The organism is Marinobacter bryozoorum (assembly GCF_023156245.1).
GTDB lineage: Bacteria > Pseudomonadota > Gammaproteobacteria > Pseudomonadales > Oleiphilaceae > Marinobacter > Marinobacter bryozoorum.
The window spans coordinates 1-51,333 of sequence record NZ_JAKZAH010000027.1 but is presented as its reverse complement, the minus strand read 5'-3'; the positions used below and the strand labels follow the sequence as shown (position 1 = coordinate 51,333).

Genomic DNA, 51,333 nt, shown 5'->3' with positions numbered 1-51,333 from the left:
TCGGATTGTCTTCCCCTCAGTCGGGGTGACGCCACCTTCTTTCAGATGGCCGGGTTTGCCGGCTTCGCCGGGCAAACAAAAAAACCGGGCCCAACAGCCCGGTTTTTCTGTGGCTGAAAGGCGATAATCAGCCCTGGGAGAGCAACTCTCGCAGATCAGTGATCGCCGAGTTGGCGCGGGCCAGGTAGGCCGCCATGGTCAGTGAGTGGTTGGCCAGCAGGCCGAAGCCGCTACCGTTAAGGATAACAGGGCTCCACATCTGGGCCTGGGACTCTTCCAGCTCGATAATGATCTGACGCACGCTCGCCTGGGCGTTCTTGTCGGCCAGTACCTTGCGGAAATCCACCTCAATTGCCCGGAAGATATGTAACAGGGCCCAGGAGGTGCCTCGAGCTTCATAGAAAACGTCATCGATCTGCATCCACGGCGTTTTCACATCAATGCCAGATTCCTCCTCCGCCAATGGATCAAGGTCCTGAATGCCAGCCAGAGCTTCGGTGACTTCCGGCTTGCCAACACTTTCACTCAGCGTCCTCGACAGACTACCGAGGCGGGTTTCCAGGTCTGCCAGCCAGCTGTTGAGATTATCGGCGCGGGCGTAGAACTGGGCTTGCGGGCGCTCCGGATCAGAGAGCCGGTCCAGATAGCTTTCCAGCGCACGGATGCCACGACGGTATTCGCCTTCCGTTGAAGGCAGCGCCCAGCTCTCACTGTCAAAGTGGAACTGGGGTTCGGCCACCGTGAGATCCGGGTCTTCCGATGACTGACTCTGGGAACGGCTGATGGTCTGGCGCATGGCCCTGGAAAGATCCCGCAACTGCACCAGAACGCCGTATTCCCAGGCCGGCATGTTGTCCATCCACAGCCCTGGCGGGAAGATATCGTTGGAAACGTAACCACCCGGCTTGTCCAGCAGTGTTTCGGCAACGCGGATCATGGCAGCGGTGGTGGCAAACCCGGTGACCGGCTCGCGGCCCATTTCGGTAGCCAGCGTCCGGGTATGCTCGCGCACGGAGAACGTGTCCGGCTCATTGCTCCAGATCATCCCGAGAATAACGGTGACCAGCAGGTAGATCAGTACGATCACGGCAATGATCTTGCCGATGGAACGCCGGTTACCCGACGCTGAGGAGGAGCTCTGAGACCCCGACCCACTGCCGGAGAAGAGGGTTTTGAATCGGTTTAGCATAGTCACTGTCCTGTGCCGATGAACCAGAAGGGCGGCTTCAAAGATGAATGATTTGTCAGATTTTTGCAATGCCGGCAGGCAGTTAGCAATGCCAGCCGTTACCGGGCATCAATCTGTGGCGTCACCGCCACCGACCGGCGGCTGCCCCACCGGTGCAGGGCGACCCAGGTGGTATCCGGTGGCGCCGTCTATCCCCGCAGATTTCAGGGTACGCCACTCGGCCTCGGTTTCCACCCCGGCTGCCAGCACCTGCACGCCACGGCCGTGAGCGATGGTAATCATGGATTCCAGGTAGAACCGGCTTTCCTCCTGCTGGTCAATGCCGTGCACAAAGCTCGAATCAATACGAAGCCCCTGGACAGACAGATTCCTGAGGTAACTGAAGGGAATCCCTCCCACCCCGAACCGGTCCACCAGTAACCGGGCCCCGGTACGCCGCAACTGAACCACCAGCGCCTGGGTCTGGCGTCGATGATAGTGCAGCGCCTGTTCCGGGATGCCGATCCACAACCTCTGCATGGCGGTGCCGGCTTCCCGGGCCAGCTCCAGTGCCTGGTCGGCAAAGCCCGGAGACGCCACCGATGAGGCTCCCAGCGTGATACCCAGGGTGATCGCTGGCTCGTCCTGCAGGCGCTGGATAACGCGCTTCAACACCATCAGGTCGACCCTGGCCATTAACCCGAACCGCTCGGCCAGGGGAGCATACACATTCCCCCGCACCCAGCTGCGCTCGATCAGTAGCCTTGAGAATACCTGGTGGTAAAGTACGGCAGTATCATCGGCGGCAACCGCAGGCTGCTCCCAGAGCCAGATATTCTGCTGGTCGAGGGCATGCTCCAGAAGGCGCCGCCAGTCCTCGGCTCCATGATGAACGCCGGCGCCGCTGTCGGCGAGCTCACAGTTACTGATACCTTCGAGCTGGGCCCGGCGCAGGGCACCGTCAGCCGCTTCGAACAGGCCCCTTACGGTAAGGCCATCCGCCACACCCGCAACGCCCCCATGAACGACCATAGCGGCCACAGCGTCATTCCCTTCGCCGGAGAATTCGACACAGACCGATTGCAGGTCATCCACCAGGTCTCGCCCCCAGATGTGTGCATCCGCAGGTGCCCCGCCCGGGACAAACACCATGAACTCGGCGCCGCTACGTCGTCCCGCAAAGCTGCCTGCATGCCGGGCGACAAAGCCTTTCAGCTCGTCCGCCAGGCGCACCAGCAACGCATCTGCATCCAGCCGGCCAACGTACCGGTTAAAGTCTGCAAAGCCGGTCACCTGCAAGAGGATCAGGGCGCCGGGACGACGTCCTTCCTCGCTGACCACTTCCACCGCCAGCCGCTGATCAAAGGCATTCCGGCTGGCCAGCCCGGTGAGGCCGTCCTCATTGTTGAGCTTGCGCAGATGGGCGATCAGGGCAGCCTGGCCCGAAAACAACTGCTCCAGGTCATTGGTCATCTGGTTCATGGCTCGGGTGACCTGGTTCAACTCCCGGGTCGAGCGCACGCCGGTACGGCGGCGAAAGTCCCGCCGACCGATTGCCTCCGCCTGCAGCTCCAGAGCCCTCAGGGGCCGCAACAGGCGCCCGAGCAGCAGGTACAGGGCAATGATCGCTACCACACCGATGATCAGCGACGCCAGTGTGAGCCACACGGAGACCCACCAGAGATCGCGATAGGCGTTTCCGGGATGCCCGACTACCCTCACCTGTCCAAGCCATCGCCAGCCCTGCATCACCGATGCGGTGCCCTCCGGCCTAGGCAGGTGTACCGTGGCCACGAACCAGTCAGGCACACCGAGATCCGACAGGGACCGGACACGTCCCGCGACGATGCGGTCGTCATGGTCGATAAATTCGATGACGAGGTAGTCCCCGCTGTCGAATACCGAATCGATCAGCGATGCCACTGCCACCTCATCGCTGGCATCGATCGCATTGGACAGGGACAGCCCCACAGCGGTGGCCGCATCACGTGTACGACCCTCAAGCTCTTCCGCGACATAGCCGCGAAAGCGATCAAAGCTGATCAGCATGCTGACGACCAGCAATAACAGCACCAGCGCCCCGGTAAAAAGCAATAACAGCGTTCGCAGTGTAATAACCCGGCGGGTACCGGCAATCTTCTGACTCTCCCGCATCCGTGCCTTACCTTGTGATGGAAAATGTGCCGTGGCGAGCTGCCCGGAAACGTGCCCATGTCTCAGGTTCACAAAGATTTACAGTTCGCCGCCTGCGCGTTCTGTTACAAACACTATAGACTGCAGCAACAGAGTCATCCTGCAATCCACGACAAAAGGCGAACAGGAAGGAAAACCGTTTCTCTCCCGACGCCAGAATTCGGTTCCGATGCGCTGACAAAACAGGACAGGACCTACCGGAAACATGACTGACGAGTCCCAGAAAGAAAAACTGCGCCAGCATTTTGCCCGCCGAGTCACCAACCAGGCCCGGGTGGTCCTGGATACCTGGCAGAAAGTCCATGCCGCCCCGCAGGCAGCTGCCCCCTTGCGTGGCGATCTCGCAGCCGCTGCCGACAAGCTTGCCCGCTACGCCAGTCGCTTCGAGATGACCTCCTATGTGGAGGCAGGCAAGGGTATCCTCGCTGCACTTGAGCACTGGCCCGATGCAGAGCCCCCCAACCCACAGGCCCAGGAAGCTCTACGGACAGCGGTCATGTCCCTGGAGGAGAAGACACAGCGCAGGGCTGACCACCAGGTTCCCGAACCGCCCCGAGTCTACCGCAAGACCCCGGTCTATATCGCCCTGGCCAGCCATGAGCTGGCGACGCGACTGGTGCGCCAGCTGGAGTTCTTCGGTTTCCGCGCCGAGGCCTTTGACTCACCCGAGGCGCTGATGGATGCCTGCGCCCTGCACAAACCGGAAACGATTCTGATGGATGTCCGCTTTGGCGGCGGGGCTGACACGGGACTGACCACGGTTGAAGCCTTGCAGCAGCGCCATGACACTCCCATTCCCATCATCTTTGTCAGCGAGGACGACGGCCGCATCGAGACCCGCCTGAGAGCGTCACGATGCGGTGGCGAGGAATTCTTCCACCCGGCCGTGGATCCCGGGCAGCTGATCGAGAAAATCGAGACCTATACCCACAACAGCACCATCGAGCCTTACCGGGTGCTGGTGCTGGACGATTCCAGGGCCCAGGCCAAGTTCATGGAAACCGTGTTGAACAAGGCGGGAATGAAAGCCCACATCATTACCGACCCGATGCAGATCATCATGGCCCTGGAGGAATTCAACCCGGAGATCATCATCCTCGACATGTACATGCCCGGCTGCACCGGCATGGAAATCGCCCGGGTCATCCGCCAGCAGGACCGGTTCCACAGCGTACCCATCATCTACCTGTCCGCGGAAGATGATGTGCAGAAGCAGCTCCACGCCATGAGCCTGGGGGGCGATGATTTTCTCACCAAGCCCATCGACCCGAAGCACCTTATTGCGACCATTCACAACCGGGGCCGCCGCGCCCGCTCCCTGCTGGCGCTGATGATACGTGACAGCCTCACCGGACTGTTCAACCACACCCACACCCTGTACCTGCTGGAACAGGAGATGGTCCGGGCCAGCCAGAAAGGCCAGTCCCTGTGCTTTGCCATGATCGACGTGGACTATTTCAAGAAGGTGAATGATTCCTTCGGCCACCCTATCGGTGACCGTATCCTCCGGGCTTTGTCCATGTTCCTGAAACAACGGCTGCGCAAGACCGACCATATTGGTCGGTATGGCGGCGAAGAGTTCGCGGTGATCATGCCCGATACCCGGGAAAGTGACGCCCGGGCGGTCCTGAATGACATCCGTGAGCGCTTTGCCGAGCTCACCCAGAACGCCGGTGACCGGGAATTCCATGTCACCTTCAGCGGCGGCGTTGCACACTGGCAGGGTGAGGCAGCATCTGCCCTGTGCGAACGTGCCGACCAGGCCCTGTACCGGGCAAAGAACGCGGGACGCAACTGTGTCATCGGCTCGGAAGAGCCGTCTGCCTGACGCCGGCTCCGGTCGCCACTGGCCGGGAACGGAAATTACCGGATTCCGTCCATGAAACCATGGTCTTATGGATGGAACTGCCGCAAACGTCGAGAATGGGCACCCCGAAGCAACAAACCCTGAACGGCACCACGAATTCATACGACCGTTTGTCAAAAACTGTTGAACCGGTGGCGTTCAAAACGCATCATTGGCGCAAAATCCGTTAAAATACGCAATTTTCACAGAATCCCAGCAAGGCACGGTACTTCATGGCCACCATCCTAGTCCTCCACGGACCGAACCTGAACATGCTCGGCGTCCGCGAGCCAGACCTCTATGGCCATGAAACCCTGCAGGACATTAACGACCGGCTTCACCAGGCGGCGGCCGATCAGGGTCACCACCTGCTGCACCTGCAGTCCAATGCCGAGTACGAACTGATAGAGCGCCTGCACGAGGCCCGGGCCGAGGGCATCGACTACCTGATCATTAACCCGGCGGCGTTTACGCACACCAGCGTGGCGCTGCGGGATGCGGTGCTGGCCTCCGGCATGCCCTTTGTTGAAGTGCACCTGTCCAATGTACACGCGCGGGAGCCATTCCGGCACCACTCCTATTTCTCCGATATCGCCGACGGCGTTATCTGCGGCCTTGGCAGTCAGGGCTATGACCTTGCCCTGCAGGCCGCCCTGCGAAGAATCAACTCAAACTGATACCGAAAGACGGGACTGAACTACCATGGATATTCGCAAAATCAAGAAACTGATCGAACTCCTAGAGGAATCCGACGTCGAGGAACTGGAGATCCAGGAAGGAGACGACTCAGTTCGCATCTCCCGCCGCCGTGAACAGGCCAGTGTGACCTATGCACCCCAGCCGATGCACGCACCCCAGCCCCAGGCACCCGCTCCGGCACCGGCTGCAGAGGCCGCTGCCCCGGCAGAACCGGCTGCGCCCTCGGGCCATGCGGTAAAATCACCGATGGTTGGCACCTTCTACCGGGCTCCGTCACCCAGTGCCGCCTCTTTCGTGGAAGTGGGCCAGACCGTCAAGGCCGGCGATGTCATCTGCATTGTTGAAGCCATGAAAATGATGAACCAGATCGAAGCCGACAAGAGCGGTACGGTATCCGAGTTCCTGGTGGAGAACGGTCAGCCGGTAGAATTCGACCAGCCGCTGGTAATCATTTCCTGAGCAACAGGTGACTAAAGATCATGGCCATGATTGATAAAGTTCTGATCGCCAATCGCGGCGAGATCGCACTGCGGGTGCTCAGGGCCTGCAAGGAACTCGGCATCCGTACCGTTGCCGTTCATTCGCAGGTCGACCGGGACCTGATGCACGTCCGCCTCGCAGACGAGTCTGTGTGCATCGGCCCCAACAGCCCAACCGAAAGCTACCTCAATATTCCCGCCATCATCAGCGCGGCTGAGGTAACCGACAGCGTGGGCATCCACCCGGGCTACGGTTTCCTGGCGGAAAACGCCGACTTTGCCGAGCAGGTTGAAAAGAGCGGCTTTACCTTTATTGGCCCCCGGGCCGAGACCATCCGCCTGATGGGCAACAAGGTATCGGCTATCGAAGCCATGGTAAAAGCGGGCGTTCCCACCGTGCCGGGCTCCGACGGCCCCATCACGAACGACGACGAACGCACCCTGCGCATCGCCCGGGAAATCGGCTACCCGGTGATCATCAAGGCGGCCTCCGGCGGTGGCGGTCGTGGCATGCAGGTCGTTCACTCCGAAGCGGCGCTGCTCAAGGGCATCCAGGTCACCCAGAGTGAGGCCCAGAATGCCTTTGGCGACCCCACCGTCTACCTCGAGAAGTATCTCGAACGGCCCCGCCATGTGGAAGTTCAGGTGCTGGCCGACACCCATGGCAACGTCATTCACCTGGGCGACCGCGACTGCTCCATGCAACGCCGTCACCAGAAGGTTATCGAGGAAGCGCCGGCCCCGAACATCGACGAGAAGGCGCGGGAGAAAACCCTCAAGGCCTGTATCGACGCCTGCAAGGAGATTGGCTACGTTGGTGCCGGTACCTTCGAATTCCTGTACCAGGACGGCGCCTTCTACTTCATCGAAATGAACACCCGGGTCCAGGTAGAACACCCCGTCTCGGAGATGGTCACCGGTGTCGATATTGTCCGTGAGCAGCTTCGCATCGCCAGCGGCATGCCGCTGCAGTACAGCCAGGACGACATCACCATTTCCGGTCACGCCATGGAGTGCCGGATCAACGCCGAAGATCCGAAGACCTTTGCCCCCAGCCCGGGCAAGGTAAAGCACTTCCACGCCCCCGGAGGCAACGGTATCCGTGTCGACTCCCACCTGTACAGTGGCTACACAGTGCCGCCGTACTACGACTCCCTGGTGGCCAAGCTGATCACCTGGGGTGACGATCGGGAGATCGCCCGCCGGCGCATGAAGAATGCGCTGGATGAACTGGTGGTGGAAGGCATCAAGACCAACCAGCCCCTGCACCGCAACCTGGTGCGGGATGGCGGCTTCAAGAGCGTGGACTTCACCATCCACTACCTCGAAAAGCTCATACGGGACTGATATGCCCTGGATCCAACTGCAGATTCCGGCTGATCCCGACACCGCGGATCAGCTGGAAGACCTTCTCATGGAAATGGGCGCCGACGCGGTCACCATGGAGGACGCCGCCGACCAGCCCATATTCGAGCCCGATCCCGGCACTACCCCCCTTTGGGGGGACACCCGCGTAACCGGGCTGTTCGACGCTGACCAGGACATTGACCAGATCTGCTCGGCCATCCGGGACGCCTGGCACCAGCAGACCCAGCAGGACCTGCCGGACATCGAGGTTACCCTGGTTGAGGACAAGGACTGGGAACGGGCCTGGATGGACGACTTCCAGCCCCTCAGGTTTGGTCGGCGTCTCTGGATCGTGCCCAGCTGGCATGCAGCCCCGGACCCCGACGGAGCCAACCTACTGCTGGATCCCGGACTGGCTTTCGGTACCGGTACGCACCCCACCACTGCCCTGTGCCTGGAATGGCTGGATGGCATGGATGTGGAGGGCCGCCAGGTGATCGATTACGGTTGTGGGTCGGGCATCCTTGCGCTGGCCGCCCTGTTGCTGGGTGCGGACCATGCCATTGGCGTTGATACCGACTCCCAGGCCCTGGAAGCCAGCCGCGACAACGCCCGTCGCAATGACGTCAGTGATGACCGGTTTACGCTTTACCTGCCGGGGGACGAGCCGGATACGCGGGCCGATATTCTGTTGGCCAATATCCTGGCCGGACCACTGGTAGACCTGGCCCCGACCCTTTCCGCTAAAGTCCGCCCGGGCGGTCACCTGGTACTGTCCGGCATCCTCGCGCAACAGGCCAGGGAGGTCATGAGCGCGTACGAGCCCTGGTTTATCATGGACGAACCCGAACAGCGCGAAGAGTGGATACGCCTCACAGGTCGCCGTATTGGTGGATGACGAAGCGCAATACTGCCGCTAAACTGCTGAGAGCCTTGGACCTTTACAGGATTTTAGGATGGCCGATACTTCCAGCCTGCTGACCCGTTGCCCCCATTGCGATACCCGTTTCCGGGTAACCAGTGAGCAGCTGAAGATTGCTGATGGCAAAGTCCGTTGTGGTCACTGCATGGAAGTGTTCGACGCCCGCAGCCACGCGGACTCGCCTGCACAGAGGCCGGAGGCGAACCAGGAGCACTTCAGCGCGACCTCCCCGGACGATGACCTGGTTTTCCAGGACAACCCGGAAGCAGACGCTGCCGAGGGCCCCTACGCCGGACACGATTCCCACTTCGACGAGGACGAGCTCAGCGACAGTTTTCGCGGCGTTGATACGGGCCATAACCAGCACGGCGACCTCGACGACAACGATATCGACGACGTCGATGAGAGCTGGGCCGAGGCCATGCTTCAGGAGGAGCTGCCGGACAGCACTCCCAGGCCCCGGCCGGCAGCCCCGGACCCTGCAGGCGACGATGGCGCCGGACCGCGGAATGCCGGCAACGAGATACCTGCCATCAGTCCGCTCGAACCCGGTCCCCGACAGCAGGGTCATCAGCGCTCCGGGGGCCCAGGCGCCCCCGCCTCCACCGACGACCTCGAGATCGTCGGAATGGTGGCCGAGCCAGAGCCCCACGCCGGATCAGCTCAGACGGAGCGCCTGCGAGACTCCGGCACCGGCGCAACCTTTCCGCCGCTGGATAACATCACCCCCTACGACCGCCTGTCCAGCGAGCCGGTGTCTGTCGGCTCCAGGCCGGGCGCAAGCCTTCGGGGCTGGCTTTGGACACTGGTGGTCCTGGCGTTATTGGCCGGGCTGGTCTCGCAGGTCGCGTGGTTCCAGTTTGACAGGCTCTCGGCGATCCCTGAATTACGTCCCTGGTATGAGAAAGCCTGTGACTATGCCGGTTGCGAGCTCGCGCCGCTGGTGGCCATGGACCGTATCCAGAGCCGAAAACTGGTGGTACGGACAGACCCGGAAAACCGCTCCGCCCTGCTGGTGGATGCAGTGATCATCAATCAGGCAGAATTCGAGCAACCCTTCCCCTCCATCGCCCTTACCTTCTCCAACCTCAATGGCGACGTGGTCGCCCAGAGCGTGTTCCCGCCGGAGGATTACCTTGCCGGCGAAGGCTCCGGCCTTGACGCCATGCCTCCCGGCACACCGGTACGCATCGCCATCAGTATCCGCGACCCGGGTCGCGACGCCGTCAACTACAACCTGCGCTTCGTGAACCGCAGCGGAGATACCTGAAGCCGTCCCGGAAGCAGCCTTCCGATTGACACCAGACCGAATAAAAGTCAACCAGACAGGGTGAAAAATAATCAACTTTTTCCCCTGTTCCGGCCTTCAATACCCTCACCCCCGGCGGTATCATTGTCGCCCCCTGAATCAGGCAACCTTTTCTGACCGGCGTCCCATTCGGCCGCCGGATAATCGGATATGGTAGATTCAGAGACAGTTCAGGAACCCGACGACGGACTCAGACGTTATGCTGCCCAAGGTGAACATCGGGCCCTATACCCTGCCCAATTCCCTGGTAGTCGCGCCCATGGCCGGCGTGACCGACCGCCCCTTCCGGCAACTGTGCCGGCGAATGGGTGCGGGCCTGGCGGTGTCTGAAATGGTGATTGCGGACCCGTCCCTGTGGCATACCCGCAAATCCCGTCTGCGGCTGGACCACACTGGCGAACCGGAGCCACGCTCCGTGCAGATTGCCGGCGGTGACCCGGACATGCTGGCCAACGCAGCCCGCATGAACGCAGACCACGGCGCCCAGATTATCGACATCAATATGGGTTGCCCGGCAAAGAAGGTCTGTAACAAGGCGGCCGGCTCGGCATTGATGAAGGACGAGGCACTGGTAAGGGACATCCTCCACGCCGTGGTTCAGGCCGTGGACGTGCCCGTCACGCTGAAAATGCGCACCGGCTGGGACCGTGACAACCGCAATGCCGTGACCATCGCCCGTATGGCGGAAGATGCCGGCATCCAGGCACTGGCCGTGCATGGGCGCACCCGGGCAGACGCCTACCGGGGCGAGGCAGAGTACGACACCATTGCCCGGGTAAAGGAAAGCGTCGCCATACCGGTATTCGCTAACGGCGATATCACCACACCCCGGCAGGCCAGGGCAGTGCTCGAACACACCGGCGCCGATGGCTTGCTGATCGGTCGCGGCGCCCAGGGCAGCCCCTGGATCTTCCGGGAAATCCGGCACTTCCTGGAAACCGGCGAGACCATGGCAGCGCCCCCGCTGGACGAGGTGGAGTCCATCCTGCAGGGTCACCTGCAGGCACTCCACCAGTTCTATGGCGACCCCATGGGCGTCCGCATTGCCCGCAAGCACGTGGGCTGGTACCTGCAGGCCCACGATACCGGCAAACAGTTCCGCAAGCGTTTCAATACGCTGGACTGTGCCCAGGCGCAGTCCGACAGTATCCAACAGTATTTTGCAGCCTTACGAAATGGAGAGGTATTCGCAGCATGACCGCTGAAACACTGGCACACGATTCCATGGCGCGTTCCGCAAACGACGACCAGCCCACCCTTCAGACCGTCAGCAGCACCGGTAACTCGGTGACCCTGCGGGACAGCGTTGAAGTGGCCCTCAAGAACTACCTGGCCCAACTGGACGGCGCCCCTGTAACCGATGTCTACCAGTTGGTGCTGTCGGAAGTGGAAGCTCCCCTGCTGGAACAGGTCATGAAGTACACCCGTAACAACCAGACCAGGGCCTCTACCATGCTTGGGCTGAACCGCGGGACCCTCCGCAAGAAACTCAAGCAGTACGGTCTGCTATAATCACCGGATTCTCCCAAGGCCTCCCGGAGTTGTTTCGCGAGGCCTTTCCTGTTTCAAGAAGGCATAGAAAATGGCAAATCCGTCAAACACTCCCGTTCGTCGGGCCCTGATCAGCGTGTCCGACAAGACTGGCATCGTGGAATTCGGTCGCAAGCTGACCGAGCGCGGCATCGAACTGCTCTCCACCGGCGGCACCTTCCGCCTGCTGAAGGAAAACCAGGTACCGGTGACCGAAGTCAGTGACCACACCGGCTTCCCGGAAATGATGGACGGCCGGGTGAAAACCCTGCACCCGAAAATCCATGGCGGCATTCTCGGCCGTCGCGGCACCGACGACCAGGTGATGGCCGAGCACGGCATTGCCCCTATCGACATGGTGGTGGTCAACCTCTACCCGTTCGAGGAAACCGTGGCCAACCCTGACTGCGACCTGGCTACCGCCATTGAAAACATTGATATTGGCGGCCCCACCATGGTTCGGGCTGCTGCCAAGAACCATAACGATGTGGCCATCGTGGTCAATGCCTCGGATTACAACCGGGTCCTGAAAGAGCTGGACGAGAACGACGGCGAACTCACCTACAGCACCCGTTTCGACCTGGCCGTGAAGGCGTTCGAACACACCGCCGGCTACGATGGTGCCATCGCCAACTACCTGGGCGGTCGCACCCCGGATAACGACAACGCCGATTTCCCGCGCACCTTCAACGCCCAGTATGTGAAGGTCCAGGATATGCGTTATGGCGAGAACCCCCACCAGCGCGCCGCCTTCTACGCCGAACGTACCCCGAAGGAAGCCTGCGTTGCCACAGCAAAGCAGCTGCAGGGCAAGGAACTGAGCTATAACAACGTGGCGGATACCGACGCCGCCCTGGAATGCGTCAAGCCCTTTGCCGACCCGGCCTGCGTGATCGTCAAGCACGCCAACCCCTGTGGTGTGGCCATTGGTGCCGATATCCGCCAGGCCTATGACCTGGCCTTCGCCACCGATCCCACCTCCGCCTTTGGCGGCATCATTGCCTTCAACCGGGAACTGGACGGCGAAACCGCCCAGGCCATTATTGATCGCCAGTTCGTGGAAGTGATCATCGCCCCGACCATCAGCCCGGAAGCCATCGAACTGGTGGCGGCAAAGAAAAACGTGCGCCTGCTGGCCTGTGGCGAGTTCGACGGTGAGCGTGCGAAGGCCCTGGACTACAAGCGGGTCACCGGTGGCCTGCTGGTACAGGACCGGGACCTGGGCATGGTTGCCATGGACGACGTCAAGGTGGTCACCGAGCGCCAGCCCACCGAGGACGAACTCAACGACATGCTGTTCGCCTGGGAAGTGGCCAAGTACGTCAAATCCAATGCCATCGTCTACGCCCGCGCCGGTCGCACCATCGGCATTGGCGCCGGCCAGATGAGCCGGGTGTACAGTGCGAAGATTGCCGGCATCAAGGCAGCGGATGAAAACCTGGAAGTAAAAGGCTCGGTCATGTCCTCTGATGCCTTCTTCCCATTCCGGGATGGCATCGACGCCGCCGCAGCTGCGGGCATTACCGCGGTTATCCAGCCGGGCGGCTCCATGCGTGACCAGGAGGTGATCGACGCCGCCAACGAGCATGGCATTGCCATGGTCTTCACCGGCATGCGCCATTTCCGCCACTGAGGAGAACAACAAGATGAACATCCTGATTATCGGCAGCGGTGGCCGCGAGCACGCCCTGGCCTGGAAGGCGGCCCGCTCGCCCCTGGCAGAGCGGGTCTTTGTGGCGCCTGGCAATGCCGGCACCGCCCTGGAACCCGGCCTGGAGAACGTCTCCATCGACGTCATGGACCTGGACGCCCTGGCCGACTTTGCCGCCACCCACGACGTGGGCCTGACCATTGTGGGTCCGGAAGCGCCACTGGTGGCCGGTATCGTCGACAAGTTCGAATCCCGCAACCTGCGGGTGTTTGGCCCCAGTCAGGGGGCGGCCCAGCTGGAAGGTTCCAAGGCCTTTACCAAGGATTTCCTGGCCCGGCAAAGGATTCCCACCGCCGCCTATGCCAACTTCACTGACGTTGACGAAGCCCTCGCGTATGTCCGCAAACAGGGTGCACCGATCGTGGTGAAGGCCGATGGCCTGGCCGCCGGCAAGGGCGTGATCGTTGCCATGACCCTGGAAGAAGCCGAAGCGGCCATCCGCGACATGCTTGCAGGCAACGCCTTTGGCGACGCTGGCAGCCGGGTGGTTGTCGAGGAATTCCTGGAGGGCGAGGAAGCCAGCTTCATCGTCATGGTGGACGGTGAGCACGTGCTCCCCATGGCCACCTCACAGGACCACAAGCGGGTGGGCGACGGCGATACCGGGCCCAATACCGGCGGCATGGGTGCCTATTCCCCGGCCCCCGTGGTGACCGATTCCGTTTACCAGAGAATCATGGACGAGGTTATCTATCCGACGGTTCGCGGCATGGCCTCTGAAGGACACCCGTACAAGGGGTTCCTGTATGCCGGTCTGATGATCGACAGCAACGGCACACCGAAGGTGATTGAGTTCAACTGCCGCTTCGGCGATCCGGAAACCCAGCCGATCATGCTGCGCATGCAGTCGGATATGGTCGAACTGTGCAACGCCGCCATCGACGGCAAGCTCGACCAGTGCGAATCCCGCTGGGACGACCGCGCCTCCGTCGGTATCGTACTGGCCGCTGGCGGCTACCCTGGCAGCTACAACAAGGGAGACGTCATTGAGGGCCTCCCGGAAGGGGAAATCGAAGGTGAGAAGGTTTTCCACGCCGGCACCCGTCTGCAAGGAGAACAGGTACTGACCAACGGCGGGCGTGTACTCTGCGCAACCGCCCTGGGCGACACCGTAACCGAAGCCCAGCAGCGCGCCTATCAGGTAGCCGGCCAGGTCACCTGGAACGGCGCCTTCTACCGCAAGGATATTGCCTGGCGAGCCATCGCCCGGGAAAACAGCTGATCCTGTAAAATCTCCCCGAAAGCCTGGTCGCAAGCGAGCTACCGGGCTTTTTTTTGCGTTACAATCCGCGTCCCGCTGTTTTCAAGGAATCCGCCCCATGTCCGAAGCCATCTGGATCACCTTCGCCTTCACCCTGGGCCTGCTGGTCAAGGGCGTGGGGCTGCCGCCACTGGTGGGTTACCTGGCTGCAGGCTTCGTTCTGAGCGGGCTCTCGGGCTTTACCCCCCTGGTCGTGGAGGACACCGATGCGCTGTCCCATATTGCGCACCTGGGCGTACTACTGCTGTTGTTCACGGTCGGCCTGAAGCTGAAACTCAAGTCCGTGGTGAGCCCGGAAGTCATCGGCGGCAGCCTGCTGCATTTCGGCATCACCTGCCTGGTGTTTACCCCCGGCATCCATTTCCTGGCCGGTCTTGACTGGACCACCTCCCTGCTGCTGGCCGTCGCCCTGTCCTTCTCCAGCACGGTGCTGGCGGCCAAGGTACTGGAAAGCAAGCGGGAGCTCAGGGCATTTCATGGCCGCGTAGCCATCGGCATACTGATCATGCAAGACCTCATCGCCCTGGTGGTGATGAGCCTCGCCGCCGGCAAGACGCCGTCGGAGTGGGCACTGCTGGTGTTCGGCCTGCCCCTGCTGAGACCCTTCCTTTATCGCCTGCTGGATGCCAGCGGCCATGACGAACTGCTGGTGCTGCTGGGCCTGCTACTGGCCCTGGTGATCGGCGGCCTTGGCTTCGAGGCGGTAGGGCTGAGCTCGGAACTGGGGGCTCTGATTTTCGGCGCCATGCTGGCCAACCATCCCCGCTCCCAGGAATTGTCCAAGTCCCTTTGGAGCGTGAAGGAGATCTTCCTGGTCGGTTTTTTCCTGCAAATCGGCATTGGTGGCCTGCCGGATACCAATGCCCTGATCTTTGCCCTGGTCACGGCTGTGGTATTGCCACTTAAGGGCATCCTGTTCTTTTTCCTGTTGCTGCTGTTCCGCCTCCGCGCCCGAAGCAGCTTTCTTACCAGCCTTTCGCTCACCAACTACAGTGAATTCGGCCTGATCGTGGCCAGTGTAGCCCTGCCTGAATGGCTGATTCCACTGGCCATTGCCGTCTCCCTGTCGTTTTTGCTGTCCGCGCCGCTCAACCGGCTGGCACACCCGCTCTACGAGCGACTGGCCCACCAGCTGGCCCCGCTGGAAAGTCGTAAACACCACCCGGACGAGCAGCCAATCTCGCTGGCAGGTACCCGGGTACTCGTTATGGGGATGGGACGAACCGGCACCGCAGCCTACGACCGGTTGCGCGAGACGGAACCCCGTCTGATGGGGCTGGACTCGGACCCGGCCAAGGCCCAGAAACACGCTGATGAGGGCCGCAATGTCGTTTTCGCCGACGCGGAAGACACTACCTTCTGGGAGGGATTGCACATGCCAAGCCTGGAAGCCGTCATCCTTGCGATGAACGATATCGAAGGCAAGCTCATTGCCGCCCGCATGTTGCGCAAGAAGGGCTTTACCGGATATGTGATAGCCCATACAGGCTATGCCGATGAGGCAGAGAAGATCCGGGAGGCAGGCGCCGATGACGCCTTTCTCACCATGAGTGAGACCGGTGTGGCGCTGGCCAGCCACCTGGCTGATCAACGCAACCTGGCCGGCGACGCCGCCTGAAGCAGTTTCCCGTCAGCTACGGGGGGCATACTCCAGTACGTCTGAGTAGAACTCGCTTTGTGGCAGGCCAGCCTCTACCAGCGCATCCATCAGGGTGTACACCATCACTGGTGAGCCGCTGGCCATCACCTGAACCTTGCCCCAGTCGAAGCCGGAAGCAAGCACCGCATCCACTAGCTGGTCGTGGTGCCCGCTCCAGTCATTATCTTCGTCATCACCCACTACCGGCATAAAGCGGAACGGTGGCCATTCCTTCTGCCAGGTTTCCGCCAGGCTTTTCAGGTACATATCTTCCGGACGACGAACACCCCAGTAGAGGCTGACCGGCTGGTCAAAACCGGTTTCCTGCAGATAGTCCACCATGCTCTTCATCTGGGCAAAGCCGGTACCGGCCGCCACCATCACCAGGGGTTTACGAGGCGCTACTGCGAGGCAGGCCTTACCATGGGGTATCTCGATCGTTACTTCCCCACCCGAAGTGAGCGCGTCGATCACTTTCTGGGCGGACACCCACTCGGGTGTTGCCTGGATATGAAGCTCAATGTTCTCAGCGGTCGGGCTGCTGGCAATAGAAAAATAACAGGGCTCAGCATCCGGCAGGTTAACCGAGAGATACTGACCCGCATGGAAAGACAGCTCCCGCCGCCGGTTCACCTTCAGTTCGACCCGGTAAACATCGTGGCTGATGGACCGCACTTCGGCGACCCTCGCCTGCAACAGTTTCGGTGGATTCTGTCCAGCGCCCATAACGGCGGTTATCTCCAGTTCCAGATCGGTGAGCGCCTCGGTGCGACAAAGCATCAGTCGCCCACCCATCGTGATCATTTGTTGGTTTCGGGTATTGATAGCCTGCCCTTCCAGCAGGCGAGCCTCACACAACTCACAGACACCATTACGGCACGCTGACGGAACGGCGATTCCGGCTTTGGCAGCCGCCGTCAGCAGGTCAGTCTCCGGGGTCACCGTGTAATCCAGCCCGGAGGGCCGCAACCGGGTGACCCGGTGCTCAGTGGCCATATTACTCGGGGCGGGAGCCCGGGTTTTCAATGCCCAGGCTGTCCCATTTCTCATCGACCCGACGTTTCACGTCGTCATCCATGGTGATTGGCGTGCCCCACTCCCGGTCCGTTTCCCCCGGCCACTTGCTGGTGGCGTCCAGGCCCATCTTGGAGCCCAGTCCGGAGACCGGCGAGGCAAAGTCCAGGTAATCAATCGGTGTATTTTCAATCATCGTGGTATCCCGGACCGGGTCCATCCGGGTAGTCATGGCCCAGATGACGTCGTTCCAGTCCCGGGCGTTCACATCGTCATCGGTCACGATGACAAACTTGGTGTACATGAACTGACGCAGGAACGACCAGACACCCATCATTACCCGCTTGGCATGGCCCGGGTACTGTTTCTTCATGGTGACCACCGCCAGGCGGTAGGAACAACCTTCCGGCGGCAGGTAGAAGTCGACAATCTCCGGGAACTGCTTCTGCAAAATGGGAATGAACACCTCGTTCAGGGCCACGCCCAGAATCGCCGGCTCATCCGGTGGCCGGCCGGTGTAGGTGCTGTGATAGATGGGGTCCTTCCGGTGGGTCATACGCTCCACGGTAAACACCGGGAACTGCTCCACCTCGTTGTAGTAGCCGGTATGGTCACCAAAGGGGCCTTCGGGCGCGGTATCGTCCGGGTAGATAAACCCTTCCAGCACGATCTCGGCACTGGCGGGCACCTGAAGATCACTGAGCCCGGCCTTGACCAGTTCGGTGCGCCCGCCTCGCAGCAGCCCTGCGAAGGCATACTCCGAGAGCGTATCGGGCACCGGCGTCACCGCCCCGAGAATGGTGGCCGGGTCCGCGCCCAGTGCCACGGCAATAGGGAATGGCTGTCCCGGGTTGGCCCGTTGCCACTCCTGGAAATCCAGCGCACCGCCCCGGTGGCTGAGCCAGCGCATGATCAGGCGGTTCCTGCCAATCACCTGCTGGCGATAGATGCCCAGGTTCTGGCGCTCCTTGTGGGGACCACGGGTAATCACCAGGGGCCAGGTCACCAGCGGCCCGGCATCCCCTGGCCAGCAATGCTGAACGGGTATCTTGCCCAGGTCCACATCGTCCTTCTCAAGCACCACTTCCTGGCAGGGAGCCGAGCGCAGCACTTTCGGGCTCATGCGCATAACCTGGCGGAACAGGGGGAGCTTTTCGATGGCATCCCGGAAGCCCTTGGGGGGATCCGGTTCCTTCAGGTAGGCGAGCAGCTTGCCGATATCCCGCAGGGCGGTAACACTGTCCTGCCCCATGCCCATGGCCACCCGTTTCGGGGTTCCGAACAGGTTGCCCAGTACCGGCATGTCATAACCTTTCGGGTTCTCGAACAGCAACGCCGGCCCACCCGCCCGCAGGGTGCGATCGCAGATTTCGGTCATTTCCAGGTGGGGGTCCACCTCAACCGAAATACGCTTGAGCTCGCCCATTTTTTCCAGCTGGGCAAGGAAGTCTCGCAGGTCGTTGTATTTCATGCCGGTCTCCGTCTGGTTATTCACCCGGTGCCCAAAGGTCGACGTTTCGCCCCGGCCTGCTGGTGTTGGTGGCAGGAACGGGACTCCATCTATTACGAGGTCATTCCGACATGGATTGCTGTTCGATGCGCGCACATGGTTAATGGGGCAGTGTCGTGAAGCTCCTCACCGGACCATTAAGTGTTGCCAGGGATGGCAACACGAGCCTACAGGGAGGTATTCATGGCGCGTCCGGTGAGGGGCTTCACGATGCTGCCCCTTCCCCAGGGCCCATGCGCAAAGAAGTCCCCACCGGACCAGCGGCTATTAACGACGCTTCATGGACTGGAAGAACTCGTCGTTGGTCTTCGTATCCCTGAGCTTGTCCAGCAGGAATTCAATGGCCGCCGTATCGTCGTCCATGGAGTGGAGCAACTTGCGCAGAATCCAGACACGCTGAATGTCTGCCTCAGTCATCAGCAGATCCTCGCGGCGAGTACCGGAGCGCCGGATATTCATGGCCGGATAGACCCGCTTCTCCGCAATCTTGCGGTCCAGGTGTATCTCCATGTTACCGGTACCCTTGAACTCCTCGTAGATAACCTCGTCCATCTTGGAACCGGTATCCACCAGCGCCGTTGCCAGGATGGTCAGGCTGCCGCCCTCTTCCACATTCCGGGCCGCACCGAAGAAGCGCTTGGGCTTTTCCAGGGCATGGGCGTCCACACCACCGGTCAATACCTTGCCTGAGGACGGGATGACCGTGTTGTAGGCACGGGCCAGGCGAGTGATGGAGTCCAGCAGGATGACCACATCCTTCTTGTGCTCCACCAGGCGCTTGGCCTTCTCGATCACCATCTCCGCCACCTGGACGTGACGGGCCGGCGGCTCGTCAAAGGTGGAGGCAATAACCTCGCCGCGCACAGTGCGCTGCATCTCCGTCACTTCCTCCGGACGCTCATCAATGAGCAGCACCATCACATGGCACTCGGGGTTGTTACGGGTGATCGCCTGGGCGATGCCCTGCATCAACAGGGTCTTACCCGCCTTGGGTGGAGAAACGATCAGGCCACGCTGGCCCTTGCCGATAGGTGCCACCAGGTCCAGCACCCGGGAAGACAGGTCTTCTGTACTGCCGTTACCGGCTTCCAGCACCAGCCGCTCGTCCGGGAACAGCGGTGTCAGGTTCTCAAACAGAATCTTGTTGCGGGCATTGTCCGGCCGGTCAAAGTTGATCTCGTTGACCTTGAGCAGCGCAAAATACCGCTCACCGTCCTTCGGCGGACGGATCTTGCCGGAGACGGTGTCGCCGGTACGCAGGTTGAAACGACGGATCTGGCTGGGAGAGACATAAATATCATCGGGCCCGGCCAGGTAGGAGGCATCGGCGGAGCGGAGGAAGCCGAAGCCGTCCTGCAGAATCTCCAGTACGCCATCGCCGTAGATGTCTTCGCCGCTCTTGGCGTGTTTCTTCAGAATGGTGAAGATGACATCCTGCTTGCGGGAACGGGCGAGGTTCTCCAGGCCCATTTCCTGCGCGATGTCGAGCAATTCGGGCACAGACTTCTGCTTGAGTTCAGTAAGATTCATAGTTTGTTGGATTATCAGGAATGGAAGTAAGCGATCGTTGAAATGACAGGGATGCCCCTGAACGGGTTGATCAGATAAACGGTAAAAAGTTGGTGCTGGCCAGATGGAGCAACCGGTAGTGATGGAGTCCGGAAAATATAGAGGCCAGGGACAGGGAGAACAACCGTTCGCCAGGCAAACAGGATAATCGACTACCGGCTGTACCTCTGTCAAGTGTTACTGCCCATTTTTGCACCGGTTTTTGCGCCCCGCCCCGGTTTGACCGGAACATTACCTATACCGGTTGGGGTATTCCCTTCCAATGGCCGGGACCAATGCGGATACTGGAACCAATACATTCATGACCACTGCGGAGATTTCCATGAGCAGCAAACCCACCGGCGAACTGGTGCCCCTGAACATCGCCCTGCTGACCGTATCCGACACCCGTGGTCCGGAGGAAGACACCTCCGGGCAGTACCTGGAAGACCAGTTGCTCGCCACCGGCCACCAGCTGGCCGCCCGCCGCATCCTGCCGGACGACGTTTACCTCGTGCGCGCGCTGATGTCCCGCTGGATCGCGGACCCGGCCATTCACGGCATTATCATTACCGGCGGCACCGGCTTCCATGAGCGCGACAGCACCCCGGAAGCTGTCGGTCCGCTGCTGGACAAGACCATTGATGGCTTTGGTGAGGAGTTCCGCCGGCTGTCACAACTGGACATCGGCACCTCCACCATCCAGTCCCGGGCCTTTGGCGGGCTTGCCAACCATACCGTGATCTTCTGCCTGCCCGGTTCCACCGGCGCCTGCCGCACCGGCTGGGAAGGCATCCTGAATACGCAGCTGGACAGCCGCCACGGCCCCTGCAACTTCGCAGCCCTGGTGCAGCGCAAACCGGACCGCCCGGTTCACCGGCTGGATGAAGTCATCGGCGACAAGGCACAGGCGTGATGGGCGGACAGATCCTGACGTCACTGGACGATGCCCTGGAACACCTGCTGGCCCGGGCGCACGTGATGGACCGGACCGAACAGCTCCCCCTGGAGCGGACCCTCGGTCGCATCCTGGCAGGGGATATCCGGGTGCCGGCAGACGTACCACCCGCAAACAACAGCGCCGTGGACGGCTACGCCGTGCGGATGGCGGATACCGCTTCCGGGGCACCCCTGCCCGTATCGGCCAGGGTTGCGGCCGGACAGGCGCCCGGCACCCTGGAGCCTGGCACTGCCGTGCGCATTTTTACCGGCTCGGAGATTCCGGCCGGAGCCGATGCGGTGGTGATGCAGGAGCGAACCGAACAGCAGGACGGCGGTATCGCTATAACCGCAACCGTTGAACAGGGCCAGAACATCCGGCGCCAGGGCCAGGACCTGCGCAGTGGCGACATCGCCCTGTCCGCCGGCACGCCCATCCGGCCCCAGGAAATGGGATTGCTCGGCTCTATGGGCATTGGCTCAGTCGAGGTGCTGCAACCGCTTCGGGTAGCCGTTTTTTCCACCGGCGACGAGCTGGTGGACCCTGGCCAGCCACTACAGCCCGGCCAGATCTACAACACCAACCGCTATACCCTGAGGGGACTGCTGCAGACCGTCGGCTGCGAGATCATTCGCTGCGAGACGCTGAAGGACAACCGGCAGGACACCCGGGCATCGTTGCTGGGGGCGGCCGCCGAAGCCGATCTGATCATCACCAGCGGTGGCGTTTCCGTCGGTGAGGAAGACCATGTTCGTGTAGTACTGGAAGAAACTGGCGAGCTTTCCCTGTGGCGCCTGGCCATCAAGCCCGGCAAGCCCCTGGCCTTCGGCTCCCTGGACGGTACGCCGGTGCTGGGCCTTCCCGGTAACCCGGCTGCGGTGCTGGTGACCTTCCTGGTGGCCGGGCTGCCCTATATTCGCCATTGCCAGGGCAACCGTCGCTACCGCCCCCTGGGCGAACGTTTGCCGGCGGCGTTCCCGGTGGACAAGCCTTCGGTACGCCGGGAGTTCCTGCGGGCCCGCAAGCAGGCCAATGGCGATCAGGTCGAGGTAGCCGCCTACCCGAACCAGAGTTCCGGTGTGCTGAGTTCCGCGTGCTGGGGGGAAGGCCTTGCGGTGGTGCCTGAAAATACCACCCTGTCTGCCGGAGACAGCGTGCTTTACTACGCTTTCAGTGAATTGCTTGGATGACGACCATGAGTGACCAGACTGTGACCGTTCGTTTTTTTGCCCGCCTTCGTGAAGAGCTGGGTACGGACCGGGAAACCCTGCCCTGCGAGCCCGGCCAGACGGCCGGCAACCTGCTGGAGCAGCTGTCGAGTCGTGGCGGCGCCTGGGCACAGCTGACCGGCGACCAGCCGGTGATGATTGCAGTGAACCAGGCCATGGCGAAACCTGCCACCCCGGTGCAACCCGGGGATGAAGTGGCCTTTTTCCCGCCGGTAACCGGAGGCTAGGCATGGAAGAGGTGCGCATCGGCGAAGCGGATTTCGATCCTGCGGCAGAATATGAAAGCCTTCGGGACAGTGGCTCGGGTACGGGTGCCATCGCGACATTTACCGGCCTGGTAAGGGACAGCGGCGATCTTCAGGGGGTAACCGGGCTGTACCTGGAACATTATCCCGGCATGACCGAGCAGGTGATCAGTGACCTGATCCGCCAGGCCCGGGAACGGTGGGACGTTCGCCGGGTGAAGGTGATTCACCGGGTCGGTACATTGCGGCTTTCAGACCAGATTGTCTTTGTGGGTGTGGCCAGCGCCCATCGCGGGGACGCGTTTGCTGTCTGCCAGTTTCTGATGGATGTGCTGAAGACCAGTGCGCCTTTCTGGAAGAAGGAGCTCACTGAGTCGGGGGAGCACTGGGTTGCGCAGAAGGATTCGGACTTGGCAGTTGGTGGGCGTTGGGAGGGATAGCCCCCTTGTTCAGGGCCTGGTGGCTGGTACCCGGGTGGGGGAGCTTTCTTCCGGAAAAAGAACTCGCTTTGCTCAGACACCTTTTTCCTGCAGAAAGCTCCCCCACCCGGATACCGATTTAAACTGCGCTTTTCGGCATCAAAAAAACTACAGCAAATCAGCTGGTTTATTTCGGTTACTGAAAATCTCGCCGGCTTCCGGACAGTCAACCACCGTTACCCCAACCGACTCTGCAAATCCCATCACCCGACGGTTACCGGATTCCAGCCACTGCTGGAGAGAAACCATAAGGCTGACGGGATAGACCCCATGCAGGGGGTGTGTCCTGCCCTCACTTTCGGCTATTACCGGGCGTTCAGGCTGCGCCTCCCAGGCTGTTACCAGGGCGTCGAGGGTGGCCGGGGTGATTCCGGGGGTGTCACAGGGGCAGACGAGGACTGCGCTGGCGCCTTCACGAGCAGCGGCTTTAAGACCGGTGAGCAGGCCGGCCAGGGGGCCCTGGTGGCGAAGGTCGTCAGGGTCCTGGAGGACGTGGCCCGGGGCCAGTTGTTCGTAGTCGTCCAGGGAACGATTGGCGCTGATGAATACGGCGGGGGTTACTGCGCCCAGGGCCTGGTAGACCCACCGGGCCATGGGCTGGCCCTGCCAGGGGAGCACGCCCTTGTCCTGGCCGCCCATTCGGGAGCCTTTGCCACCGGCGAGGAGCAGGCCGATGATGGCGGGAGGTCGGTCGCTGGTCATGGCAATAAAAAACCGCCCGTGACCCTGGCCTGTGTTCGGGGGCCAGGTTCAGGGGCGGCTGTGGACATTAACCGCTTAGAGGTTGCTGTCCAGGAAGGCGGCCAGCTGGGACTTGGACAGGGCGCCTACCTTGGTGGCATCCACGTTGCCGTTCTTGAACAGCATCAGGGTGGGAATGCCGCGGATGTTGAATTTCGGCGGGGTCTGTTCATTTTCGTCGATGTTCAGCTTGCAGACCTTGAGCTTGCCTTCGTATTCCTCGGCGATTTCTTCCAGTACCGGGGCAATCATCTTGCACGGTCCGCACCACTCTGCCCAGTAGTCCACCAGTACAGGGGTGTCGGAGTTCAGTACGTCCTGCTCAAAGGAATCGTCGGTTACGTTTACGATATTTCCGCTCATTGCTGTTTCCTGCTTCTGTCACGGGAGGCCGGAAACCCTTGCGGGGCCTGGCGTCCGGTGAGCTGGATCTTTGACGGTGGCATCACCGCCGCGAACAAAATAGGGTGGCTTCTGAAAAGCGACTATACGTTACTTTACGCGATTTGGCTTCCACCTGTGAAGCGTCCCCGTGGCAGTAGTCTCCGCTATTGCCAGTGTGTTCCGGGAGAAGCTTCCGGTTGGTACACCAGGCGCTTCCAGTACTGACAGGCTTGATGTAATTCGCTTATAGTACCGGCAGCGGCGCAGGCGCCTCACTATATAGGCTGGCAAGAGGATTTCAAGACACGTGACGGCTTCAGACAACGCCAACCCGCCCGAGCTGCTTGCGGCCATCGACATGGGCTCCAACAGTTTTCATATGGTGGTCGCCCGCCAGGTACACGGTGAAATCCGGACCCTAGAGAAGATGGGAGAGAAAGTTCAGCTGGGGGCTGGCCTGGACGCCAACAACAACCTCACCGAAGAAGCCCAGCAACGGGCCCTCGCCTGTCTCAGTCGCTTCGCCCAGCGCCTCAGCGGCATGCCCCCGGAAGCCGTTCAGATCGTCGGCACCAATGCCCTGCGGGTTGCCCGCAATACCCAGGAGTTCATCGCCCGCGCCGAGGACGTTCTCGGCTACCCGGTAGAGATCATTGCCGGCCGGGAAGAGGCCCGCCTGATCTACCTGGGGGTGTCTCACACCCTGTCTGATGACACCGGCCGCCGGCTGGTGGTGGATATTGGCGGCGGCAGCACCGAGTTTATTATCGGCGAGCGCTTCGAGACCCAGGCGCTGGAAAGCCTGCATATGGGCTGTGTGTCGTTCCGCAATCGTTACTTCCCCGACGGCAAGATCACCCGACGGCTGATGGACCAGGCCGTCACTCATGCATCCCAGGAGCTGCTCAATATCCGTTCCCGTTACCGGGAACTGGGTTGGCACAGTGCGGTGGGATCGTCCGGCTCTATCAAGGCCGTAGCCAACGTTCTGGCGACCCTGCGCATCACCGATGGGGCCATAGACCTGAAGAGTATGCGGGAGCTGCGCCGACGGCTGATCGATATGGGCCATGTGCGGCGCCTGGCGGATCTTGGGGTTCGCACGGACCGGCAGAGCATTTTCCCGGCGGGCTTCGCCATCTTGCTGGCGGCCTTCGAGTCCCTCGGCATTGAAGGGATGACCTATGCCGACGGCGCCCTGCGTGAAGGGCTGCTGTACGACATCCTGGGGCGAATTCAGCACGAGGATGTTCGTGAACGTACCATTACCGCGCTGCAGGAGCGCTATCACCTGGATCAGCGCCATGGTGAGGCCGTGGAAGCTTCTTCCATCGCCCTGTGGCGGGGCGTATGCCGGGACTGGAACATCAACACGCTTGGGGATGAAGAGCTGCTGCGATGGGCCGGACGGCTACACGAGATTGGCCTGACCATTGCGCACAGCCAGTACCACAAGCATGGTGCCTACCTGCTTCACTATTCTGACCTGCCCGGTTTCACGCAACAGTTCCAGCAGGAGCTGGCGACGCTGGTGCGGGGGCATCGGCGCAAGTTTGCCCCATCGATCTTCGACGGTTTCGAGCCTGCCGACGCCCAGCGCCTCAAGCGTCTGTGTGTACTGCTCCGGCTCGGAGTTCTGCTGCAGCACGCCCGCAACTACGAGGCGCCGCCGGCGTTGACCGCAAAGGCGTCGAACCGCCGACTGCAACTGACCTTCGATGAAGACTGGCTCAGCCAGCGACCCCTGACCCTGGCAGACCTGGAAAACGAAAAGGACTACCTCGCAAAGCAGGGTTTCTCGCTGGAAGTCCAGACCCGCTGATACCCGGATTTACGGTCCCTGACCAGTGAGCCGGCGCTCTCAGCAGGGCCCGTCATCAGGTCTCCAGCTGTGCCTCCAGTTCTTCCAGTTTCTCACCGGTTTCCAGCCAGGTCGCCTCTGCGGCTTCCAGCGCTGAGCGGGCACTGGCCTGCTCACCCAGCAGGGCCTTGAGGCGCTCTTTGTTGGCGGCGTCATACAGGGAGGCATCCGACAGGGTTTCTTCCAGCTCGGCCAGTTTGGCCTGGGCGGTTTCCATGGACTTTTCGGCCTGGGCCAGCTGCTTCTTCCAGGGGCTCAACTGTTTCCGCAGCTCGGCCTGCTCCCGCTTCTGGGCCTTGCGCTGCTCGGCGGTTAATCCGGTCGCCTGGCTTGCAACAGTTGCCTGGCTATCCCTGCGCGGGGGTTCATCGTCATCCCGCCGCCGCTCCGCCAGCCAGCGTTCGTAATCCTCCAGGTCGCCCTCATAGGGTGATACTGCACCATCACTGACCAGCCAGAACTCGTCTACGGTATTACGCAGCAGGTGCCGGTCGTGGGACACCACGACCATGGCGCCGTCAAAGTTTTGCAGGGCCATGGTCAGGGCCTGGCGCATTTCCAGGTCCAGGTGGTTGGTGGGCTCGTCGAGTAACAGCAGGTTCGGCTTCTGCCAGGCGATGACTGCCAGCGCTACCCGGGCCTTTTCACCGCCGGAAAACGAGCGAATGGCCGAGAGCGCCTCATCGCCATGGAAGTCAAAGCCACCCAGGAAGTTGCGGATGCTTTGTTCCGACGCTTTTGGTGCCAGCCGCTGCAGGTGCAGAAACGGGCTGGCGTCCAGGTCCAGGGACTCCAGCTGGTGCTGGGCGAAGTAGCCAATGGCCAGGTGCTCGCCGGTGGTTCGCTCCCCCGCCAGCAGGGTTGCCTCGCCCAGCAGGGCATCCATCAGCGTGGACTTGCCAGCGCCGTTTGGACCCAGCAGGCCGATGCGACTGCCCGGCAGCAGCGTGACGTTCAGCCCGGACAGGACGACGGTATGACCATGGCCAGCCCGCCCGTTGCGAATCGACAACAGGGGGTTCGACACCTTGTCGGCCACTGGGAAGGTGAAGCTGAATGGCGAATCAATATGGGCGGGCGCGATCTGTTCCATCCGCTCCAGCGCCTTGACACGGCTCTGGGCCTGGCGCGCCTTGGTGGCCTTGGCCTTGAAGCGGTCGATAAAGCGCTGGATCTCGGCAACCCGGGCTTGCTGCTTCTCGTAGCTGGCCTGCTGAAGGGCCAGCCGCTCACTGCGCTGATGCTCGAACGCCGAGTAGTTACCGGTGTACTGCACCAGCTTCTTGCGATCGAAGTGGATGATATGTGTGGCCACCCGGTCCATGAAATCCCGATCGTGGGAAATGAACAGGAGTGTACCGGGGTATCGGGCGAGCCAGTTTTCCAGCCACAGGCAGGCATCCAGGTCCAGGTGGTTGGTGGGCTCGTCCAGCAGCAACAGGTCCGAGGGTTTCATCAGTGCCTGGGCCAGGTTCAGCCGTATGCGCCAGCCACCGGAAAACGAGGATACCGGGCGGTCAGCGTCCCCTTCGGCAAACCCCAGCCCACGGATCAGCGCTTCTGCCCGGCGGGGTGCTGACCAGGCCTCATGGACATCCAGTTCGCCGTGGATATGGGCCATGGCATGGTCATCGCCCTCCGCTTCTGCCTTTGCCAGGGCCGCTTCCAGCTCCCGCAGGCGACTATCGCCATCAAGCACAAACTCCCGGGCGCTGCGCCCCGATGCCTCTACTTCCTGTGCCATATGGGCAATGCGGCAGCCACCGGGCAGGCCGACCGAGCCCTGCTCTGCGGACAGCTGGCCCAGCAGCAACTGGAACAGGCTGGACTTGCCCGCGCCGTTGGCGCCGACAATGGCCACCCGCTGGCCCGGCTGGATAGTCACGCTGGTGGAATCTAGCAACCAGACACCACCACGTTGTAAACTGAGATTGCTTATCGTAATCATTGCGGGATTATAACGCTCCCGGGGTAAAATTCGTGAATGAACCGGGTATCGATTGACGGACGACCTATGGCAGCTCAGGAACCAGTCCACACGCCAGATACGGATACACCCCTGTGGCGATTTTCGCTGACGCTCTGGCAGCGGCAAGAAGCCAGCGAGCTGTGCCTGGAGTTGCAGCAGCAGGGCTGGTCAGTCACCCGCCTGCTATGTGCCGGATGGCTTGCCAGCACGGGTTGTAAATACTCCGGCCACGAACCTGATGACCTGCGCCAGTGGCGCGGAACAGTAACAGAATCCGTACGATCCCTTAAGAAATCACTGGATAAATCCGATAACCTGCTCACACCACTGCGGCAAGCTCTGGCAAAAGCCGAACTGGAAGCCGAGCGGGTCGAGCTTTACCGGGCCTGGCAGGCACTTCGTGACACCGCTGTTGCCAGCCCGACAGCAGATACTACCCGGCTTGCGGAACAGAACCTCCGCATGGCCGCACCGGACACCAACGGCAGCCTCAACGCAAAAACGGAGCCCATGATCAGACATCTGGCACAGCTCATCAACCAGATTTCCTCGCCTGCGTGTTCTGGCTGCCATCCAGACGGGCACCCGGCGCCATGACCCGCTGGCTGATCCGACTGGCCTTCCCGGCGCTGGGCCTGCTGGTCGCGCTGCTTATTTTTGGCGTCAAGGCACCAGAGAGCCCAACCACCAGCCCGGAAGGCGCCGATGAAGCCAGCACCATCCCCTCTTTCGAGGCCCTGGTCCCTGCCCCGACCAGGCCCACCGGACCTGACATTGTCTTCAAATGGCAGGCCCCGGACGGCAGCTGGCACTATGCCGACCAGCCCCCGGAAAACGGCAACTGGAATACCCTGGCCATCGAGCCGGGCCAGGACACCCGGACCTTGCAGCCGGTGCCACCAGCCCCCGCCGAGGATGACCTGATCTCACCCTACTCGGCTCCGTTTTCACTCGAGCCCGGGCAGCCACGGTCCGACAGCTGATGCACGGCGCGAAATTACGACTCCGTCAGTAGTATCACAGCCTTAAAGCGGTTACCTTTGGCCTTTACCCGCGAACAACACATTATTGTGACAGGAATGACCATGAAGAAAACGCTGATCGCCCTCTCCGTTGCCGGTGTACTCGCCGGATGTACCGCTGGCACCCAGAGCCCTGAAGTTACCCAGGCGCCGCTGGAAACCAACAGCGAGAAAGTCAGTTATGGCATGGGCATGGTGCTTGCAGAGCGCATGCAGAACGACTTGCCCGGGCTGGAACTGGAACAGTTTATTGAAGGCTTCCGCCACGGCCATGCAGACGATGACTCCGTCCGCCTGAGCCGACAGGAAATCCAGGATGCGATGATGGCCTACCAGCAGGAGATGCAGGCCCAGCAACAGCAGGAGATGGAGCAGGCCGCCACCAGCAACCGCGAGGCCGGTGAGCAGTTCCTGGCAGAGAACGGCGAGCGTGACGAAGTGACGACCACCGAGTCCGGCCTGCAGTATGAGGTGCTGGAAGAAGGCAACGGCGAGAAGCCCGGACCGGAAGATGAAGTAAAGGTCCACTACACCGGCGAACTGCTCTCCGGCGAGGTTTTTGACAGCTCCCGCGAACGGGGCGAGCCGGTCACCTTCCGCCTGAACCAGGTGATTGAGGGCTGGACCGAAGGCCTTCAGCTGATGAGCGAAGGCAGCCGCTTCAAGCTTTATATTCCCTCAGACCTGGCCTATGGCCCCGGTGGCAACATGAGCATCGGCCCCAATGAAACCCTGGTGTTCGATGTCGAGCTGCTGGACATCAACCCGGAGGACTGATCCCACCAGCCTCCACCTGAAACAGAAAGGGCGGCCTCGCAAGGCCGCCCTTTCTGTTTGTACCGTTCGTCAACAGGCCCGGACAGGCGGCCTGACTGCCACAATCACACCGATGACGGCACCTTGTCAGCATGGGCGTTATGCAGGTGCTCGATGAGGAAGTCTTCCAGCTCGAAGCGGGTTTCGAGGGCCTCACCCAACCGGGACAGCTCTGCCATCAGGTCGTCCATTTCTGACTCGGCCGGCCGCTTACCATCAATGCGCTCATTGAAGTCGAGCACTACCTCCGTGGTTTCGCTGATACGGGGATAAATGCGGCCCGCCAGTTCAATGCCTCCGTCGTCAAACTCACGGGCTTCCTGGATCAGTTGCTCATAGATTTCAAAGTGGCCAGCGGACGTATAATCCACCAGGATCTGGCAAAGCCGCTCAAGCTTCTTGCCAAGATTCTCTGAAGCGGTATCCCGGGCAGTATCGGAGAGGTCACAGTAGTGTACGAGGAGTTCCTGGCGCTCCTTCAACCAGCGGTCAATCAACTGGTGGACGCCTCCCCAGCGTTCCTTCGCAGTACGGCAGTTCTCTAGCATGGTGCCTCCCGGGCGGATGAGGTTTATCGCAGTCAGCGGTGAGAACCAAGTTACCCTAATTGCGAGCAGGCGGGCAAGCACCAAAAACACAACCTGTAAGGGCCCCCGGGCGACCGCGAAACAGTATCTCAGCGACGGGCAGAAGGACGGATGATTCCGAACAGAATCGCTAGTCCCGCCAGGATGATCAGGGTGAAGAATACGGCGGTCCAGCCGGGAATACTCAGCCCCAGGAAGGTCCACACCACCTTGGCACAGTCACCGGTACCCTTGACCGCCATGGCCAGCACATCCATCAGCGGGAACACCTCCAGCATATAGTCGACGGAAGTACCGCAGGCCGGCACCTGGTCCTCAGGCAGGCTCTGCAGCCATAACTGACGGCCCGCCAGGCCGACGCCGATACCCGCTGTCAGCGCCAGCAGGAAGCCGTAGATGCGCCCGCCAATATTGCCCGGGTTATGGATCACCGCCAGCAAGCCCACGGCTGCCACCCCCATAAAGGCAAACCGCTGCAGCCAGCACAGGGGACAGGGCTCCAGCCCCATGACGTATTCCATGTAAAACGCCACCGCCAGCAAGCCGGCAGGCACCAGGAAAGCAAAGAGAAAAATCAGTCTGCGCATCTGTCGTGAAACCTTCTGTCGTTGGCTGGCATCGCCCGACCTGCAATGGCTGCATCCGCCAGCGGGTCCTGCTATTCTGCGAGCCAGACCATTTCCTATTGTGAATCAAGAAAACCGATGATGAATCGATACCCTGCTTTCTGGATCAGCCTCGTGTTCGCTATCGCATTGCCTTTCTCAGCCCTTGCCCAGGAAGAGCCCGGCGCTGACGAATCCAGCGAGGACGCCCCGGCGTTTACCAACTACCTGGAAATGACACCCTCGTTCGTCACCCATGTGGGTGAAGCGTCTGAGCGCCTCAAGTACCTGAAGGCTGATGTCTCCCTGAGGGTCAACTCAGAAACTGCCGGCGCGGCTATAGAAACCCACATGCCCCGGCTACGCCATGAACTGGTCATGCTTTTTGGTGAGCAGACCGACCTGGAAACCCTTTCCTCCCCGGATGGACAGCAGGCCATCCGGGAGGAGGCCCGTAACCGCCTGAACCAGGTATTGGAGCAACAGAGGACCGGCGAACAGATTGTCGATGTGCTGTTCACTACCTTTGTGATTCAGCGATAACCCAGCGCCAGGATCCCACCATTTTCCACTGCCCTGGGACACTCAGCTAGCCAGGTAGTTCTCGAGGAATTCTCCGAATGTACCACTGTCGGCCTGCTCCATAGCGGCCTGCTCATCCAGTGATTCCCGTGTCATACGCTCGAAGTCAGCGCGGACCTGCTCATCGGGGGCTGCCTCACGCAGGCTGCGCTGGTGCTCCCTGGACAGCTCCAGGGTCCACTCCCGGTGGCCGCGACCGGTATTCTCCATGGCAGCCAGCACGCGAGCTGACGGCAGCAGTGACGGGTCGTCCAGCTTCTGCCGTTGCGCCGCCAGGGCCTCCCGGTATCGACTTCCGCCCTGCCACTGGTCAAGCTGTTCCGCCAGGGCATCCAGTTCATCCAGGGCTTCCCGCGAGGCATCGCCAAGGGCAAGGGCGCGATCGCAACCGGTCAGCTGGAGCCGGGGATCACGGCCTTCGTTCACCACATCCTTGTAGTTATCGTCCAGGCGGTCACATTCCGCATCACCGATTCGCGGGCTGTCCTGCAGCAGGCAGCCCAGCAGGAACAGGTCCAGGAAATCCACCTGCGGGGCGTTCAGGCCCAGCGGCGAGAACGGATCCAGGTCCAGGCAGCGCACCTCGATGTATTCCACGCCACGACGGTCCAGGGCCTGGATGGGCTTCTCGCCGCGCTCGGTGGTCCGCTTCGGCCGCACCGCGCTGTAGTACTCGTTCTCGATCTGGAGGATGCTGGTGTTGATCTGGATAAACTGGCCGCCACGACGGGTGCCGATTTCCTCGTAGGGAGGCCAGGTCGTGTGAATCGCCCGGTCGAGGGTTTCGGTGTAGGTTTTCAGTTCGTTGAAACAGATGTTCAGGGACGACTGGGCGTTGTTGTGGTAACCCAGGTCCCCCATACGCAGGGAGGTGGCATTGCGCCCGTAGAAGGTATCGTCACCCAACGGTGACAACTGATGACTGACGCCACGCACAAAGCTGGCATCCAGCGCCGGTGAAGCGCCAAACAGCAGCATCAGCAGCCAGCTACGGCGGCGGAAATTGCGGATCAGCCAGAAATACTGGTCGGATTTGAAATCCTGCAACGACTGCCCGTTGCCCAGTAATTGCTGCCATTTCTGCCAGAAGCTATCGGGCAGGGACAGGTTGTAATGGGCGCCGGCAATGCTTTGCATCATGCGGCCATAGCGCACGGCCAGGCCCTGGCGGTAGACATGCTTGAGCTGGCCAATGTGGGAGCTGCCGTATTCCGCGATCGGAATACTGGGGTCACCATCCAGCGCACAGGGCATACTGGCAGACCAGAGCACTTCGTCTTCCAGGTGCTGGTGGACAAACCAGTGGGTGTCCCGCAGGGACGCCAGCATTTCCTCGGTGCTGCGGCACACCGGGGTGATCAGCTCCATCAGGGATTCGGAGTAATCGGTGGTGATGCGCGGATGGGTCAGCGCCGAGCCCAGTGCCTTCGGATGCGGGGTCTGGGCGATGAACCCGTTGCGATCAACCCGCAGCCCCTCTTTCTCGGCCCCCTTCAGGAACCCGTCCCAGTCACTGGCGTTGAGCTGAGAAAACAGCCCGTGGCGCGATGCACCCATGTTTGACTCCTCTGATCACCCGGCGAGCGGAAGCCTCACCGCTGCGGACAACTTTAGCACGGGCAGGCAGCCGAAAGGCCGCCCACCACCGTTGGATTAACGCTTGTCCTTGCGGGCTGAGGCCAGCGCTTCGGCCAGGGCCCCTGCCATGGCACCCTGGGGTTGTTGCGGTTGGGCACCCCGCCGTCCGCCACCAGAGCCCTGGCGGCCCTGGGCAGGCTTGCGACGATCGCCCTGCCCCCGCTCCGGCCGGTTGCTCTCGCCGGGCTTGTCGTCCAGGCGCATGGACAGGCCAATACGCTTGCGGGGAATGTCTACTTCCATCACCTTGACCTTAACGATGTCCCCGGCCTTGACCACCTCTCGCGGGTCTTTCACGAACTCGTGGGACAGGGCGGAGATATGCACCAGCCCATCCTGGTGTACGCCGATGTCCACAAACGCCCCGAAGTTGGTCACGTTGGTCACCGTACCCTCCAGGGTCATGCCCGGCTTCAGGTCGTTGAGGGTTTCCACCCCTTCCTGGAAGCTGGCAAAGCGGAACTCGGGCCGGGGGTCGCGTCCCGGCTTTTCCAGCTCGGCGATGATGTCCCGGATGGTGGGCACCCCGAACTGGTCGGTCACATAGTCCTCCGGATTGAGGCTACGCAGGAAGCTCACATCACCAATCAGGTCGCCCACCTTACGACCATTCTTGTCGGCAATGGCTTCTACCACACCGTAGGCCTCGGGATGTACGGCAGAACGGTCCAGGGGGTTCTCGCCCTGACTCACCCGCAGGAAACCGGCGGCCTGCTCGAAGGTCTTCGGCCCCAGCCTAGGAACTTCCAGCAGCTGCTTGCGGCTGCGGAAACCGCCATTGCGGCTGCGGAACTCGATGATGTTCTCGGCGGTGCCGGGGTTCAGGCCCGACACCCGGGACAGCAACGGCGCCGATGCGGTGTTCAGGTCGACGCCGACACCGTTTACACAGTCCTCCACCACCGCGTCCAGGCTGCGCGCGAGCTGCACCTGGGAGACATCGTGCTGGTACTGACCGACGCCGATGGACTTGGGCTCGATCTTGACCAGCTCCGCCAGCGGGTCCTGCAGGCGGCGGGCAATGGAAACAGCACCACGGATGGTCACATCCAGGTCCGGCAGTTCCCGCGAGGCGAACTCAGAGGCTGAGTAAATGGACGCACCGGACTCACTCACCACGATGCGGTTGAGCTTGAACTCGGGGTAGCGCTTGCACAGGTCGGCCACCAGCTTCTCGGTCTCCCGGGAGGCGGTGCCGTTGCCGATGGCAACCAGTTCGATCCTGTGCTCCCGGCACCACTTCGCCAATTGCTCTATGGACTGGTCCCACTGATTTTTCGGGGCGTGGGGATAGATGGCGCCGTAACCGGCCACCTGACCGGTGCCGTCGATTATCGCGACTTTTACCCCGGTGCGCAGGCCCGGGTCCAAACCGAGGGTCGGCCGGGGGCCGGCCGGAGCCAGCAGAAGCAGGTCCTTGAGGTTATTGGCAAACACCTGGATCGCCTCGGCCTCGGCGGCTTCCCGTACCTGGGCCATGAGGTCTGTTTCCAGCTGGGTAGACAGCTTGACCCGCCAGGTCCAGCGCACCACCTCGGCCAGCCAGCGATCCGCCGGGCGGCCCTGGTCACGGATATTCCAGTGGGCGGCAATCTTCGCCTCCGCCGGGTGCGGCACGCGACGGTCGTCACTCTCCCCTTCCACGGTAATGGCATAGGTGAGAATGCCCTCGTTGCGCCCACGCAGAATTGCCAGCGCCCGGTGGGAGGGCATTTTCTTCAGGGGCTCCTGGTGATCAAAGTAATCCCGGAACTTGGCGCCTTCGTTCTCCTTGCCCTCGATGACGGTGACCTTCAGCTGGCCTTCACCCCACAGGTAGTCCCGCAAGCGACCCAGCAGCTCGGCGTCCTCGGCAAAGCGTTCCATGAGGATGTTACGGGCGCCTTCCAGGGCCGCCTTGGCATCCTCGACACCAGCTTCCCGGTTCAGGTATTCCGCTGCCAGGGCTTCCGGATCCTGCTCCGGGTTCTCATACAGACTGTCGGCCAGCGGCTCCAGCCCTGCCTCACGGGCGATCTGGGCCTTGGTGCGACGCTTGGGCTTGTAGGGCAGGTACAGGTCTTCCAGGCGGTTCTTGGTGTCGGCGGTGTCGATGGCGGCACGGAGTTCGTCGGTCAGTTTGCCCTGCTCATCAATGCTTTTGAGGATCGTTTCCCGCCGCTCTTCCAGCTCCCGCAAGTAGCGCAGCCGCTCTTCCAGGGTCCGCAGCTGGCTGTCGTCCAGGGCACCGGTAACTTCTTTACGGTAGCGCGCGATGAAGGGGACTGTGGCACCCTCATCCAGGAGGGCAATGGTGGCGTTAACCTGTTGTTCGCGTACGCCGAGCTCTTCGGCTATGCGGCCGGGAATACTGATCATGCTGTGTTACCTGAAAGGGGAGAATCCTGCCCGCACGATAGCGGACCATTCGTCACTGTATTGGGTCAGACCGTTAAATCAGACCGCAAAAGGTACAGGGCCTTACTCCGGCAGGCAAGCCAGGCGATTACGGTCCTGCAGGAAATCCAGCAGTGCAGGCCAGGGCATGGGGCGTGCGTAGTAGTAACCCTGCACCTCGTCACAGTGCTGGTCCCGCAGGAACGCGAGCTGGCCCTCGGTTTCCACGCCCTCCGCCACCACGCTCATCTGCAGGCTGTGGGCCAGGCTGATAATGGCACGGATGATGTGCTCCGAGTCCCCGGTTTCGCCCAGGGCCTGGACAAAGGACTTGTCGATCTTGACCAGCGAGATAGGCAGGTGCTGCAGGTTGGTGAGGGAGGAATACCCGGTGCCGAAGTCATCCAGGGCAAAGCTGATACCCAGCTGGCTCAGTTCCCGCAGGCAGCGCTGGGCATAGTCCGGGTCGTGCATCATGGCGCTTTCGGTCAGTTCCAGCTCCAGCAGCGAGGTGTCCACGTTGGCGTTGAAGATGATGCGGAAGATGGTTTCCGTCATCTTGCGGTCGTGGAACTGACGGAACGAGAGGTTGACCGCAAAGACCAGCCCCGGGAAACCCAGGTCAGCCGACGCTCGCAGGCGTGCACAGGCCTGCTCGATGACCCAGTAGCCAATGGGCACGATCAGGCCGCTACGCTCCGCCGCCGGGATAAACTCATCAGGCATGACCAGGCCCCGGGTGGGGTGGTTCCATCGAATCAGGCACTCCACGCCCCTGACTTCGCCGGTAATAAGATCGATACGGGGCTGGTAGTAGAGTTCCAGCTCGCCGGAGCGGAGCGCATTGCGCAGATCCTCCTCCAGTTTCAGCTGGTGACCGGCAGAAATGTGAAGCTGGCGGTTGTAGAACCGGTAGCTGGTGCCCGAGTCCCGCTTGGCTTCGAACATGGCCCGGTTGGCACGACGCAGCAGGGTTTCCGGGGTATCACCGGCTTCCGGGAAAGTGGCCACGCCGAGACTGGCGGTGATACCCACCCGGTTACCGGCCACCATAACCGGGTCACTCAGGGCAGAGACCAGCTTGCGGACGACCTGGGAAAGGTCGATGGAGTCGTCCACATTCTCGGCAATCACCGCCAGCTCGTCACCACCAATGCGCATCAGGGAGTCAACCCGGCGCAAGGCCTGCCGGAGGCGTTCAGCCAGCCGGAGCACCAGCTCGTCCCCCTGGCGATAGCCCAGGGACTCGTTAACGGTGCGGAAGTCATCCAGGTTGATGTGAACAAGCGCGAGCCGGTGATCACCCCGCTCGGCCCGGAGAATGGCCTGCTGCAGGCGGTCGAAGAACAGGTTGCGGTTGATAAAGCCACTGGCTACCTCCCGGCCCAGTTGGCCGCCGGCGCTGTCTTCCAGCTGCTGGCGAAACCAGACACACCGCACTGCCCGCGCCAGGGACCAGCGGTCCAGGTGCCCCTTGCACAGGTAATCCGCTGCGCCTCCGGCCACTAGCCTCTCGGTCTGCTCATCTTCCAGGCCGCTGCCAATGGCAATCACCGGTTTTTCGTTGCCCGCCACCGCCAGGTACTGGAGGAAGCCTCCTTCGGACCCGGCATGGAATGTGGGCTCCCACAGCAGGGCGTCAAAATGCGCGTGGATCAGAAGGTCACCCACGTCATCCGGATCGGGACACCAGGTCAGTTCGGGAACAAAGTCACCATGGCCACGGAGCAGGGCTCCGTACCGCAGGAAATCGGTTTGCTCCCCGGTCAGGACCAGGATGCGCAGATTATCGGACTGCATAAGAAATTCAGGTGCTCTTCATTACCCGACCCCGGGTGGGCCGGAAGCATTACTGCCAGTGGGTGACGGATGTACAGCCGGCTTCGCATGGACAGGCTGCGAACAGACGCCGGCGCCAGCACCACCCTACCAAGATAGCTGATAGCCGAAGAAGATACAGAATTTGGTCTCAGGTAGAATGTTGCTTTCTGCCGAATCCCGCATCAGGTGAACTGTGTCACAACTTAACCCCCGTCAACGCGAAGCCGTACATTATATCGACGGCCCCCTGCTGGTACTGGCGGGGGCCGGCAGCGGCAAGACCAGCGTGATAACCCGCAAGATCGCCTACCTGATCGAGCAGGCAGGTATCCCGGGACGACACATTGCCGCCGTGACCTTTACCAACAAGGCCGCCCGGGAAATGAAGGAGCGTGTGGGCAAACTGGTGGACCGCAAACTGACCCGGGGCCTCACCGTTTCCACGTTCCACAACCTTGGCATGCATATTATCCGGGAAGAGCTGGCTCACCTTGGCTATCACCCGGGCTTTTCGATCTTCGACGCGGAAGACGCCAAGGCCCTGCTGCAGGACCTGATGCTGCGGGAGGCCAGCGCGGATGCCGGGGATGAACTGTCCGATATCCAGCATACGATCTCCTCCTGGAAGAATGACATGAAGGGCCCCCAGGACGCCTGGAGCCGGGCTGCAGACGAGCGTGAACAACGCATTGCCCTCATCTACAAGCACTACCAGCAGTACCTCAAGGCCTACAACGCGGTGGACTTTGACGACCTGATCCTGCTGCCGGTGCAGCTGTTTCGCACGGTCCCGGAGGCCCTGGCCAAGTGGCGGCGCAAGATCCGTTACATGCTGGTGGATGAGTACCAGGACACCAACCTGTGCCAGTACGAACTGGTCAAACTGCTGGTAGCCGAGCGGACGGCCTTTACCGTGGTGGGCGATGATGACCAGTCCATCTATGCCTGGCGGGGTGCCAGGCCGGAAAACCTGGTGCAGCTGAAAGAGGATTTCCCCAGCCTGAAAATCGTCAAGCTGGAACAGAACTACCGGTCCACGTCCCGTATCCTGCGCTGCGCCAACGAAGTGATCGCCAACAACCCCCACGTATTCGAAAAAGCCCTGTGGAGCGACCACACCATCGGTGACGAATTGCGCATCGTACGGTGCCGCAACGAGGATGCCGAGGCCCACCGGGTGGCATCGGAAATTATTGACCAGAAACTGAAGAAGGGACAACAGTTCCGGGACTTCGCCGTACTCTATCGGGGCAACCACCAGGCCCGGTTGCTGGAAATGAAACTGCAGGCATTCCAGATTCCCTACCGCATCTCCGGCGGCCAGTCATTTTTCTCGAAGAACGAGATTCGGGATGCCATGGCCTACCTGCGCCTGCTGATCAACCCGGATGACGATGCGGCCTTTCTGCGGGTGGTCAACGTACCCCGGCGGGAGATCGGCCCCCGCACCCTGGAACAACTCAGTCATTATTCCAGGGCCCGGAATATCAGCATGCACCGTGCCCTGGACGAAATGGGGGTGGAGACCCACGTGACCGAGAAAGGCCTGGATCGCTTACGGCGCTTCCGTCACTGGGTAGAAAGCACCTGCCGCCGCCTCTATAAGGAAGACCCGGTGCCCGTGCTCAAGCAACTGTTCACCGATATTGAGTACGAGGAGTGGTTGCACCAGCACGCCAGCAGCCCCAAACAGGCCGAACGGCGCATGGAGAACATCTGGTACCTGATCGATTCCATCCAGCGCATGCTCGACGACGACAAGGGCACCGCCAATGAGACCACCATTGAAGATGCCATCAGCCGCCTGATTCTCAGGGATATGATGGAGCAGCAGGAGGAAGAGGACGACAGCGACAAGGTGCAACTACTCACCCTGCACGCATCAAAGGGCCTGGAGTTCCCCCATGTTTTCATCATGGGTCTTGAAGAGGAGATCCTGCCCCACCGGTCCAGCATCGAGGAAGGCAATATCGAGGAAGAGCGGCGACTGATGTACGTGGGCATTACCCGGGCCCGGGAAACCCTGACACTGACCTTTGCGGCGCAGCGTCGCCAGTATGGCGAGAAACTGGAAACCATACCCAGCCGCTTCCTGGACGAACTGCCCGAAGGCGACGTGAAATGGGAGGGAACCGGCGACCTGGACCAGGAAGCCAATCAGCAAAAAGGCAAAGCCACCCTCAGCGCACTCTTGGGCGACCTGGGGGGCTGACAGAGGGGATCGGAAAAGGACCAGCCCATTATCGGGCCAGCCCTGTCCGGGGAATTACTGGGAAGCGTCTACCATGTGCTGCACGGCGGCTTCGATTTCCTCGTCGGAACAGCTGCCGCATCCACCTTTCGGAGGCATGCCCTGGAAGCCGTTAATCGCGTGATCAATCAGTGTTTCCATGCCCTTGTCAATGCGTGCACCCCAGGCACCCGCGTCACCCACAATGGGTGCGCCCGCTGCGCCGGTAGCATGACAGGCGGTACAAGCGGAATTATAAACTTCGTCACCTGCGCGAGGGCCATCACTGGACGCTGTTGCCGGAGCTGCCGCGGCCGAACCGCAGTCTTCCCCTTCCAGGCAGACCTTGCCCACCGGGGCAATACGCTCACGGATCTGATCTTCTACACTTGCAACAGCGCTTGCCGCCGTCAGACCGAATGCAACCAGTACGGCCGCCAGGACTCTCATCATTTTCACAATGCACCTCTCATCAGAGCATTCCGGAAGCCAGGGGTGTTGACAGACCGGCAGGCTCCCCAATTGTATGTGGGCGCATTATAGCGGGTGGAGCCGGGCAAAAAAACCAACAAACCGCTAAGATAGAGCAGATCCGTTTCCACCAACCGGCCGAGGGCGCAAATGACCGGAAAACCTTCGCAGAACACCCATCCCTGGCGCAAACCATTGCTGGCTGCTGAATTCATCGCCCTGGCCGTCCTCCTGGGCTCCATGGCGCTGCTTGGTCAGACCAGCGACAGCGGCCAGGTTAGCGCTGGCTGGCTACTGGTCCCCGCGGTCGCGAGCCTGGTGGTTTTCCTGTCGTTCCTCGGTCTGATGTATCTGCGATGGATAGCCGCTGCCAGTGAAGGGCAGAGTCCCAGGCAAAAGATACTGTTCGGCCTGCTGGTGCTGACAATGCTTGGGGTCTGGGCCTATGCCATCGCCCAGACCTGGCACAGCCTGCCAGGCTGATTTAGCCTTGACCCCGGCTTAATACGCCGGTCATCTGTAGACACCTATTATGCATGGACTTTTGATTAAGGGATTCCGTATGAAGACCTGGCAACCTTTGTTACTGGCCGCGCTTGTCGGCTCTTCACTTCCACTGCAGGCCACCGCCCAGACTGAACAACCTGCTCCCGACCAACAGCGGACCGGAGAACAGGTTGAGGAGATGGCGGAGCAAATCAGCGAAGAAATGGAACAGTCCGAGCAACAGGCTTCCGACGAACGCGCCATGGAGCAGGAAATCGAGGAGTACGAGGCCAAGGAGCGGCTGATCGGCTCGCTGATCGGAGGCTTCGTGCCCTATCAGCCCACATATATCCTGCCCTATACCTATGTGGATTCACCCAACCAACACCCGTTCAGCCCCCGCACCGGCGAAGCAGATTATGACGCCAACCTGAGGGATGAGGAGGCCAAGTACCAGATCAGCTTCCGGGTACCGCTGCTCAGCGGCGTACTGGATGACCGCACCACCCTCTGGTTCGGCTATACCCAGAAATCCTTCTGGCAGGTGTACAACACCGAGGATTCTGCCCCCTTCCGGGAAACCAACTACGAGCCCGAGATATTCCTCCGGCACCGTCTGGGCTGGGACGTGGGCCCCGGTGAACTGAACTCGGTGTCGGTGGGCTTCAATCACCAGTCCAACGGGCAGTCCGAGCCCCGCTCCCGCAGCTGGAACCGCATCAAGGGCAGCATTTCCTATACCTACAACCGTTGGCTGTTCATGGTGAACCCCTGGTACCGCCTGCCAGAAAAGGACAGCGATAACGACAACCCGGACATTGATGATTACCTGGGCTACGCAGAATACATTGCCGTCTATAAGTGGGATGACGACCACGTCCTGTCTACCAGGCTGATGAACAACATGAGATCCGATGACAACCGGACCTCCATAGAACTGGGTTACAGCTTCCCCATCGGCGAAACCCTCAAGGGCTACGTGCAGTATTACAACGGTTACGGTGAGAGTCTGATTGACTATAACGAACGCATGCACCGCATTGGTATCGGCATCATGCTGAACGACTGGCTATAAATCGGGATTCGTAATCGGGAACAGGGGCGGCTGACCCGCCGCCCCTGTTACTGCGGTCCTTGCGGAATCAGACCCGGTTCAGCCGATCCATTTCCTTCAACAGTTCTTCCGTTTTTTCTTCCATCAGCGCCTGGTCGGCCCGGGACTCCACGTTCAGTCGCACTACCGGCTCTGTGTTGGACATGCGCAGGTTAAAGCGCCAGTCATCAAACTCCACACTCAGGCCATCCACATGGCTGACCGACTTCGCCTTGGGGCCGTAGATTTCCTCGATGGCCTGGATGACCTTCGGCGGGTTGTCGATGGTACGGTTGATCTCGCCGCTGGCCGGGTAGGCCTCGATCCGGGCATCAATCAACGAGGACAGGGACTGGCCGGACTGACAAAGGCGCTCGGCCACCAGCAGCCAGGGGATCATGCCACTGTCGCAATAGGCAAAGTCCCGGAAGTAATGGTGCGCACTCATCTCGCCACCATACACAGCGTCTTCATCCCGCATCCGCTGCTTGATAAAGGCGTGGCCGGTCTTGCTTTCCACCGGCTCGCCGCCGGCAGCCTTCACCAGGTCCAGGGTATTCCAGGTCAGGCGGGGGTCGTGGATCACCTTGCCGCCGCCGGTCTTACGCAGGAACTGGTCCGCCAGCAGGCCGACAATGTAGTAGCCTTCAATGAAACGACCGGTTTCATCAAAGAAGAAACACCGGTCGAAGTCACCATCCCACGCGATGCCCATGGCGGCCTTATGCTCAAGCACCGCGTCTGCGGTGGCTGCACGGTTCTCTGGCAGGATCGGATTGGGCACACCGTTGGGGAAATGACCATCAGGCTCGTGGTGCACCTTGATGAACTCGAAGGGAAGGTGCTGCTGCAGGGCATCGATCACCAGACCGGCCCCGCCGTTACCAGCATTCACCGCGATTTTCATGGGCTTGAGCGAGCCCGCATCAATGTAACCCAGCAGATGATCCACATAGGAGGCCATGACCTCGAGGGTTTCATATTTGCCCTGCTCCGGGGCGTCTTCAAAAGGTTCCGGTACCCGGTCGCGGATTTCGTTGAGACCATTGTCAGAACTGATGGGTCGTGATTCTGGCCCCACCATCTTCATGCCGTTGTGGTCCCGGGGGTTGTGGCTGGCCGTCACCATGATGCCACCGTCCATGCCGAAGTGGCTGGTGGCGAAGTAGACATGCTCGGTACCGCAAAGCCCGATATCAAACACATCGGCGCCGGCGGCCATCAGCCCGGAACTCAGCGCATCCGCGATCTCAGGGCTGGAGAGGCGGATGTCGTAGCCGACAATGACCTTGCGGGCACCGGTGACTTCCACATAGGCCCGACCGATACGCTCGGCCAGGTTCGGGTTCAGCTGGTCCGGCACACGGCCACGCAGGTCATAGGCTTTAAAGCAGGACAGGTCCATGGCAGGGAATCTCCTGGTTGGTCAGCGGAATCAGGTTTCGGGGCGCCCACAAAGGGATACCCGGTATCAGGCAAAAATCGGGCCCATTCTAGCGACTTGGCGGTGACAACTGCAGGTCAGTGCGGAAAAGTAACTAAAAACCCGGCCTTCACAAGACCGGGTTCATGGGCGGGGCATGCCAGGCGGTTACGCCCGGCTTGAGTGCCACGTGCGGCTTACTCGGCAGCGCCGGACTGCAGCTGGATGTAATTCTGGATGCCCATCTGGCCAATCATCTCCAGCTGGGTTTCGAGCCAGTCAATGTGCTCTTCCTCGCTGTCCAGGATGCTGCGGAACAGTTCCCGGCTGGTGAAGTCCCGCACTTCCTCACAGTAAAGAATGGCTTCCTTGAGGTCAGTATGCGCCGTCATCTCCAGCTTGAGGTCGCACTCGATCATCTCCTGGACGTTCTCACCGATCAGCAGCTTGTTGAGGTCTTGCAGGTTAGGCAGCCCCTCCAGGAACAGGATACGCTCGATCAGCTGGTCGGCATGCTTCATCTCGTCGATGGATTCTTCGTATTCCTTGTCCGCCAGCCTGGTGATGCCCCAGTCCTTGTACATGCGTGAATGCAGGAAGTACTGGTTAATGGCGGTCAGCTCATTGGCCAGCACCTTGTTCAGAAACTGGATAACCTTCTTGTCACCTTTCACGGCCAGGGCCTCCTCTGGATTTCTCAATCTTTCGTACAGACTGACGACCGTCTGACCGGACGCCATTTGTCGATGGAATCGCTGACTTGTCTCAGCAGATTTAACAAGGATAGACGGTAATGCGCCAAGAAAAAATCGCGCAAGAGAATGGTTTACGTTTGACAGAGGTCATTGACAGCGGCGCTGGCCGGGATGATGTCCCGGTCAGGCAGGCTGGGCGAGCAGGTTGGCCAGGGCCAGGTAATCCGAGGAGCGGGACTCGCGGAGGATTTCCCGGGCGGTACAGGCACAGCGGCCGCACTGGCGACCAACACCCAGCTCCTTGCCGAGCTGGCGCATGGAGCTGACACCGTTTTCCGCAGCTTCACGGATTTCACGGTCGGTGACACCAGTACAAAGGCAGACGTACATAGAAGGAAACTCCCGGCCCAATCAAACTTAGTGATAATTATTGTTATTCGCAGGCGTGATTGCAACCCGTTTAATCGCCTTTGTACAAAAAATCACACCACAGCGGGTCCGCAAAATCCGCTACACTAGCCTCCCCAAGGATCAGCCACGGAGCTAACCATGGCCCTCAAAGCCACCGTGTTCAAGGCGACCCTCAACATCGCCGACATGGACCGCCACTACTACGCCGACCACCACATCACCATTGCCCGCCACCCGTCAGAGACCGACGAACGCATGATGGTGCGACTGCTGGCCTTCGCCCTGAACGCCAACGACGCCCTGGAATTCACCCGCGGCCTGAGCACTGACGACGAACCTGACCTCTGGCAGAAGGACCTCACCGGCCACATAGAACACTGGATCGAAACCGGGCTTCCCGATGAGGACCGGATACGCAAGGCCTGCAACCGGGCGGACAAGGTGACTATCTACGGTTATGGTGGCCGGGCGCTACCGGTATGGTGGGACAAGCTGCACAATCGCCTGGAGCGCCACAACAACCTGGCGGTCATCGCCCTGGCACAGGATGATACTGGGGCACTGGCCGGGCTGGCAGACCGCACCATGAACCTGCAGATCAACATCCAGGATGGCGAAGTAACGGTGGGCAACGGCAATACTGTGGTCAGCCTGACGCCGGAGACGCGCCTGTAGCGCCGGTCAGAACCAGATGCCTACGAATTCCCGCGCCCGCCGGGTGACGTGCAGCCCCTGACTCTGGAGAACCGTCACCAGCTCCCGGGACTCCCGGGGATTCAGAAAGTCCGCCAGTGGAATCTCCTCTCCCCGGGAACACAGCCAGACCTGCTCCCGCACCCAGGGGTGTGGCTCGGGATCCAGCAGGATCGTCACCGATGTCCGCGGCCATTGCCACTGCTGTTCACGGCGCAGATGCCCCTTCTCCAGCACCACTTCCGTGGCGCCAAACGTGATCACTTCCTGGCGAGCACACTTGCGGGCGGTATACCACAGGCCTGCACCCACCGCCGTCAGCTCCAGCCCGGCAAAGGGAATCACCAGCCAGACCCCAGCCAGGGTCCAGCCGACTACCACACAGCCCGTTACCACAACCAGTCCAAGCCAGACCCGAACCAGGCCTGGCCAGCTGATGGACCGGTTGGGGGTCAGCCGGTAGCGAATACCGTCGTTGTCTGCCAGTCGCTCGATCATCGGAAAGCCACTCACGCACCAACACCAACTTGCGATTAATCAAGTATAGGCAAAGACCGGCGACATACATCAAAAGAAAAGGTGAGGGAGGGTGGCTTGCCAGTCGCTGAATAATGAGGTGATCTAGCGTGAGTCGATGAGGCCGTTCGGAAAGCTGCGCGCGAACCTGCTTCGAGGAGGAATGGCTAACGCAAAAACAGCAGGAGGCTATATTTGCACCTTCGGCTCGATGGCACCCTCAGGGCACCACGTGGGCACAGACATAAAAAAAAGGACCTGCGTTTTCACGCAAGTCCTTGATAAATATGGCCCGCCCGATAGGATTCGAACCTATGACCTTTGCCTCCGGAGTGCAGCGGAATACTATGGTGGAGGTCGTGCTTAGCGGGGCTAAATCGGCGCAAATCAACCAGATGAATGCGGAAGACCTGTTTCGCTCCAGCCCTTGGGGTGTGGGCTTTTCAACGATTAGCGCCGATTGTGGGCACAGAGTTGTCCGGTGACAGGTGACCCAGATCGGACAATTTGACCGCTGCCCTTGGGCGAGTTTGACGGCCGATTTCAAAAGTAACACGCATTTTTCACTTCACAAAATGTCTGGATCTGAGTGACCGCATCCGGACAGGTATTCTCTATATATGAGCTTACTACCTTAATGTGGCTTGGGGTTATCAAACCCCGGCGGTCTACACACCCTCTGACCTTATTTGGGCTCTAATCCATTTCGCCGCCTGTCCATGCCGAGGTGCCGCCGGTACGCTGTGGCGGGTGCTAGATTATATGGCATCCAGGCTCAGGGTTGTGGATACAGCTCTGTGACCACTATCGGTTTCGAAGCGACCCTCTGAAATTGCCGACCATCAGGGCCAGGCACGCCAATGTCCAAAGCTTACATCCGTGGCCTGGGGCAGCACTTACCCAACGCTGAAGTCACTTTCGACCGGTTCCATATATTCAAGTTGGCGAAACAGGCTTTGGAATGCCGTTCACAAGGCCCAAGTGCGCCACGCCCCCCACCTGAAGCGAACCCAATAGGCCTGGCTGAAGGACATGGCCCGCTGGAGCAAAACGCAGGATGAGGCCGTTTACGACCTGCCCCGCTCCAAACTGAAGACCGCTCGTGCCTGGCGCATCAATGAGGCCCTGCGTGACCTCTTCCAGGCCAACCCTGGTCGTGAACTAGCGAAAGGGTTACTGAAGCGATGGCACTCCTGGACCAGACGCTGTCGGTTGGAACCGATGAAACAACTCGTAGCCCCCCAGCAAGCGGCACTGGGCCGGAGTCCTATAGGGCCCTGAAAGCGTATTGAGTAATGGGTATGTCGAAGCCGTGAGCAGCCTGATCCATAAAGCTTAAGTGCGTTTCGGGTATCGTTCTGAAACGCTATTTTGTTTGGGTAAGCGGATTAAATGGTTGATCTTACCTTTGCATGAGAGTGAGACAGACCGGCATCTCATCGGATTATCTGGTTGATGCTTCACCTACTGCTGGTGCATGTTTCCTTCGCTAATTCCAGCAAGAACCCCACACGCCTCAACTTCCCGGTCATCGTTGCAACTCGCTCTCAGTGAAACGAGTTGTTTCTCAAGCGCTTGCAGAGCGGTTATCTGCGACCGCACATGAGAGATGTGATCATCGAGCAAGGCGTTGACGGCGGTACAAGGCTGATGAGGGTCGTCCTGATAGCTCTGTAGTTCGTGAATCTCAGCCAGTGACAGGCCCAGGATTCTGCAGCGACGGATGAAGGCCAGCCCCTCACCATGCTTCTCGGTATAGACACGGTAACCGTTGTCCTGCCGATCAGGCGGCGGCAACAAGCCCTGCTGTTCATAGAAGCGGATCGTCTGTGTTTCGACCCCTACCAACTGCGCCAACTGACCAATGCGCATCAGCCTCCTCCCCAACGGATTCTTTACTCTATTGACCTTATAGTAGCTTTATAGTTTTAAATGGTACCACAACATTGTTCAAGTGGAGTCGTATCATGAGCAAATCCTGTGGTGGCGCCTGTGGCGGTGATGCAACGTCCGCAGCGGATACCGATATACAGGCCTCCTCCGAGGCGCCAGGGAGATGGGTCAGTGTTTATGCCGTGCCGAAGATGGACTGTCCATCAGAAGAACGAATGATTCGCCTAGCCCTGAACGGCTTTGAGGAGATTCGGGCGCTGTCCTTCGACTTGTCGAACCGCCGGCTGAAGGTCGTGCATGACGGCGAGGTCGAGCCCGTCACCTCGAAACTGAAGACCTTGGGGCTAGGCGCCTCGCTTCAGGAAACCGTCGCTGCAAATCCGGAGACCATCAAGGTCGCCGAGTTTTCGGCAGCTTCTGCTAAGCAAGAATCCGGGACCCTGCGCTGGTTGCTCGGCATCAATGCACTTCTGTTCGTGGTGGAAATGACTGCCGGTCTGATCGCCCAGTCCACCGGCCTGATTGGAGAATCCCTGGACAATTTTGCCGATGCGGCGGTGTACGGGCTTGCCCTTTATGCGGTTGGACATAGCGTGAAAATGCAGGTACGTGCCGCGCATCTTGCTGGTGTACTGCAACTGATCTTGGCTGTGGGCGTGCTCGTAGAGGTGGTGAGACGCTTTGTATTCGGTAGTGAGCCTGAATCGCTGGTGATGATGGCTATCGCATTCGTCGCATTGATTGCCAATACCAGTTGTCTGCTGCTCATATCCAAACATCGGGAAGGCGGGGCGCACATGAAGGCAAGCTGGATATTCTCGGCCAACGACGTGGTGATCAACCTGGGGGTCATCACCGCCGGCGCCCTGGTCGCGTGGACCGGTTCCAATTATCCGGATCTGATTATCGGCACCATCGCGGGGGGCATTGTACTTAACGGTGCCAGACGCATTTTGGCGTTGAAGGGTTAAATAATGCTCATTATTGGCAAAAAGCTCTCGCCGTATGCCCTATTGTCCATATCGGGCCTGCTGGCAGCGTCTGATCAGGCTGTAAAGTGGCTGGTGCAGCAATCAATGGCCTATGGCGAGTATGTTTCGGTGACCCCGTTCTTTAACTGGGTGCACCTATGGAACACCGGTGCCGCATTCAGTCTTTTTGCGAATGGTGGAGGCTGGCAGCGCTACTTTTTTATCGGAATCGCGGTAGTGGTCTCGATTTTTCTGATCAAGCTGATCCTTGAAAATCGTCATAAAGGAGAAGCCATCGCTTACAGTCTTATCCTCGGTGGCGCCATGGGCAACCTGATTGACCGGGTCTTTCGCGGCTATGTTGTGGATTCCTTTGATTTCTATTGGCGAGACTGGCATTGGCCGGCCTTCAACCTGGCTGATATTGCAATTGTCCTCGGTGCCTTACTTTTCGTTTCCAGCAGCTTGTTGGGTAAAAAAGCAAACACCAATGCCGAGCCGGATGGATCTGACTGACACCTACGCCTATACAACACCATGACCGAACTTCCCGACAACATCCTTCACCTGCCGCAATACCAAGTACTGGGCTGCAAATCAACCGACGACGAAATGCACTTCCAGGTGGACGTGCCCGATCCCATCGCCTGCGAGGAATGCGGCGTGCAGGGTGAGTTCGTACGGTTCGGCAAGCGTGACGTTCCCTATCGTGATCTGCCCATCCACGGCAAGCGGGTCACTCTCTGGGTGGTCCGCCGCCGATACACCTGCCGGGCCTGCAAGACAACATTCAGGCCCCAGCTACCGGAGATGGTGGACGGATTCCGTATGACACTGCGGCTGCATGAGTACGTGGAGAAGGAATCCTTCAACCACCCCTACACCTTTGTGGCGGCACAGACCGGCCTGGACGAGAAGACGGTGCGCGACATCTTCAACGCCCGCGCCGAGTTCCTGGGGCGCTGGCACCGCTTCGAGACGCCCCGCATCCTGGGCATTGACGAGCTATACCTGAACAAGCGCTACCGCTGCATTCTGACCAACATTGAGGAGCGAACCCTGCTCGACCTGCTGGCCACCCGCCGCCAGGACGTGGTGACCAACTACCTGATGAAGCTGAAAGACCGGCAGAAGGTCGAGATCGTCAGCATGGACATGTGGAACCCCTACCGGGCAGCGGTCAAGGCTGTGCTGCCCCAGGCCCGTATCGTGGTCGATAAGTTCCATGTGGTGCGCATGGCCAACGATGCCCTAGAGAGAGTGCGCAAGGGCCTCAGAAAGGAGCTGAAACCGTCCCAGAGCCGGACTCTCAAGGGAGACCGGAAAATCCTGCTGAAACGCGCTCACGAAGTCTCAGACCGGGAGCGCCTCATCATGGAGACCTGGACAGGCGCGTTCCCGCAACTGCTGGCCGCCTACGAGCACAAGGAGCGCTTCTACGGCATCTGGGACGCCACCACACGGCTCCAGGCAGAAGCCGCCCTGGACGAATCCCGAAGGGCCAAAAGGAAGTCTGGAGCGATCTGGTCAGGGCAGTGGGAAACTGGCGCGAAGAGACCATGACCTACTTCGAGACGGACATGCCCGTCACCAACGCTTACACGGAGTCCATCAACCGACTGGCCAAGGACAAGAACCGTGAAGGGCGCGGTTACTCCTTCGAGGTGATGCGGGCACGAATGCTCTACACCACGAAGCACAAGAAGAAGGCACCGACTGCGAAGGTCTCTCCTTTCTACAAGAAAACCATCGGTTACGGACTGCCGGACTTCGCAGAGGAACTCAACTACGGAGTCGATCTATCAACCATCTGAGGGTGGTATCAGATTGATGGGGTGAAGGTGCCCCATCAACCATTAAATCCGTATACCCTTTAAACATCGATAATCTCGTGATTTCTTGCGTCCAGCTCTAACGGTGCCTTCTCGTAACCGACCTCGGCTATTTGCTGAAGGTAGTCGTTCAGGAATGCGGCGACGGATCCGTAGTGTTCGTATTGTTGAACGTGACGGAGTTCGTGGGAGAGCAACCGGATGTTGCCATGGCCCTGACGAATCAATACGGAATGCCCAAAGGTGATTCCAGCTATGTTAGGGCCTAGAAGGCCCGTATGAACGGCCACGTCGCGTAGCAGCTGCTCATGCGGAAGAGGTAAATCATTGACGAATGCGATCCGAATCAGCTCTGGCTGTTTAACTCCCATCTTTAGAGCTATCTTCGTGGCTAGTCCGTTTAGCGGTTCGCCGTATACCGCGATTTGATCTGCTTGCGATTCAGCCCACTCGATGGCCTGTGGTCGCAGCTGGGGTAATAATTGTTTTAGATTCATGGTCACATCCGGGTTGATGATTCTCTGGAACCCGCCGGCTTTCCATACGTAATACTCAAAAAAATCCGGATTAGCTGGGTGCACCTATACAGCGAACTGAAACAATCCTCGATCTCACGATGGCGGATCAATCAACTGACCGAGTGTGCGCATTGGCAAATACAAAGACTGGAAGTCTCCAAACGGTCGCCCCATTGCCTGGAAGCCGTACCGCTTGAAGAAACGGTCGCTTTCCTGGGTCAGCGGATCTGTGACAACCGCTATGCCCATACCGCTGTACTGCACAATCCGGTAGGCCTCTTCCAAGGCCTCTAGCAGGATCGTTTCCCCAAGCCGGTACTCGGACCCGTGCAGCTTTCTATCAACGCCCAGCCAGGCCAGCTTGATCACCGGGATGGGATAGGCGGGGTACCGACTGCGGGTCTCCTGGTCTGGCAACTCATCCCTCACCACCGTTGCACTGGTCAGGGTGAAATACCCCAGCACCGGTGCCGGCAACACGGGGGGCTCGTCATTCACCAGCACCCAGGTCCGATTAATCTTTCGATCCATCTGATTGCGGGCTTCGCGTCGGAGGAACTCATTGACGCGCTCCAGCCCACAATCAAACGATTTCCTGTCGTGGGACTTCTTATCTAATGGTTCTAACCT

Annotated in this window: 49 protein-coding genes and 1 pseudogene; 29 read left to right on the top strand and 21 right to left on the bottom strand. The window is 60.4% G+C overall.

Going from position 1 to position 51,333, the window contains the following annotated elements; genetic code table 11:
- Window positions 1-127: 127 nt before the first annotated feature.
- Together MLC59_RS14005 and MLC59_RS14000 are read right to left on the bottom strand one after the other, a co-directional pair.
- Window positions 128-1,189, bottom strand: a complete 1,062-nt coding sequence (locus tag MLC59_RS14005) for a DUF2333 family protein (RefSeq protein ID WP_248235232.1) — start codon at window positions 1,187-1,189, stop codon at window positions 128-130.
- Between the two features lie 108 nt (window positions 1,190-1,297).
- Window positions 1,298-3,322, bottom strand: a complete 2,025-nt coding sequence (locus MLC59_RS14000; RefSeq protein ID WP_248235231.1) for a bifunctional diguanylate cyclase/phosphodiesterase — start codon at window positions 3,320-3,322, stop codon at window positions 1,298-1,300.
- Between the two features lie 244 nt (window positions 3,323-3,566).
- On the opposite strand from MLC59_RS14000, the gene MLC59_RS13995 reads away from it, so the two are divergent.
- The 11 genes from MLC59_RS13995 to MLC59_RS13945 all read left to right on the top strand — a co-directional run bounded on the left by MLC59_RS13995 (window position 3,567) and on the right by MLC59_RS13945 (window position 16,083).
- Complete coding sequence (locus MLC59_RS13995; RefSeq protein ID WP_248235228.1) at window positions 3,567-5,189, top strand: diguanylate cyclase; 1,623 nt, start codon at window positions 3,567-3,569, stop codon at window positions 5,187-5,189.
- 251 nt (window positions 5,190-5,440) lie between these two features.
- Window positions 5,441-5,884, top strand: coding sequence for a type II 3-dehydroquinate dehydratase (aroQ, locus tag MLC59_RS13990; RefSeq protein ID WP_248235226.1), 444 nt, complete (start codon window positions 5,441-5,443; stop codon window positions 5,882-5,884).
- Between the two features lie 25 nt (window positions 5,885-5,909).
- Window positions 5,910-6,365: an acetyl-CoA carboxylase biotin carboxyl carrier protein gene (accB, locus tag MLC59_RS13985; RefSeq protein WP_248235225.1), complete on the top strand. Its 456-nt coding sequence runs from the start codon at window positions 5,910-5,912 to the stop codon at window positions 6,363-6,365.
- 20 nt (window positions 6,366-6,385) lie between these two features.
- The gene (accC, locus tag MLC59_RS13980; RefSeq protein ID WP_248235222.1) at window positions 6,386-7,732 is read left to right on the top strand and encodes an acetyl-CoA carboxylase biotin carboxylase subunit; all 1,347 of its coding nucleotides are present in this window, start codon (window positions 6,386-6,388) and stop codon (window positions 7,730-7,732) included.
- Window position 7,733: 1 nt separating this feature from the next.
- A complete protein-coding gene (prmA, locus tag MLC59_RS13975; RefSeq protein ID WP_248235220.1) occupies window positions 7,734-8,630 on the top strand; it encodes a 50S ribosomal protein L11 methyltransferase in 897 nt (298 codons plus the stop codon).
- 58 nt (window positions 8,631-8,688) lie between these two features.
- A complete protein-coding gene (locus tag MLC59_RS13970) occupies window positions 8,689-9,924 on the top strand; it encodes a DUF3426 domain-containing protein (RefSeq protein WP_248235218.1) in 1,236 nt (411 codons plus the stop codon).
- 238 nt (window positions 9,925-10,162) lie between these two features.
- Window positions 10,163-11,161 (top strand): tRNA dihydrouridine synthase DusB, encoded by a 999-nt coding sequence (gene dusB, locus MLC59_RS13965; protein WP_427901733.1) that lies wholly within the window; start codon window positions 10,163-10,165, stop codon window positions 11,159-11,161.
- Entirely contained in the window at window positions 11,158-11,475 is a 318-nt protein-coding gene (fis, locus tag MLC59_RS13960; RefSeq protein WP_248235216.1) for a DNA-binding transcriptional regulator Fis, read from the top strand. The genes dusB and fis overlap by 4 nt, the downstream gene beginning before the upstream one ends.
- A 70-nt stretch (window positions 11,476-11,545) precedes the next feature.
- Window positions 11,546-13,126 carry a bifunctional phosphoribosylaminoimidazolecarboxamide formyltransferase/IMP cyclohydrolase gene (gene purH, locus MLC59_RS13955; RefSeq protein ID WP_248235214.1) on the top strand — a complete coding sequence of 527 codons (1,581 nt, stop codon included), beginning with the start codon at window positions 11,546-11,548 and terminating at the stop codon, window positions 13,124-13,126.
- Between the two features lie 13 nt (window positions 13,127-13,139).
- On the top strand, window positions 13,140-14,426 hold the full coding sequence (purD, locus tag MLC59_RS13950) for a phosphoribosylamine--glycine ligase (RefSeq protein ID WP_248235212.1): 1,287 nt from the start codon (window positions 13,140-13,142) through the stop codon (window positions 14,424-14,426).
- Between the two features lie 97 nt (window positions 14,427-14,523).
- Window positions 14,524-16,083, top strand: a complete 1,560-nt coding sequence (locus tag MLC59_RS13945) for a cation:proton antiporter family protein (protein WP_248235210.1) — start codon at window positions 14,524-14,526, stop codon at window positions 16,081-16,083.
- Window positions 16,084-16,095: 12 nt separating this feature from the next.
- Here the strand turns inward: MLC59_RS13945 and MLC59_RS13940 are convergent, their stop codons facing one another.
- From MLC59_RS13940 to rho, 3 genes are all read right to left on the bottom strand, one after another.
- Window positions 16,096-17,100 (bottom strand): 2Fe-2S iron-sulfur cluster-binding protein, encoded by a 1,005-nt coding sequence (locus tag MLC59_RS13940; RefSeq protein WP_248235208.1) that lies wholly within the window; start codon window positions 17,098-17,100, stop codon window positions 16,096-16,098.
- Between the two features lies 1 nt (window position 17,101).
- On the bottom strand, window positions 17,102-18,589 hold the full coding sequence (gene ubiD / locus MLC59_RS13935; protein ID WP_248235206.1) for a 4-hydroxy-3-polyprenylbenzoate decarboxylase: 1,488 nt from the start codon (window positions 18,587-18,589) through the stop codon (window positions 17,102-17,104).
- A gap of 306 nt (window positions 18,590-18,895) precedes the next feature.
- Window positions 18,896-20,158: a transcription termination factor Rho gene (gene rho, locus MLC59_RS13930; RefSeq protein ID WP_248235205.1), complete on the bottom strand. Its 1,263-nt coding sequence runs from the start codon at window positions 20,156-20,158 to the stop codon at window positions 18,896-18,898.
- A gap of 361 nt (window positions 20,159-20,519) precedes the next feature.
- Between rho and moaB the strand changes: the two genes are divergently transcribed.
- The 4 genes from moaB to MLC59_RS13910 are packed head-to-tail and all read left to right on the top strand — an operon-like array spanning window position 20,520 to window position 23,030.
- Window positions 20,520-21,092 (top strand): molybdenum cofactor biosynthesis protein B, encoded by a 573-nt coding sequence (gene moaB, locus MLC59_RS13925; protein WP_248235202.1) that lies wholly within the window; start codon window positions 20,520-20,522, stop codon window positions 21,090-21,092.
- Window positions 21,092-22,306 (top strand): molybdopterin molybdotransferase MoeA, encoded by a 1,215-nt coding sequence (locus tag MLC59_RS13920; RefSeq protein WP_248235199.1) that lies wholly within the window; start codon window positions 21,092-21,094, stop codon window positions 22,304-22,306. Before moaB ends, MLC59_RS13920 begins: the two co-directional genes overlap by 1 nt.
- Window positions 22,307-22,311: 5 nt before the next feature.
- Window positions 22,312-22,572, top strand: coding sequence for a molybdopterin converting factor subunit 1 (gene moaD, locus MLC59_RS13915; RefSeq protein WP_248235198.1), 261 nt, complete (start codon window positions 22,312-22,314; stop codon window positions 22,570-22,572).
- Between the two features lie 2 nt (window positions 22,573-22,574).
- On the top strand, window positions 22,575-23,030 hold the full coding sequence (locus MLC59_RS13910) for a molybdenum cofactor biosynthesis protein MoaE (RefSeq protein ID WP_248235196.1): 456 nt from the start codon (window positions 22,575-22,577) through the stop codon (window positions 23,028-23,030).
- Window positions 23,031-23,177: 147 nt separating this feature from the next.
- Here the strand turns inward: MLC59_RS13910 and mobA are convergent, their stop codons facing one another.
- Window positions 23,178-23,771, bottom strand: coding sequence for a molybdenum cofactor guanylyltransferase MobA (gene mobA / locus MLC59_RS13905; protein WP_248235194.1), 594 nt, complete (start codon window positions 23,769-23,771; stop codon window positions 23,178-23,180).
- A gap of 75 nt (window positions 23,772-23,846) precedes the next feature.
- On the bottom strand, window positions 23,847-24,173 hold the full coding sequence (trxA, locus tag MLC59_RS13900; protein WP_091848782.1) for a thioredoxin TrxA: 327 nt from the start codon (window positions 24,171-24,173) through the stop codon (window positions 23,847-23,849).
- 328 nt (window positions 24,174-24,501) lie between these two features.
- Here trxA and ppx point away from each other — a divergent pair, with 328 nt between their 5' ends.
- The gene (gene ppx / locus MLC59_RS13895; protein ID WP_345799782.1) at window positions 24,502-26,016 is read left to right on the top strand and encodes an exopolyphosphatase; all 1,515 of its coding nucleotides are present in this window, start codon (window positions 24,502-24,504) and stop codon (window positions 26,014-26,016) included.
- Window positions 26,017-26,071: 55 nt separating this feature from the next.
- Here ppx and MLC59_RS13890 read toward each other — a convergent pair whose 3' ends face one another.
- Complete coding sequence (locus tag MLC59_RS13890) at window positions 26,072-28,003, bottom strand: ATP-binding cassette domain-containing protein (RefSeq protein ID WP_248235188.1); 1,932 nt, start codon at window positions 28,001-28,003, stop codon at window positions 26,072-26,074.
- 66 nt (window positions 28,004-28,069) lie between these two features.
- Here MLC59_RS13890 and MLC59_RS13885 point away from each other — a divergent pair, with 66 nt between their 5' ends.
- The 3 genes from MLC59_RS13885 (at window position 28,070) to bamJ (ending at window position 29,823) form a co-directional block, all read left to right on the top strand.
- Window positions 28,070-28,621: a DUF2390 domain-containing protein gene (locus MLC59_RS13885; RefSeq protein WP_248235187.1), complete on the top strand. Its 552-nt coding sequence runs from the start codon at window positions 28,070-28,072 to the stop codon at window positions 28,619-28,621.
- On the top strand, window positions 28,618-29,007 hold the full coding sequence (locus MLC59_RS13880; protein ID WP_248235186.1) for a DUF4124 domain-containing protein: 390 nt from the start codon (window positions 28,618-28,620) through the stop codon (window positions 29,005-29,007). The genes MLC59_RS13885 and MLC59_RS13880 overlap by 4 nt, the downstream gene beginning before the upstream one ends.
- A gap of 102 nt (window positions 29,008-29,109) precedes the next feature.
- Entirely contained in the window at window positions 29,110-29,823 is a 714-nt protein-coding gene (gene bamJ, locus MLC59_RS13875) for a BamJ family beta-barrel-assembly machinery protein (RefSeq protein ID WP_248235185.1), read from the top strand.
- 104 nt (window positions 29,824-29,927) lie between these two features.
- On the opposite strand, the gene rsd is transcribed toward bamJ, so the two are convergent.
- Both rsd and MLC59_RS13865 read right to left on the bottom strand, forming a co-directional pair.
- Complete coding sequence (gene rsd, locus MLC59_RS13870) at window positions 29,928-30,410, bottom strand: sigma D regulator (RefSeq protein WP_248235181.1); 483 nt, start codon at window positions 30,408-30,410, stop codon at window positions 29,928-29,930.
- Window positions 30,411-30,538: 128 nt separating this feature from the next.
- Complete coding sequence (locus tag MLC59_RS13865) at window positions 30,539-31,036, bottom strand: disulfide bond formation protein B (protein WP_248235179.1); 498 nt, start codon at window positions 31,034-31,036, stop codon at window positions 30,539-30,541.
- A 117-nt stretch (window positions 31,037-31,153) separates the two neighbouring features.
- Here MLC59_RS13865 and MLC59_RS13860 point away from each other — a divergent pair, with 117 nt between their 5' ends.
- Window positions 31,154-31,597: a flagellar basal body-associated FliL family protein gene (locus tag MLC59_RS13860; protein ID WP_248235177.1), complete on the top strand. Its 444-nt coding sequence runs from the start codon at window positions 31,154-31,156 to the stop codon at window positions 31,595-31,597.
- A gap of 42 nt (window positions 31,598-31,639) precedes the next feature.
- On the opposite strand, the gene gshA is transcribed toward MLC59_RS13860, so the two are convergent.
- The 3 genes from gshA to MLC59_RS13845 form a co-directional block, all read right to left on the bottom strand.
- Window positions 31,640-33,193: a glutamate--cysteine ligase gene (gene gshA / locus MLC59_RS13855; protein WP_248235174.1), complete on the bottom strand. Its 1,554-nt coding sequence runs from the start codon at window positions 33,191-33,193 to the stop codon at window positions 31,640-31,642.
- Between the two features lie 96 nt (window positions 33,194-33,289).
- On the bottom strand, window positions 33,290-35,632 hold the full coding sequence (locus MLC59_RS13850; RefSeq protein WP_248235172.1) for a Tex family protein: 2,343 nt from the start codon (window positions 35,630-35,632) through the stop codon (window positions 33,290-33,292).
- Window positions 35,633-35,734: 102 nt separating this feature from the next.
- A complete protein-coding gene (locus MLC59_RS13845) occupies window positions 35,735-37,450 on the bottom strand; it encodes a putative bifunctional diguanylate cyclase/phosphodiesterase (protein WP_248235169.1) in 1,716 nt (571 codons plus the stop codon).
- Between the two features lie 214 nt (window positions 37,451-37,664).
- Between MLC59_RS13845 and rep the strand changes: the two genes are divergently transcribed.
- A complete protein-coding gene (gene rep / locus MLC59_RS13840; protein WP_248235167.1) occupies window positions 37,665-39,683 on the top strand; it encodes a DNA helicase Rep in 2,019 nt (672 codons plus the stop codon).
- Window positions 39,684-39,737: 54 nt separating this feature from the next.
- Here the strand turns inward: rep and MLC59_RS13835 are convergent, their stop codons facing one another.
- On the bottom strand, window positions 39,738-40,154 hold the full coding sequence (locus MLC59_RS13835) for a c-type cytochrome (protein ID WP_248235165.1): 417 nt from the start codon (window positions 40,152-40,154) through the stop codon (window positions 39,738-39,740).
- A 168-nt stretch (window positions 40,155-40,322) separates the two neighbouring features.
- Between MLC59_RS13835 and MLC59_RS13830 the strand changes: the two genes are divergently transcribed.
- On the top strand, window positions 40,323-40,655 hold the full coding sequence (locus MLC59_RS13830) for a hypothetical protein (protein ID WP_248235157.1): 333 nt from the start codon (window positions 40,323-40,325) through the stop codon (window positions 40,653-40,655).
- Window positions 40,656-40,734: 79 nt separating this feature from the next.
- Window positions 40,735-41,733, top strand: a complete 999-nt coding sequence (locus MLC59_RS13825) for a phospholipase A (protein ID WP_248235153.1) — start codon at window positions 40,735-40,737, stop codon at window positions 41,731-41,733.
- Between the two features lie 67 nt (window positions 41,734-41,800).
- Here the strand turns inward: MLC59_RS13825 and MLC59_RS13820 are convergent, their stop codons facing one another.
- The 3 genes from MLC59_RS13820 to MLC59_RS13810 all read right to left on the bottom strand — a co-directional run bounded on the left by MLC59_RS13820 (window position 41,801) and on the right by MLC59_RS13810 (window position 44,259).
- On the bottom strand, window positions 41,801-43,156 hold the full coding sequence (locus MLC59_RS13820) for a phosphohexomutase domain-containing protein (RefSeq protein WP_248235150.1): 1,356 nt from the start codon (window positions 43,154-43,156) through the stop codon (window positions 41,801-41,803).
- Between the two features lie 215 nt (window positions 43,157-43,371).
- Entirely contained in the window at window positions 43,372-43,848 is a 477-nt protein-coding gene (gene bfr, locus MLC59_RS13815; protein WP_248235146.1) for a bacterioferritin, read from the bottom strand.
- 204 nt (window positions 43,849-44,052) lie between these two features.
- Window positions 44,053-44,259 (bottom strand): bacterioferritin-associated ferredoxin, encoded by a 207-nt coding sequence (locus MLC59_RS13810; protein ID WP_091848798.1) that lies wholly within the window; start codon window positions 44,257-44,259, stop codon window positions 44,053-44,055.
- A 159-nt stretch (window positions 44,260-44,418) separates the two neighbouring features.
- On the opposite strand from MLC59_RS13810, the gene MLC59_RS13805 reads away from it, so the two are divergent.
- On the top strand, window positions 44,419-44,955 hold the full coding sequence (locus MLC59_RS13805) for a YaeQ family protein (protein WP_248235137.1): 537 nt from the start codon (window positions 44,419-44,421) through the stop codon (window positions 44,953-44,955).
- A 6-nt stretch (window positions 44,956-44,961) separates the two neighbouring features.
- Here MLC59_RS13805 and MLC59_RS13800 read toward each other — a convergent pair whose 3' ends face one another.
- Entirely contained in the window at window positions 44,962-45,486 is a 525-nt protein-coding gene (locus tag MLC59_RS13800) for a DUF2244 domain-containing protein (protein WP_248235135.1), read from the bottom strand.
- A gap of 863 nt (window positions 45,487-46,349) precedes the next feature.
- Between MLC59_RS13800 and MLC59_RS20165 the strand changes: the two genes are divergently transcribed.
- Both MLC59_RS20165 and MLC59_RS20160 read left to right on the top strand, forming a co-directional pair.
- Window positions 46,350-46,550, top strand: a complete 201-nt coding sequence (locus tag MLC59_RS20165) for a transposase (protein WP_427901732.1) — start codon at window positions 46,350-46,352, stop codon at window positions 46,548-46,550.
- Window positions 46,522-46,770: a transposase gene (locus tag MLC59_RS20160; RefSeq protein ID WP_427901731.1), complete on the top strand. Its 249-nt coding sequence runs from the start codon at window positions 46,522-46,524 to the stop codon at window positions 46,768-46,770. Before MLC59_RS20165 ends, MLC59_RS20160 begins: the two co-directional genes overlap by 29 nt.
- Before the next feature lie 183 nt (window positions 46,771-46,953).
- Here the strand turns inward: MLC59_RS20160 and cadR are convergent, their stop codons facing one another.
- Complete coding sequence (cadR, locus tag MLC59_RS13795) at window positions 46,954-47,361, bottom strand: Cd(II)/Pb(II)-responsive transcriptional regulator (RefSeq protein ID WP_004364961.1); 408 nt, start codon at window positions 47,359-47,361, stop codon at window positions 46,954-46,956.
- A gap of 95 nt (window positions 47,362-47,456) precedes the next feature.
- On the opposite strand from cadR, the gene MLC59_RS13790 reads away from it, so the two are divergent.
- The 3 genes and pseudogenes from MLC59_RS13790 to MLC59_RS13780 all read left to right on the top strand — a co-directional run bounded on the left by MLC59_RS13790 (window position 47,457) and on the right by MLC59_RS13780 (window position 50,167).
- On the top strand, window positions 47,457-48,353 hold the full coding sequence (locus tag MLC59_RS13790; RefSeq protein ID WP_248235133.1) for a cation efflux transmembrane domain-containing protein: 897 nt from the start codon (window positions 47,457-47,459) through the stop codon (window positions 48,351-48,353).
- Window positions 48,354-48,356: 3 nt separating this feature from the next.
- Window positions 48,357-48,869, top strand: a complete 513-nt coding sequence (gene lspA / locus MLC59_RS13785; RefSeq protein ID WP_004863699.1) for a signal peptidase II — start codon at window positions 48,357-48,359, stop codon at window positions 48,867-48,869.
- A 21-nt stretch (window positions 48,870-48,890) separates the two neighbouring features.
- Window positions 48,891-50,167: pseudogene (locus tag MLC59_RS13780) on the top strand (ISL3 family transposase).
- 59 nt (window positions 50,168-50,226) lie between these two features.
- Here the strand turns inward: MLC59_RS13780 and MLC59_RS13775 are convergent.
- The gene (locus MLC59_RS13775; RefSeq protein WP_248235132.1) at window positions 50,227-50,682 is read right to left on the bottom strand and encodes a hypothetical protein; all 456 of its coding nucleotides are present in this window, start codon (window positions 50,680-50,682) and stop codon (window positions 50,227-50,229) included.
- A 114-nt stretch (window positions 50,683-50,796) separates the two neighbouring features.
- On the bottom strand, window positions 50,797-51,234 hold the full coding sequence (locus MLC59_RS13770) for an acetyltransferase (protein ID WP_345799781.1): 438 nt from the start codon (window positions 51,232-51,234) through the stop codon (window positions 50,797-50,799).
- Window positions 51,235-51,333 lie beyond the last annotated feature (99 nt).

What these genes read in the sequence shown, in the direction of transcription:
- rho (WP_248235205.1), bottom strand. Translation starts at nt 20,158, where the DNA reads ATGAATCTTACTGAACTCAAGCAGAAGTCTGTGCCCGAATTGCTCGAC.
- MLC59_RS13775 (WP_248235132.1), bottom strand. Translation starts at nt 50,682, where the DNA reads ATGAATCTAAAACAATTATTACCCCAGCTGCGACCACAGGCCATCGAG.
- prmA (WP_248235220.1), top strand. Translation starts at nt 7,734, where the DNA reads ATGCCCTGGATCCAACTGCAGATTCCGGCTGATCCCGACACCGCGGAT.
- MLC59_RS14005 (WP_248235232.1), bottom strand. Translation starts at nt 1,189, where the DNA reads ATGCTAAACCGATTCAAAACCCTCTTCTCCGGCAGTGGGTCGGGGTCT.
- fis (WP_248235216.1), top strand. Translation starts at nt 11,158, where the DNA reads ATGACCGCTGAAACACTGGCACACGATTCCATGGCGCGTTCCGCAAAC.
- moaD (WP_248235198.1), top strand. Translation starts at nt 22,312, where the DNA reads ATGAGTGACCAGACTGTGACCGTTCGTTTTTTTGCCCGCCTTCGTGAA.
- MLC59_RS13845 (WP_248235169.1), bottom strand. Translation starts at nt 37,450, where the DNA reads ATGCAGTCCGATAATCTGCGCATCCTGGTCCTGACCGGGGAGCAAACC.
- MLC59_RS13910 (WP_248235196.1), top strand. Translation starts at nt 22,575, where the DNA reads ATGGAAGAGGTGCGCATCGGCGAAGCGGATTTCGATCCTGCGGCAGAA.
- MLC59_RS13945 (WP_248235210.1), top strand. Translation starts at nt 14,524, where the DNA reads ATGTCCGAAGCCATCTGGATCACCTTCGCCTTCACCCTGGGCCTGCTG.
- MLC59_RS13885 (WP_248235187.1), top strand. Translation starts at nt 28,070, where the DNA reads ATGGCAGCTCAGGAACCAGTCCACACGCCAGATACGGATACACCCCTG.
- MLC59_RS13995 (WP_248235228.1), top strand. Translation starts at nt 3,567, where the DNA reads ATGACTGACGAGTCCCAGAAAGAAAAACTGCGCCAGCATTTTGCCCGC.
- MLC59_RS13865 (WP_248235179.1), bottom strand. Translation starts at nt 31,036, where the DNA reads ATGCGCAGACTGATTTTTCTCTTTGCTTTCCTGGTGCCTGCCGGCTTG.
- aroQ (WP_248235226.1), top strand. Translation starts at nt 5,441, where the DNA reads ATGGCCACCATCCTAGTCCTCCACGGACCGAACCTGAACATGCTCGGC.
- MLC59_RS13850 (WP_248235172.1), bottom strand. Translation starts at nt 35,632, where the DNA reads ATGATCAGTATTCCCGGCCGCATAGCCGAAGAGCTCGGCGTACGCGAA.
- MLC59_RS13805 (WP_248235137.1), top strand. Translation starts at nt 44,419, where the DNA reads ATGGCCCTCAAAGCCACCGTGTTCAAGGCGACCCTCAACATCGCCGAC.
- MLC59_RS13820 (WP_248235150.1), bottom strand. Translation starts at nt 43,156, where the DNA reads ATGGACCTGTCCTGCTTTAAAGCCTATGACCTGCGTGGCCGTGTGCCG.
- MLC59_RS13940 (WP_248235208.1), bottom strand. Translation starts at nt 17,100, where the DNA reads ATGGCCACTGAGCACCGGGTCACCCGGTTGCGGCCCTCCGGGCTGGAT.
- cadR (WP_004364961.1), bottom strand. Translation starts at nt 47,361, where the DNA reads ATGCGCATTGGTCAGTTGGCGCAGTTGGTAGGGGTCGAAACACAGACG.
- purD (WP_248235212.1), top strand. Translation starts at nt 13,140, where the DNA reads ATGAACATCCTGATTATCGGCAGCGGTGGCCGCGAGCACGCCCTGGCC.
- rsd (WP_248235181.1), bottom strand. Translation starts at nt 30,410, where the DNA reads ATGCTAGAGAACTGCCGTACTGCGAAGGAACGCTGGGGAGGCGTCCAC.
- gshA (WP_248235174.1), bottom strand. Translation starts at nt 33,193, where the DNA reads ATGGGTGCATCGCGCCACGGGCTGTTTTCTCAGCTCAACGCCAGTGAC.
- MLC59_RS13830 (WP_248235157.1), top strand. Translation starts at nt 40,323, where the DNA reads ATGACCGGAAAACCTTCGCAGAACACCCATCCCTGGCGCAAACCATTG.
- moaB (WP_248235202.1), top strand. Translation starts at nt 20,520, where the DNA reads ATGAGCAGCAAACCCACCGGCGAACTGGTGCCCCTGAACATCGCCCTG.
- bamJ (WP_248235185.1), top strand. Translation starts at nt 29,110, where the DNA reads ATGAAGAAAACGCTGATCGCCCTCTCCGTTGCCGGTGTACTCGCCGGA.
- MLC59_RS13970 (WP_248235218.1), top strand. Translation starts at nt 8,689, where the DNA reads ATGGCCGATACTTCCAGCCTGCTGACCCGTTGCCCCCATTGCGATACC.
- MLC59_RS13920 (WP_248235199.1), top strand. Translation starts at nt 21,092, where the DNA reads ATGGGCGGACAGATCCTGACGTCACTGGACGATGCCCTGGAACACCTG.
- MLC59_RS13835 (WP_248235165.1), bottom strand. Translation starts at nt 40,154, where the DNA reads ATGATGAGAGTCCTGGCGGCCGTACTGGTTGCATTCGGTCTGACGGCG.
- MLC59_RS20160 (WP_427901731.1), top strand. Translation starts at nt 46,522, where the DNA reads ATGGCCCGCTGGAGCAAAACGCAGGATGAGGCCGTTTACGACCTGCCC.
- MLC59_RS13890 (WP_248235188.1), bottom strand. Translation starts at nt 28,003, where the DNA reads ATGATTACGATAAGCAATCTCAGTTTACAACGTGGTGGTGTCTGGTTG.
- purH (WP_248235214.1), top strand. Translation starts at nt 11,546, where the DNA reads ATGGCAAATCCGTCAAACACTCCCGTTCGTCGGGCCCTGATCAGCGTG.
- lspA (WP_004863699.1), top strand. Translation starts at nt 48,357, where the DNA reads ATGCTCATTATTGGCAAAAAGCTCTCGCCGTATGCCCTATTGTCCATA.
- MLC59_RS13790 (WP_248235133.1), top strand. Translation starts at nt 47,457, where the DNA reads ATGAGCAAATCCTGTGGTGGCGCCTGTGGCGGTGATGCAACGTCCGCA.
- MLC59_RS13810 (WP_091848798.1), bottom strand. Translation starts at nt 44,259, where the DNA reads ATGTACGTCTGCCTTTGTACTGGTGTCACCGACCGTGAAATCCGTGAA.
- MLC59_RS14000 (WP_248235231.1), bottom strand. Translation starts at nt 3,322, where the DNA reads ATGCGGGAGAGTCAGAAGATTGCCGGTACCCGCCGGGTTATTACACTG.
- MLC59_RS13880 (WP_248235186.1), top strand. Translation starts at nt 28,618, where the DNA reads ATGACCCGCTGGCTGATCCGACTGGCCTTCCCGGCGCTGGGCCTGCTG.
- MLC59_RS13825 (WP_248235153.1), top strand. Translation starts at nt 40,735, where the DNA reads ATGAAGACCTGGCAACCTTTGTTACTGGCCGCGCTTGTCGGCTCTTCA.
- MLC59_RS20165 (WP_427901732.1), top strand. Translation starts at nt 46,350, where the DNA reads ATGTCCAAAGCTTACATCCGTGGCCTGGGGCAGCACTTACCCAACGCT.
- mobA (WP_248235194.1), bottom strand. Translation starts at nt 23,771, where the DNA reads ATGACCAGCGACCGACCTCCCGCCATCATCGGCCTGCTCCTCGCCGGT.
- MLC59_RS13770 (WP_345799781.1), bottom strand. Translation starts at nt 51,234, where the DNA reads ATGGATCGAAAGATTAATCGGACCTGGGTGCTGGTGAATGACGAGCCC.
- dusB (WP_427901733.1), top strand. Translation starts at nt 10,163, where the DNA reads ATGCTGCCCAAGGTGAACATCGGGCCCTATACCCTGCCCAATTCCCTG.
- MLC59_RS13860 (WP_248235177.1), top strand. Translation starts at nt 31,154, where the DNA reads ATGATGAATCGATACCCTGCTTTCTGGATCAGCCTCGTGTTCGCTATC.
- accC (WP_248235222.1), top strand. Translation starts at nt 6,386, where the DNA reads ATGGCCATGATTGATAAAGTTCTGATCGCCAATCGCGGCGAGATCGCA.
- accB (WP_248235225.1), top strand. Translation starts at nt 5,910, where the DNA reads ATGGATATTCGCAAAATCAAGAAACTGATCGAACTCCTAGAGGAATCC.
- trxA (WP_091848782.1), bottom strand. Translation starts at nt 24,173, where the DNA reads ATGAGCGGAAATATCGTAAACGTAACCGACGATTCCTTTGAGCAGGAC.
- ubiD (WP_248235206.1), bottom strand. Translation starts at nt 18,589, where the DNA reads ATGAAATACAACGACCTGCGAGACTTCCTTGCCCAGCTGGAAAAAATG.